The following is a 57,671-nucleotide window of genomic DNA, read 5'->3' on the forward strand; positions in this document are numbered from 1 at the left end:
GCCCTCCCCGCCGACAATTGGGCCGAGATCGCCGCCGATGAACGCGTTGTCTGGATCGAGCCGTTCTGGCCGCGTGTGCCGCACAACAATTCCAATCGCGCGAATGTCAACGCCGACATCGCTCAGGCCGCGCCGTACAATCTCAACGGCCTCGGCATCGTCGTCGGCGAATGGGATGAAGGCCGCGCCGATCCGAACCATGCCGACTTCGGCGGACGCATTATCTCCGCCGATGCCTCGGCCATTTCGACCCACTCCACCCATGTCGCCGGCACCGTTCTTGGCGCCGGCGCCGCGCCATCGTTCACCTACAAGGGCATGGCGCCGATGGCCACCCTGCTTTCACACCAGTGGTGGAACACCGGCTCGGAGATGGAGCTCGAGTACCAAAACGGCATCGACAATGTCGACATGCGCATCGCCACCAACTCCTGGGGTGTGGGCTATGGCCCGCCCAACGCCTCCAACTGCAACGCCTTCCTCGGAAACTATTTCGCCGAGTGCGGCAATCTCGATGATGTCGCCCGCGGCGAATTGGGCAAACCCGTGACCATCGTCTGGTCGGCCGGCAACGAGCGGTCGACCGGTTCGCAGTATTGCGGCTCGATCGGGTTCACATGGGGAACGGTCACCCCGTATGGCACCGCCAAGAATGTCCTGACCATCGGCGCGATCAATTCCAACAATTCGACCATGACCGGCTTCTCCAGTTGGGGACCGACCGATGATGGCCGTCTCAAACCCGAACTGGTCGCCCCCGGTTGCCAGACCTCCGTCGACTTCGGCGTCACCTCCACCAAACCCGGCAGCGGCTACACCGTCGCCTGCGGCACCTCGATGTCGGCGCCGACCGTCAGCGGCTGCATCGCCCTCTGGATGCAACGCTGGATGGCCACGCGTCTCGAGCCGCCGCTCTCCTCGACCGCCAAGGCGGTCTTTGTCGAAAGCGCCGATGACCTCGGCGACCCCGGCCCCGAATATGATTGGGGCTATGGCCGCGTCGATGTCACCGCGGCCGTCGACCTGATCGACCAGAATCGCTACCTCGAGGACTCGATCACGCAAGGGGAGACCAAGACCTGGACTTTCACCAATTCCGGCGCGCTGTCGCTGGTTTCCGTCACGCTCGCCTGGGATGATCCCGCCGCCGCCGCCAACGCGGCCACCACGCTCATCAACAACCTCAACCTGCGCCTGATTCCACCGTCGGGGCCGGCTGAGCATCTCCCGTGGGTCCTCAACCCGGCCAATCCCTCCGCCTCCGCCACCACCGGCGTCAACGTGCGTGACAATCTCGAGCAGGTCCGTCTGACCGGCGCGCTGGCCACCGGCACCTGGATAGTCGAAGTCACCGGCGCGTCGGTGCCGCAGGGTCCGCAGCGCTTCTCGCTGGCGTTCGCGCCGGGCATGACGCTCTCGTCGACCCAGCAGGCCTACAACCTCGACATCGAGCCGGTCACCAATCCCTCCGCGCTCGCCGGCGTCGCATGGCTGCCGTTTACGCTGGCCAACATGGGATTCACCGCCGACACATACGATGTCACGCTGACCAGCAGCCACGGCTGGGCCATTGCCGACAATCCGCGCGTGATCGCGCTGGGCGCCTATTCCGACTCGGCGCTCACTTACAGTCTGACCATTCCCGACGGCACCCCCTATGGGACGATCGACACGGTCGTCGCGCTCGCCGCATCGCAGGGCGCTCCGCCGCTTTCGTCGATCGACACGATGTTTGTCACCGTCATCTCCGGACGCGCCGTCTGGGCCGAGGCGGGACGCGACTCGCTGGGTGTCGTCGGACGCACCGTGCAGATGACCGCGCGCCTGACCAATGCCGGCATCGCCGATGACACGATCAACTGGACCGTCGGCAATGCTCTCGGCTGGAGCGTCAGCCCCGCCGCCGGTTCGGTCGCGGTCGCGCAGGGGGAGTCTGCCGACATCGCGTTCGATGTCGCCATCCCGCCGTCGGTCCCCTATGGCACCACCGCCGAGATCGTCGTCGCCGGCGTGTCGAACGATGACCCGTCTGCCGCGGACGCCGACACGATGACATTGCAGGCGTTGCCGCGCCCGCCGCATCCGGTCCTGCTGGATCCCGCCGACGCGCTCCTGACGAATCAGAGCGCGCAGACCCTGCGCTGGACGCATGATGCCTACATCGCGCCGCCGCCGGGCTTCTCCAACTTCGACTACTACGTCGACTTGGCCGATGATCCCGCCTTCACGGTCAACGCCCTGCGCACCGGCCCATTCCCCGATACACAGACCGTGACCGCGGCGCTGCCCGATGGCGCCCATTACTGGCGCGTGCTCACCGTCAATCCGCTCGGCGACACCAGCGATCCATCGGCCGCGCGCCAATTCACCACCGACACCCAGGCGCCGGCGATTCCGACGCTGAATCCCGCCGCCGACAGTCTCTACGAGGCCGACACCACCGTGACCTTCACCTGGCAGAGCGTCCTCGACGCCGCGCAGTACAAGTGGGAGATGGCGCCCGACCCGTCGTTCACGGTCGCCGTCGATTCCGCCCTGCTGGCCGTCGCCACCCAGGATCGCGTCCTGCCCTCCTGCAGCACCGTCGTCTTCTGGCGCGTGGCCGCCATCGACGCCGCCGGCAATCGCTCGGCGCCGTCGGCGCCGCATCGCTACGCGGTCTATCAGGTTGGCGACATCAATTTTGACTGCCAATTGAGCATCCTCGATGTGGTCGGCATTGTCGAGATCGCCTTCCGCGGCGGCGCCTTCCCCGATCCCGAGGGCCGCGCCGAACTGCTCTGCAATCCGCCGATCGACATCACCGACGTCGCGCGGCTGGTCGATGTGATCTTCCGCAACGGCCCGCCACCCTGCGGTCCGAATTAATCGCCGGTGGGCGCGCACCCGCGCGCCCACCGCCCGCATTCCCGCTCGGCCGCATAAGAGGCGACCGGATGGCGCGATCGCTGCCGCGCCTACGGGCCCAGACCATCCCAGTGCATTCCCGTTCAATTCTCCGCCCGCTTCGCCGATAAGTAGACAGGGGCCGGTCGACAGACCATGCGTTCACCTGCCGACCGTATGACCGTGCCGTTGCGACCGTCTGACCGCAAGTGGAGGACGTCTTGACTCAGCGCCATTTACGCATCGTACTCGTCGACGACGATCCCGAGATCGCCCAGGCGGTGGTCAACTATCTCGCCCCCGAAAAGTACCACATCCGCGTCATCGGTGATGGCGCGCTGGTCATGACGGCGGTGCGGGAAGAGGCCCCCGACGTGGTCATTCTCGATGTCCATCTGCCGTCGATGTCCGGACTGGAGATCCTCCGCCAGATCAAGGCCGAAACTCCGCAGACCCCCGTCATCATCGTCTCCGGCTATGTCTCCACCGACAACGCCATTGAGGCGATGCGCCAGGGGGCCTTCGAATACCTGACCAAGCCGTTCCGTCTGGCCGAACTGGAGCGCGTCCTCGGACGCGCCACCGGCCAGAACGCCGGCGATCACATCCCCGACGACGAAAACGTGCCCCTGGACGGCGACCAGATTCTCGGCAAGTCGCCGGAGATGGTCGCGGTCGCCAAGATGATCGGGCAGATCGCGCTGACCGACGCGCCGGTGTTGATCATCGGCGAGACCGGCACCGGCAAGGAACTGGTGGCGCGCGCCATCGTCCGCAACTCCGCCCGCCACAAGGCGCCGTTTTTCTCCGTCTCCTGCAGCGGCGCCTCGCCGCAGTCGCTGGAGGCCGAGCTGTTCGGCACCTTTGCCGATGGCCGTACCGTCCGCGGCAAACTCGAAATGGCCAACGGCGGCACCATCTTCCTCGATGAGGTCGCCGATCTGTCCCTGCTGGCGCAAAGCCGTCTCTACCGTGTCCTTGAAGAGAAAATGTCCGAGCCGCTCGAAGGCGGCGAGAAGCGCCCGGTCAACGTCCGGGTGATCGCCGCCTCCAACCAGAGCCTGGTCGACGCGATGAAGGAAGGCCGCTTCCGCGTGGACCTCTTCTATATGTTGAAGGCGGTTTCGGTTCACCTGCCGCCGTTGCGCGAGCGCAAGGCCGACATCCGCCTGCTCTGCGACTACTTCGGGCGCAAGTACTCGCGCATGGAGCATCGGCCGCACAAGCCGCTGTCGACGCAGGCCTACGAGCGCCTGCTGCACTACCACTGGCCAGGCAACGTGCGCGAACTGGAAAACGCCGTCCATATGGCGGTGCTCCTGTCGCGTGAGTCCGAACTGATGCCGGAGGATTTCCCGGTGCTGGCCGATGTCCGGCCCGCCGTGTCGCTGGACACCGACCAGGTGCGCCAGGAGTGTCGCGACATTTTTGCCCGGATCCTCGCGCAGGTCTTCGACAAGGCCGCGGCCGCGGCGCCGGGACGGGTCTATGCCGACATTACCGCGGCGCTGGAGGAGACGTTGGTCGAAGCGGCGCTGGCCGCCACCGAACAGAATCAGGTGCGCGCCGCGCAACTGCTGGGCATCTCGCGCAACACCCTGCGCGAACGCATGAAGCGCATGGCGCCGCAGGCGGGCGCCGAGGCGGTCACTGCCGGGCGCGCCCAGACCGAGCCGGCAACACGCTTCTAATGTGGAACCCACAGTGTGGGACAAACCCCACACACGGGTGTTTGCGGACCGGCCGGGTCCGAGAAAAAAGCCCTAAATCGAACAGCCCAACCGGCCGATGCAGTAACAGACAGTCGGGAAACTCGATGGCCCGGGCGAAAGGCAATTGGCCGTCGCATCCCGCCAGGATACTCAAAGCACGACGGCGCCACGGCGCCGCATGAGAGCGGAAGTGGGGAGGATCATGGGCTTTCCATTCAAACGCCGTAACAAGTCGGTCGCCGCGCTCGACATCGGCGCCAACGCGCTGAAGTTCGTGCGCCTGGATCGACACTCCGATGGGTTCACCCTGTCGGCCGCCGGCATCCGTGAAATGCCGCCCGAGGCCCTGGTCTCCCACGAGATCAAGGACCGCGACGCGATCATCCTCAATATCCAGAGTCTGCTGGACCAGTGCGATCCCCGCACCGACGAGGTGGTCGTCTCGATCGCCGGACACGGCGTCATCACCGACAAATTCGAAGTCGATCTCAAGACCGGCGGCGAGGCCGAACAGGCCATCCTCTTCGAGGCCGAACAACGCTCGCCCTTCGACGTCGACGACGTCTCCATGGACTACCACATCCTGCGGACCGACCCCGACCGCGGCAAGATGGAGGTCCTCCTCGTCGCCGCGCGCCGCGAGTTTCTGCAGGAGTATCTGCATTTGATCGAGGACGCCGGCCTGAAGACCAACATGGTCGACACCGACGCCTTCGCGGTGCTCAACGCCTACCAGATCAACTACGAGATCGATCCGGAGCGTGTCACCGCGCTGGTCAACATCGGCTTTGACACCACCAACGTGATCTTCCTCAAGGATGGTTCCTACCACTCGACCCGCGACGTCTCCGCGGGCGGGCGGATGATCTACGAGGCCATTCAGCGCGAGTTCCGTCTCAACCAGGAACTGGCCGCCAAGGTGCTCAAAGGCGAGCTGGAGTCGACGGTCGATCAGGACATGCTGCGCGCCACCGTGCGCAACGCCGCCGACGAATTGCTCACCGGCATGGAAGTGGCGTTTTCGTACTTCCGCACCCTGGCCAAGACCGACGCCGTCGATTGGATCGTGTTGTCCGGCGGCGGCGCCCTGATCCCGTATCTGCCCGAGAGCGTGCAGTCCAAACTCGGCATCCCGATTGAGATCTTTAACCCGCTGCGGAACATTGAATACGATCCCGAACTGTTCGGCGGCATCGACCCGGAAAAGATCGCCCCGCTTCTGGCGGTGGGCGTCGGATTGGCTTCGCGCGAGGTCTGAGACCATGTCAATGATTGAAATCAATCTACTGCCACGCGAACTGCGCCGCTCCACAAGCGGCCTCGCCGTCCCGAAATCGGCCATCACCGGCATCATCGGCGCGGTGATCTTCGCCGGCGTTCTGGGCGGCCTCACCTTCTGGCAAACCCAGCGCCTGGCCGCCGTCGAAGCCGACATCACCCGCGCACAGGCCAAGGTCGAAAGCATGCGCGCCGACATCGAGCTGGTCGACCGCCTGACCAACGTCAAGGCGTCGATCGCCCAGCGCCTCGAGGCCATCGAGGCCCTCGACCGCAACCGCGGCGAGTGGGTGCGCAACCTCGAAGACATCGTCGCGGTCATCCCCGACTACCTCTGGCTGACGGGGTTCCGCCGCAATGACTTCAAGGCCAACCGCCCCGGACGCGGCCAGACCGATTCCACCGCCGCCCCGGTCAACAACGACTACCTCTTCGACGGCTACTGCTACTCGCTGTCGAGCCTGGCCAATCTCATCCTCAACATGCAGGATTCGCCGCGCTTCTCCGATGTGTCGCTCAAGCGCGCCAACTTCACCGACGTCAAGGACCGCAAGGTCTATGAATTCACCGTCTTTTGCCTCCTCCAGCCGGTGTCCGATGGCGAAGGCACCGGCGACGAGGCGGTCAACCCGGCCGAACTGGGCATCGATCCCAACGCGCTGGCAACCGAAGTTTCGGTCTACGACGAAACGATGGACGACGGGGAATAACTCCCCGCGACGGCAGTCAGGAGCGTATTCGCAGACGGGCGCTGCGCCGCCCATGGATGGATGACATGGACCTGAGGAACCCCACAACGCAAAAATGGCTTCTGGCGGGACTGGCGTGTTGCGCGGCCGCTTACTTCTGGTACACCAAGGTGTACGTCGACTACCAGGAGAAAATCGACGCCTCCTACACGCGTCTCGAAGCGCTCGAGACCGAGGTCAAGAACGTCGAAATGAAGTTCCGGACCCTCGATGCGCTCAAGCAGGAGTACAATGACATCGTCTCCCGCTACCGCAACGTCTCCCAGTTGCTGCCGGAGGAGAACCAGCTCTCGCCGCTTTTGACCAAGATCCACGGCGCGGCGCTGGAGACCTCCTCGCGCGTCGCCACCGTCGATCCCCAGCCCCCCGTCGACGAGGGCTTCTACCAGCGCGAGAGCTTCAATTTGACGGTGCACTCAACCTTCCACGACTTCGGCGACTTTCTGTCGCGGCTGTCGAACCTGCCGTTCATCGTCAACGTGCAGGACGTCGAATTGGCGACCGTCGAAGACCAGAACAATCCCGAAATGGAGACCGGCGGCTACACGCTCACCGCGCGGCTGACCATCTCCACTTATCACGTTAAAGAATCCGAGCGCCTGATCCTTCTGGATCAGCCGTCGATTGCGCAAACGCCGGGGGAGTAAGACGATGAAGCGACTGGATAAGATCGTAAGTCTCGTGACGGTCGGCGCCGTCGTCTGCGCCGTGGCCCTCCCCGCGATCGCCGGGGCCGCCACGCCGGTGCGGAATCTCACCCTCGCCAAAAACGGGGACTTCACCGAGATCACCCTGCCGGTGCCGTCGTCGCAGTTGTGCGATCATTTCACCGAGCCGGCCACCGCGGCCCGGCCGTTCCGCATTGTTCTCAACATCTGCAATGCCGAGCACGCGTTGACGCAGCAGCACTTCGTCAACCTGCCGCCGTGCGTCGTGCAGAAGATTCGCACCAGCCAGTTCGCGCCGAATCCGGAGCCGGTTGTCCGCGTCGTTCTCGACTTGACGAAGTCGGCGACCTACACCGTGCGCGCCGAGGCCGACCGTCTGGTGATCGCGATCGCCGACGCCTCGCCGGCGTTCGCCGCCTGGAACGCGAACGCCGACGCGCCGATCCTGGCCCAGGCCGTGGCGCCGACAAAGACTGAAACGCCCGCGGTGGAAAAGCCCAAGGTCAATCCGCCGACCGCCGCTCCGTCCGCTCCGGTCGAAACCAAGCCCGCGCAGTCGCTGACCGCCGAGCCGGTCCTCACCCAGAACGAACCGGTCAACAATGCGCCGGTCACCGCCGCCGATCTGGCCGGCCCGAACGCCGCCACGGCCACGGCCGCGACCGACGTGACGCCGAACACCGACGCGCCCGCGCCGAGTTTCTCGCTGCCCTCGCAGCCGCTGGTCCTGGCGCCCGAATATCTCTCCGCCGCCCGGGAAGCCGAGACGGCAATGAAACAGCCGGAGAGCGCCACGGCCCCGGTCAACCCGGACAACAACGCGCCCCCGATGCTGGCGGCCACCAATGACCCGCTGGCCAATCTCGGACTGCCGCCGGAAAACACGACGACCGACACCGCGACCACGCAGGAAGCGCTGATCGATCGCCTCAAAGCCAAATTCTTCAGCAACAACCGCGCGCCCAAGCCCTATCTGACCGAAGAGGGGATCTTGATCGAGCAGTTGCAGAACATGGACAGCGCGGTCTATGGCCCGCCGACGCCGGGCACGGAAATCGACCGCGAGGCGCTCTTGGAGCGCATCCGCCTTGCCTCGCAGCATCCGGGCATTCCCGCCAACATGCTGCCGTCGGTGCCGGGCGGCCCGGCCCGCGTCGAGGTCTTTTACGATGACCTCGGCCGCCGCGACCCGTTCGAGCCCCTGCTCAAAGGCCTGCGCTCGGGCTTCATCTCCGAAGCGCTGCCCAGCGTCGAGACCCTGCGCATGGTCGGCGTGCTGAAGGATGAGGAACGCGCCATGGCGCTGATGGAAGACACGGAAGGGCACTCGTACATCATGCGCCCCGGCGACCCGGTCGAAAACGGCCGCGTCCTGTCGGTGGGCGAGATGCGCACCGTCATTCAAGTGGACGAATACGGATGGACCCGCACCGTGGTCCTGCAGTTGTCGCCGCGCGGCGCCGATCCTTCGAAGGCGCTCGGGGCCAACAGCTGGGGACCCGACGAAACGGAAACCGTGACGCCGACTCCGGCCGCGCCGGCCACCACCGCGCCCGCGCCGACGACGCCACAGCCACAGGGTAATTGACAGGCACTCTTACGGAGGGCGAAAACACTATGCGACGCACCGAACACCGCCGCACACGCTGGACGGGCGCGGCACTGCTCTTGGCCGGAATCATCGGTCTTGCCCTGCTCTTCGCGAGTCCGGCGAGCTCCGAGCCGATCAAGAACATCAATTTCCAGAACGCCGACATCCGTTCGGTCATCAACTTCCTGGCCGAGTACGGCGGCGTCAACATGGTGGCCGCCCCCAACGTCCAGGGACAGGTGACCCTGAACCTGAAGAACGTCGAGTGGCGCCAGGCCCTCGAAATCCTCGCCAACACCTACGGCCTCAAGGTGGTCGATGAGCCCGAAGGGTATGTCCATGTCCTGCTGATGAAGGACTTCATGGAACGCGAGGCCGAGCGCGAACGCCACAACAACGAACAGCGGCAGATCGTCGACCTCGAAACCAAGTTCTTCCCGATCAAGCACGCCAACGCCAAGGACATCATCCCGCCGGTCAAGTCGATCCTCTCGACCCGCGGCAAAGTGGAAGTCGATGTCCGCACCAACGGCCTGCTGGTCTCCGATGAGCCCGGCAACCTGGTCCGCCTCGAGAAGTTCATCGCCGAGATGGACCGCGAGACCCGCCAGGTGAAGATCGCCGCCAAGATGGTCGAAGTCTCCAGCGACTACCTGCACGAACTGGGTGTGAGCTGGCAGGTCAACTCCGAAGGCGAAGACTCGCGTGGACGCGACTACTTCAACGAGGGCGTCACCGACGGCGCCGACCGCCTCGCCGATCCGTTCGGCCAGTACACGTTCACCACGATTCAAAACGGCTGGGAGCTGGAAGCGAGGATCGCCGCGCTCGTCTCCGACGGCAAAGGCAAGATCGTCGCCCATCCCGAAATCACCACCGTCGACAACAAGGAAGCCCGCATCCAGGTCGGGCAGAAGGTGCCGGTCAAGCAGTTCTCCGCCACCGGCGACGTCGTCATCACCTTCGAGGAAGTCGGCACCATCCTGCGCGTCACCCCGCACATCACGTCCGACAACCGCATCCTGCTGCAGATGAAGCCGGAGCGCTCGTCGTTCTTCTTCGACCCGAGCGGCATCGTGATCAACACCAGCAACGCCGAGACCAACGTGGTCGTGGAAAACGGCCAGACCGCGGTCGTCGGCGGCCTCACCACGCAGGATGAGATCGTCACCGAGACCGGCATCCCGGTCCTCAAGGACATTCCGGTCATCGGCGTGCTGTTCAAATCGAAGAGCACTTCGCAGGAGTCGCGCGACCTGGTCATCTTCGTCACCCCGACCATCGTCGACCCGGCCCTGATGGGCGCCGCCGACACCGAGGGCACTACTCACGCCCCCGGCACCAATTAGTCTACCCCCGTAGTGCGTGCAAGTTATAAACGTCCCGTGGCCCGCCAGCCACGGGACGTTTTCTTTGCCCACTCAGTGGCGCCGGCTTTCAGCCTGCGCCGAACAGGTTGAAATCCTGTTCCACCGAAGAGCAACAAAGATCCCAGGACCCGGCAAAAAGCGCCGGGTCCTGGGATGACGTTGTTTGGGATCGTGTGATGTAGTGTGGTGAGGCGGGTCTCACGCCCGCCCAGATGATTTGGGATTCGAGTAGCAGCCGGTCGGGGAACTGCGCCTCACAGCGTCATCCCCTCTTGCCGTCATTCCAGGGCCAACGACCGGAGACGAAGCCGATGGTCGTTGTCCCGGGAATCTTTGTGCCATGGCGCGGCGGTGGAATAAGGATTACATCGTCGTCGTCCGCTTGCGGCGGATCCCTTCTCGGAATGGATGCAGCGCCAGACCTGTTTGTCTCACCCACAGACGAAAGCAGATGCTTCGCTTCGCCCGGCATGTCATCGCCGGGCGCATGGAACTTGACTCTGGATTGAAAACCGCAGGGGCAGATCTGAGACCTGCTCTCTGCTGCTTAGGTGACGTGAGGGCGATCGGCCGCAGCGGAGAGCCCGCTTTTTGCCGTCGAGTCATCTCCTGCCGGCGCGCGGACGCGGGGCCGCACGGTCATAACGATCACGCGCCTCCTTGATCGCGGTGCGATGCCGCTCGGCCCAGTCCGCCAGGGCCATGATCGGCTTGAGCAGCGTGCGTCCCTGCGTGGTCAGTTCATACTCCACCCGCGGCGGCGTGGTGGGGAAGACGGTGCGCCGGATCAGTCCATCCCGTTCCAGCCCGCGCAGCGTCGTGGTCAACATCCGCTGCGAGATGCCGTCGATGGTGGAACGCAACTCGCTGAACCGCCTGGCCCCGCCCCCCAGCAGCGCCACCACCAACACGCTCCACTTGTCCCCCACCCGATTGAGAATCTCGCGGATCAGGCAGGCGTCATCCCGACGGCCGCGCGGGGCGCGGCCTCCCTCGCAGAAGCAGTGACGCAATCTTTTGTGACGCAATGGCATAATGCGACTGTTCGTGTCCCGTTTGGAGCGCGGTACCTTCTTGGTTCCGAAAAGTAACCAACAAATGGAACAAAACCTCTCTCGCGTCGTTAACGCAGATTATCGCGGAGAGTTTCTGAGAAAATGATAACCTCCGTGCTCCGAATTTCGTTTGCATCAGCGATTCAGGGGACCGTACACCGCGAGGACCATGACCTTGACTCGATCCGCATCGCTTGTGCCGGCCACCGTTCTGGCGTTGGGGCTGACACTCTTTCATACGACGGCGCCTCTGGCGCAGCAGCGCATTCTGCCCGACAGCGCGCTCGCGGCGACGCTCGATAGTCTGTCGGGGATGCCCTTGCCGCTGTCGGAGGCCGTGCGGCACGCGCTGGCCAACTCGACGGCGGTCCGTGCCGCCCAGGCCTCCTATCTGGCCGCGCGCGGCGCCGCCCGCCGCGAAGCCGGTGCCTTCGATCCCGAACTGTTCTTCCAACTGGACTACCTGGACGATGAGCAGCCGACCGCCTCCTTCTTTGCCGGCGCGCCGACCCTGCTCACCACCACCACCACAACCACATCCGGCCTGCGCCTGCGTCTGCCGACCGGCACCAGTTTCGAATTGGCGCTCAACACCACCCGGTTGGAGACCAATTCCGGTTTCGCCTTTCTCAATCCGGAATACGACGCGTTCGGTTACTTGCGTTTCCGTCAGCCGCTCCTGCGCGGGTTCACCGCCTCCGGCGCCAGGGACTACCGTCGGGCGCGCCGGCAGCGCGATGCCGCGCGCGCGCGTTACGAACAGGCGATCCTCGCGGCCACCGCCGAGGTCGAACGCGCCTACTGGGACCTCTACGCCACCGTGCGCGATTACGCCGTGCAGATTCTGACCGTCGAGCGCGGCCGGGCGTTGCGGCGCGAGACCGAATTGCGCGCCCAGGCCGGGCTGGTCGGTCCCAACCAGGTCGCCAATGCCCGCACCTTCCTCGCGCAGCAGGAATTGCTTCTGCTTGATCTGGCCGAACAACTCGATACGCAGTCCGACCGGCTTGCTTCCTTGATCGGGGTCCGTCCCGAATCCGGCCTCTCGCGCTTCATCCCCGTCGGCGAGCCGCCGGCGCGTTTTGTGATCGCGCCGATCGACTCCCTGGTCGCCTTGGCGCAGCGCAACAACCTCGATCTGCGCGCGGCCGCGCAGGATGTCGAGGCCGCGGAGGTTCTCGCGCGCGCCGCCGGCTGGGAACTGCTGCCCACCGTCGACCTCGTCGGTTCGGTCGGCGGCAACGGGCTGGCAGGATCGCCGCAGGACGTCATCTTCGGCGATGACACGCTGCGCGTCGAGCGCCAGGGCGGTCTCGGCGATGCGATCAGCGAAGTGACCGGACGCGACTATCCCAACTGGAGCGTCGGCATCGAGGTCACCATTCCGATCGGATTCCGCCAGGGACGCGGCGAGCGCGACCGGCTCAAGGCCGAGGCGCTGCTCTCCCGGGAGCGCCAACGCGAACTGTCGCGGCTACTCGAAGAACGGGTCCGTGCCACCCACCGTGAATTGACCAACGGCCAGGCCCGGCTCGACGCCGCCCGTGAGGGTGTCGATGCCGCCCAGGAACAGGTGCGCACTGGTCTCATAGAATTTCATAATGGCCGCACCACCGCCTTCGAGCTGGTGCGTCTGGCGGCCGATCTGGCCGCCGCGCAGCAGCGCTACTCGGAGGCGCTGGCCCGGACCGCCAAGGCCGCCGCCACGCTGCGGGAACTGGCCGCCGACCCCGACGCGGTCACCGCGACGCCGTGAAAGGACTGACGATATGACACGCCCGATGACCATGATTCACAACCGGCGCTGCAACTGGATTCTTCTGACCGGCGCCCTGACGCTGGCCGCGGCCGGCTGCGGCACACAACAGGCCGGTGGCGGCGGATTCACCATGCCCCCCATGCCGGTCGAGGTCGCCCGGGCCGCGATGCAATCGGTCGCCGACAAGTTCGAAGCCGTCGGCACCATCGAGGCGCTGGAGGCGATCAGTGTGGTGGCCGAAATCGACGCCGCCGTCGTCAGTCTGCCTTTCGAAGAGGGGGGAAGCGTCCGCAAGGGCCAATTGATCGCCCGGTTGGACGACTCGCAACTGAAGGCCGAAGTTGACCGCGCCGCGGCCGTGCGCGATCAGTCCCAGGCCACCTACGACCGCGTCAAGGCGGTGGTGGAGCAGAAGGCCGCCGCGCCGCAGGATCTTGATGACGCGCTGGCCGCGCTGCGCGTGGCCGAAGCCAATCTGGCCGCCGCCAGGGCCCGCTTCGACAAGACCCGGATCACCGCGCCCTTCGACGGTATCGTCGGCGCCCGCCGCGTCAGCGTCGGCGCCTTCCTGCGCGCCGGTGAGACCATCACCGATCTGGCCAACATCGACGAGATCCGCGTGATTTTCTCGGCGCCCGAGCGGTTTCTGCCGCAGCTGACCCGCGGCGCCGATGTCACGATCTGGACCCCGGCCTATCCCGGCCGCACGCACACCGGCAAGATCGCCGTGATCGAGCCGGTGGTCGATCCGGCCACACGCACCGCGCGGATCGTGGCGCGGGTGCCCAACCCCAAAGGCGAGTTCCGCCCCGGGATGTCCGCCAACGTCGCCGCCGAGCTGGCCCGCCGCGACAGCGCCATCACCATTCCCAACGAGGCCATCTTCGCCAACGCCGGGCAGATGTTCGTCTTCCTGGTCAATCCCGACAGCACCGTCGCCCGCGCCGCGATCACCGTCGGCGCGCGGCTGGTCGATGTCGCCGAAATCACCGCCGGTCTGACGCCGGGCTGCGTCGTCGTGCGCGCCGGTCACCAGAAACTCTTTGAAGGCGCGCGCGTCATGCCGATTGCCGACGCCGAGGCCGCGGCCGGCGCAAATGCGCCCACGGCCCAGTAGGCCGAATGACCCACGAGGGCTGACCATATGAAACTCAGCGAGACTTCCATCCGCCGGCCGGTCTTTGCCACCGTCATGAGTCTGGCGATCGTGCTCTTCGGCGTGATCGCCTTTACGCGCCTGCCGGTGCGCGAATACCCCGATATCGATCCGCCGATCATTTCGGTCGTCACGCTCTACCGCGGCGCCAGTCCCAGCGTGGTCGAGACCGAAATCACCAACGTCCTCGAGGAGCAGTTCGCCACCCTCGAAGGGGTCAAGACCCTCAGCTCGGCGTCGCGTGAGGGCGGATCGGTCATCACCATTGAGTTCGAACTGGACCGCGATGTCGACGAGGCCGCCAACGATGTCCGCGACCGTGTCTCGCGCATCCGCGGCCAACTGCCGGAGGAAGTTGAAGATCCGGTCATTTCCAAAGTCGACGCCAACGCCCAGGCGATCATGTGGCTGGGTCTTTCGAGCGAAACCTACGATGGCCTGCAGCTAAGCGAGACCGCCGACCGGGTGCTCAAGGAGCGCATTCAGCGTCTCGACGGCGTCGGGTCGGTGATCATCGGCGGCGAACGCCGCTACGCCATGCGCGTCTGGCTCGATCCCCTGCGCCTGGCGGCGCATGGGCTCACCGTCCAGGACATCGAAGCCGCCATTCGCCGCGAGAACGCCGAGATCCCCGGCGGACGCGTCGAAGGCGACCTGCGCGAGTTCGCCGTCCGCACCCGCGGCGAACTCTCCCGCCCCGAGGAATTCGGCGCAATCATCGTCGCGCAAAGAGACGACGAGGTCGTGCGCCTGCGCGACGTCGCCGAGGTCGTGGTCGGCGCCGAAGACGAACGCACCGTCGCCCGCTGGAACGGCCAGACCGCCGTCGGACTGGGCATCGTCAAGCAGTCGAAGGCCAGCACCGTCGATGTCGCCCAGGCCGTGCGCGACGCCCTCCCCGAACTGATCGGGCTTCTGCCCGAGGGGATGAAGCTCGATGTCGCGTATGATTCCTCCGAGTTCATCAACGACTCGATCGCCGAGGTCGCCGAGACCCTCATCATCGCCATGTGCTTGGTGGTGCTCGTCGTGCTGGCGTTTCTCAAAAGCTTCCGCGCCACCACCATCCCGTCGCTGGCCATCCCGGTCTCGATCATCGGCGCATTGGCCGTCGCCTACTTTGCCGGCTTCACCATCAACATCCTGACGCTGTTGGCGATGGTCCTCTCCATCGGTCTGGTGGTCGATGACGCCATCGTCGTGCTCGAAAACATCTACCGACACATGGAAATGGGCAAGGACCGCCGACGCGCCGCCCTCGACGGCAGCCGCGAGATCGGCTTTGCCGTCATCGCCACCACCATCGCCCTGGTCGCCGTCTTTGTCCCGCTCGCCTTCCTGACCGGCTCGGTCGGGCGCCTCTTCAACGAGTTTGGCATCACCGTCGCGGTGGCCGTGCTCATCTCGGGATTCGTCGCGCTGACTATGACCCCGATGCTCTCCTCGAAGATCCTGCGGCCGCTGCACTCCGGCGGCTCGAGCTGGGCGTCGCGCTCCTTCGATGTCTTCTTCGATGCGCTCGACCGAGTCTATCACCGCATTCTGACCGGGGCGTTGCGCCGCCGCGGCCTCATGCTCGGCGCCGGCGTCCTGACCATCGCGCTCGCGCTGGCCCTGTTCAGGCTCCTGCCCAGCGAACTGGTTCCGACCGAGGACCGCGGACTCGGATTCGGTATCGTGATCGCTCCCGAGGGCGCCACGCTGGAGTACACCGACAAATACGTGCGTCAGATCGAACAACAACTGCTGGCTTTGCCCGAACGCCAGGGGCTGTTCACAGCCATCGGGCTGGGCTTCAACGGCCCCGGACAGGTGACCAATGCCTTCATGTTCCTGCGCCTGGCGCCGCGCGAGGAGCGCGCCCGCTCGCAGCAGCAGATCGTGCAGTCGCTTTTCCCGCAACTGATGGCCATCCCCGGCGTGCTGGCCTTCGTCATCAACCCGCCCAGCATCGGCGGCGGCGTCTCCTCGTCACCGGTTTCCTATGTGCTGCAGGCCGACAGTTATGAGGAACTAAGCCAGGGCGTCGGTATCATGATGGCCGAAGCCTCACAACTCGGCTACCTGATCAACCTCGACTCCGATCTGCGTCTCAACAAGCCGCAACTGGACATCGAGATCGACCGCGAACGCGCCGCCAATCTCGGGGTGTCGGTCACCGCCATCGGCTCGACGCTGGAGACCTTCCTCGGCGGACGCACCGTCACCAACTTCAAGCGCGGCACCAAGCAGTACGACGTCATCGTGCAGATGCGCCCGCAGTCGCGCGCCACCCCCGACGCGGTGCAGGACATCTACGTTCGCGGCAACACCGGGCTGGTCCAACTCGCCAACGTCGTCAACATCCGCGAGAGCGTCACGCCCAAGGAGCTGAACCATTACAACCGCGTGCGCTCCGCCACCATCACCGCCAGTCTCGCCCCCGGCGCGACCGTGGGGCAGGCCCTCGATGATCTCGATCGCATCGCCCGCGAGAAGCTGCCCGCCGGGATCAAGCGCGAGTACTCCGGCCAGTCGCTCGAGTACAAGTCGTCGAGCACGAGCTTGTATCTCATGTTCTTGCTGGCGGTCATCTTCATCTACCTGGTGCTGGCCGCCCAGTTCGAGAGTTTCGTGCACCCGCTGACCATCCTGCTGTCGGTGCCGCTGGCGGTCTTCGGGGCGCTCTTGACCCTGTTTATCTTCCGCGAGAGTCTCAACATCTACTCGCAGATCGGCCTCATCATGCTGATCGGGTTGGTGACGAAGAACTCGATTCTGATCGTCGAGTTCGCCAATCAACTGCGCGCGCAGGGCAAGGCGGTGATCGACGCGGTCATCGAGGCCTCGACCATCCGGCTGCGCCCGATTTTGATGACCTCGTTTGCGACCATCTTCGGCATTCTGCCGATCGCGGTGGGCCTGGGCGCCGGCGCCGAATCACGCCGCCCGCTGGGTCTGGCGGTCGTCGGCGGCATGTTCTTCTCAACGTTCCTCACCCTGGTGCTGGTGCCGGTGGTCTACACATTGCTCGCGCGTTTTGTCCCCGCGCGCGCCGCCGCCGAGAATCCCGAGCCCGTCGCGCCCGCGCACGGCCACGCGCTCCCCGGTCCGATCCCCGGCGCCCAGCCGGCAACGCCGCAATAAATCGTGACTTTCGGACTGACTGTCGCCGGTTTGTCGGCGACAGTCAGTCCGTGGCCATCCTCTCATTCCTCGCCATTCGCCGTCCGCCTCGCTTGACTTTGGCCGCCTGAGAAATTAGGATAAAATTCGACGGACTTGCGCTCGCGCACCCGGCATTCCGATTCGTGCCAGTCACAAGCTTCAAGGAGGAACGATGGGACCTGTGAAAGTCGCCGCTCTCTCGGGGGGTGCCACCGAAGTGCCGTCGGAGGCCGTCACGCAACTGCGCGCGCGACTGCGGGGCGCGTTGCTGCAATCCGGCGATCCGGGCTACGATGACGCGCGCGCCCTCTGGAACGCGATGATCGACCGTCGCCCGGCGCTCGTCGCGCAGTGCGCCGGCGCCGCCGATGTCGCCGCGGTCGTCGCCTTTGTCCGCGAACACAATCTGTTGTTGGCGATCAAAGGCGGCGGTCACAACATCGCCGGCAACGCCGTCTGCGACGGCGGCGTCCTGGTCGAATTCTCGCGGATGAGAACCGTGGAGATCGACGCAAAGGCAAAGGTGGCGCGGGTCGGACCGGGCGCGACCCTGGGCGACTTCGATCAGGCGGCGCAAAAGCACGGCCTGGCCACGCCGCTGGGCATCAACTCTACCACCGGGGTCGCCGGCCTGACGCTCGGCGGCGGTTTTGGCTGGCTGTCGCGACGCTTCGGGATGACCATCGACAACCTGCTGGCCTGCGAAGTGGTGCTGGCCGATGGGCGCGTCGTCACCGCCAGCGAAAAGGAAAACGCCGATCTCTTCTGGGCGCTGCGCGGCGGCGGCGGCAATTTCGGCATCGTCACCCGCTTCGAGTTCCGCCTGCATCCGGTCGGTCCCGAAATCCTCGCGGGGCTTTTTGTCTTCCCGCTGTCCGATGCCCGCTCCGCGCTGAAAAAGTACCGCGAATACATCCAGTCACTCGGTGATGAGACCACCGTCTGGGTCGTGATGCGCAAGGCGCCGCCGTTGCCGTTTCTGCCCGCCTCGGCCCATGGCACGGAAGTCATTGTCTTTCCCGTCTTTCATTCCGGCGACCCCGACGCTGGCCGGCGGGCGATCGAGCCGGTGCGTCACTTCGGCGCGCTGCTCGGCGAGGCGGTCGGCATGCAGCCCTATACCGGCTGGCAATCGGCCTTCGATCCGCTGCTCACGCCCGGCGCGCGCAACTACTGGAAGTCGCACAATCTCGCGGAGCTCAAGGATGGCTTGATCGATCTGTTGATCGACTACATCGGCAAACTGCCTTCCGATCAGTGCGAGATCTTTCTCGGCGGCATCGGCGCGGCCACCACGCGGCCGGCCCGCGACGCGATGGCGTATTCGCAGCGCGACACCGTCTATGCCATGAACGTGCACAGCCGCTGGGACAATCCCGCCGATGACCAGAAATGCGTTCAGTGGGCGCGCGACTTCTGCCAGAAGACCGAGCCGTATGCCACCGGCGGCGTGTATGTCAACTTCCTGACCGCCGACGAAATGTCGCGTGTGCGCGCAGCCTATGGTCCCAACTATGACCGCCTCGTCGCGGCCAAGCAGAAGTACGATCCGGGCAATCTCTTCCGAATGAACATGAACATCGCGCCGGCGCGGTAGGAAGTGCCCGCCTTCTGGCGGAACTGACGCGCGGCACCCAGAATCGGTTCGCCCGGCTCGGCAGGGGGGAAAAGGATTGCTTCGTCGTCACCTGCGCCTCCGGCTTGGCTCCGCCTCGAAATGACCGTGAGGTAACCTGTGTCGGAGGAATGATCCCCTCCGTCATGGCGAGGAGGCCCAGTCCGCCGTGGCGGGAAACAGGCTTTACTGCAATGCGCCCCAATGAGCGATTTGTAATTGATTGCAATTCATATGATTAATACATTCCAGTGAAGCGCAATATCACGAGACCGTCGCTGTCGTTTCCTGTCGCTTTACAACTCCCGTCATTTCAACAGGATAACCAATGCGAGCCGACGATTTCTCTTGACCGCCGCGATTCGCCGCCGTACTCTCTTTCCCATTGTCTGTCTTGCGGTTGCACAAATCATGCGAATCTGTCTGCAAAGGGTCCGAAGTGGTCGGGTCAAAGTCGACAACGAGGTTGTCGGCGAGATCGAATCCGGCTTGGTCCTCCTGGTCGGCTTCAAGACTGGCGATGACGAGTCCCAGATCGAGCCGATGGCGCGACGGATCGCCAATCTGCGCATCTTTGAGGACGATCAGGGGAAGATGAACCTCTCGCTGCTGGACCTGGGGTACTCCGTCCTGGTCGTTTCGCAGTTCACACTCTACGCCGACACCGAAAAGGGCCGCCGTCCCTCGTTTACCGGGGCGCTGGAACCGGGGCTGGCGGAGAAATACTACTTGCGGCTGGTCGAGGTGTTTCGGAGTATGAACCTGACGGTCGCCACCGGGAAGTTCGGCGCGAAAATGCTGGTCGAAATCGCCAACTGGGGCCCGGTGACGCTCGTTCTGGACGCGTGAGATGGACGCAACGAGACTGGTCGGATCGCCTCGCGCGCGGGCTGTGGGCCGACGATGCCGCCGCGGCGCGTCTTCATGCGCTCTTGGCCGGACATACGGTGATTCTCGCGTCGGCGTCGCCGCGACGGCGCGCGATACTGCGGCAGTGCCGCGTTCGCTTCCGCGTCTGGAATCACACGCTCGACGAGCCCCCGCCGCGGGGTCCCGATTGGCGTGGCTGGGTGCGGCGCTGGGCCTGGCGCAAAGCGGCCGATGCCGCCGCCCATCAGCGCCGCGGCCTGGTGATTGCGGCGGACACCATCGTCGTCCAGGGTCCTTGCGGGCTGGGCAAGCCGCGCACACACGCTCAGGCGCGCGCGATGTTGCGTTCACTCTCCGGCCGGACACATCAGGTCTACACCGGCGTGGCGGTCATCAACGTTACTGCGGCACGGCACGCCGCCGGGTCGGCGGTGTCACACGTTCACTTTCGCCGTCTCTCGGATCGGGAGATCGCCGGCTACATACGCTCCGGCGAGCCCGCCGATAAGGCCGGCGCGTACGCGATACAAGGGGGAGGGGGACAGTTCGTGGACCGTATCGCCGGTCCGCTCGACAACATCATCGGGTTGCCGGTGGGTTGTCTGAACGCTGTCCTCGCACGGGTTCTCAGATGACAAACGGTCGTAACACCACAGGCAGCGCGCCCGAGTCCGGCAACACACCGGGCGCCGGGCGTATCGACATCGCCGCCGGCGAAATCGACATCACCAGAGACCGTCTCGGCGAAATCCTCGCCGCGCGCCGTCACCAACTCGGCCTCAAGATCGAGGAGATCGCCGAGGACATCAAGATTCGCGCCGAATACCTTCGCTTCCTCGAGCAGGAGGCCTTCGACAAACTGCCCACGCCCGAATATGGCCGGCTGTTTCTCAAGTCCTACGCCGAACGTCTCGGGCTCAACATCAACGACATCTATGCGCTCTACGATGTGCATCATCGTCCGGCCTGGGCGCCGCCGGCCCGTACGCGGGTGACCGCGAACGACGCCGGCATGCCGATCGGCCCGACGCCGCGTCTGCCCGCCGCCAAGCCGATCCCATCGAAGGTCTGGCTCTATGTCATCTTTGGCATCGTCGCGCTGGCGCTCGTTATCTTCGGCGTGATGAAGCTGGTCGAATCACGCAGGTCCGCCGACGCCGCCCCGGCGACATCGGGGTCGAACGTCGCGCAGCGGCCCGTGCGCGAGCCGGAACCCGCGCCGACCGCCTCTGCCGCGGCTGCCGATACGACCTCGGCCGCCGCAACGGTCACCGACACCGCCGAAGTCCTGATTCCCGATGTGATGGAACTGTCGCTGGCGTTCGACCGGCCGACCTGGGTCGAGCTGTTCGCCGACAACGACAGCATCACGTCGCGCATCTACCAGGCCGGCGAGATTCTGACCGCCAAGGGACTGGACCGGTTCATTCTCTCGCTGGGTCACACCGACGGTGTCCGGGCCGCCGCCAACGGCCGTCCGCTCAAACCATTCCGTTCTTGGACCGTCGGCTTCAAGCGCATGCTCGTCACCGCCGACTCGATCGCCGCCTGGCTTGTGCCGGCGTCGGCCGGAGGCCCGATTCAGTGAGGGCGCGATGATCAAAGAGTGGCTGATCAAGTGGTGGGCCAACAAGTGCGACGATGCCGAGTTCACCTTTCCCGCCGCCTTGCGCTCGGCCCGGCGCATCCTCGTGCTCATGCCTCTCGATCTGGAGGAATTGCACCAGTCCGAGTTCTTTCTCTCGCGGCTGCCGCAGGCCTTCCCCGGCGCCAAGGTCACGTTGTTGTATCCGCCGAAGAGTCTGGCGCCGCGCTTCTACAATCCCTATGGCTTCACCGCGCTGGTGCCCGAAGCTTCGCATGTCGGCCCCTTCGGCATGCCCAAACGCAAGTTTCTCGATCAGTTGTTCGAGCAGCCCTTCGATGTGATGATCGCGCTCAACCGGCAGCCCACGGTCTTCTTCGCCGGCGTGGCGATGAGTTCGCACACGCCCGCCCGCATCGGGCTGCCCGGCGGCATGGGACGTCCCTTCGTCACCATCGAGCTGCGCCATGGCCGCGAGTCGGCCGACACCAAAACCGAGTACATCCTGTTCGTCGAAATGTTGCGCAAGCTCGCCGCCCCGCCGCCGGCGGCCGCGCCCACGCCCACGGCCTGACGATCGTCGCTTAAGGATGACCGCATGTATCTGAAACGCATCGAACTGAACGGCTTCAAGACCTTCCCCGACCTCACCGAGGTCATCCTCTCGCCGGGGATCACCTCCGTCGTCGGCCCCAACGGCTGCGGCAAATCCAACCTCATGGACGCCGTGCGCTGGGTGCTCGGCGAACAGCGCGCCCGCGTCCTGCGCGGCGGCAAGATGGAGGATGTGATCTTCTCCGGCACACCCCAGCGTCCCGGGATGTCGGCCGCCGAAGTCACCCTGATCGTCGACAACCAGTCCGGCGGTCTGCCCACCGACTTCACCGAAGTCGCCATCACCCGCCGTCTCGACCGCTCCGGTGAAAGCGAGTACCGTCTCAATGGCGTCCCCTGCCGTCTCAAGGACATCCACGACCTGTTGCTCGACACCGGGATGGGCTCGCACGGCTACGCCGTCATTCAGGCGGCGATGATCGACGCCATCCTCTCCGAAAACCCCGACGAGCGCCGCTTCCTCTTCGAGGAGGCCGCCGGCGTCTCGAAATACAAGGTCCGTCAGAAGGCCGCCCTGCGCAAAATGGAGGCGACCGAGCAGGATCTGCTGCGTCTCACCGACCTGAAGAATGAGGTCGCCACCCACGTTCGCTCGCTTGCGCGTCAGAAGGGGATGGCCGAACGCCACCGCCAGTTGCGCGACCGCTGGAAGGCCGTCGATCTGGCGCTGGCCGTGCGCGAGTACAAACGCCGCCTCGAACAGGCGTCCGCGCTGCATCAGGCGCACCAGCAGGCGCGCGAGGAGTCGGCCACTCTCTCCGCGCAGGTCGACCAGCTGGAGATCGAATGGCAAGCGTTGCGCGTCGCCCTCGACGAGGCCGAACGCGTCGCCCAGGCCGCCGCCGACCGTCTCACCGAGGCGACCAACCTCCTGCATGCGCACAAGACCGAGTCGATCCGCTGGGAGGATCGCCAGCGCCATCTGCGGGAGGACCAGGCGCGCCTGTCCGAACGGCGGCAGGCGCTGACGGAGCGTCTCGCCGAGCTGGAGAAGCGCCGCGGCGTCGCCGACTACGAAGCCAACAACGCCCGCGCCGCGCGCGAATTGATCGCCGAGCGCGTGGTGAAAGTGGAACAGGCCTACCGCGAAGCCCGCGACGCCGTCGCCGCGCGCGAAGCCGCCCTGGCCGAGGTCGATGCCGAGCACACCCGCATCCAGCATGCCCACCTGCGGCTGGCCTCCCAACGCGAGGCCTGGGAGCATCGCCGCGAGGATGTCTTGCGCCGTCGCGAGCAGTTGCGCGAACGCCGCGACCGTCAGACCGCCCTGGTGGCGCAGGCCCAGACCGAGACCGATCAACTCACCGGCGAACTTGAGGCCCGTCGCGCCGAAGAGCGCGCGCTCGCCGAAACGCACACCCGTCTCTCCGCCCAGTTCGCCGAGTGGGAGAACGAAAAGACCCGGTTGACCGAGGAGTCGCGCCAGCGCGACGCGCGGCTGGCCGAACTGCGCGCCGGACGCGACCTCGTCGCCGAACTGATCCAGCGCGGCGAGGGACTGGGGCAGGCGGCCGCGCAGATCCTCGCCGATCCGCGCTGGGCCGGACGTGTCGCCGGCTGGATTGACCGCCTCCATCCCCAGCACGATTGGCGGCATGCGGTCGAGGCGGCGCTGGCCGGCAGGATCGGCGCCATCTGGTGCGATGATCCCGCCACCGTCGCCGAACTGGTCGCACATCTGGCCAGCGGCGCGCAGGGACGCGCCACCATCCTCGATCGCTCGCTTCTGGCCCCGGCCGACACGCGCCCCGACATTCAGGCGCCCGAGTTTTCCGGCTGGCTCTCCGACAAAATCGAATGCGACACATCCGACCGTCCCTGGGTCGATGCGTTGCTGGGGCATGTCGCCACCGCCGCCGACACCGATGCCGCCCGCCGTCTCTTTCAGGCGGGGCAGGGGCGCTACGCCGTTGTCACGCCCGATGGCACGTTGTTCGCCGCGCCCGGCATCATTCAAGCCGGCGCCGACAGTGCGGAGCCGTTAGTCGGACGCGCCGACCGGCTCAAGGATTTCGATGAACGCATTCGCGAAGCCGAAGCCGCGTTGGCGTCCTGTGAACAGGCGCTCGCCGCCCTGAGCGCCCGCCTGATCGATCAGAAGCCGGCCCTCGACGATGCCGCGCGCCGCCTGACCGAGATGGAGGCCGAGATTTCCGCGCGGCAGTTGGCGCTCGAAGCAGCCAGCACCCGTCTGGCCGAATACCGCCGCCGCGCCGCCGAACTGGATGCGGAATGGGCCCAGCAGGAGTCGCTCGGCCTGACCGACCCCGCCACCGATGGCGCCTCGGAAACCGAACTGCAGACCCGTCTGGCCGCGCTGGCCGCCGCCCTGGCCGAGGCGCGCGCCGCGCTGGCCGCCGCCGAGGAGAAACAGAATCAGGCGGCCGCCATCCTCAATCAGGCGCGGGTCGAAGTGGTTGAATCGCAGGCCAAACTCGATGCCCACGTAACCGAAATCCGCCGCTGCGAGGAATCCGCCGCCGAGACCCGTCTGGAGCAGGAATCGATCCAGGCGCGCCTGACGGAAATCGCCGCCGAGCAGGAGACGCTCGCGGCCAATCTTGCAGGCGCCGCCGCGCGCGAACGCGAACTCCAGGCCGCCTGCGATCAGGCCGACAGCGAACGCGCCGCCACCCGCGCCGAAGTTGCCCGCCGCAAGGATGCGATGTCCGGCGTGGAGAATCGCCTGCGCGAACTACGGCACACCCGCGACGACGCCGAGCGCAAGCGCGCCCAGATCGAACTCGAACTCTCCGGGCTCCGTCATGATGCCGAGCAGACCCGTCTGCGCATCCAGGAGACTCACGGGATCGATCCCGCCTCGGCCACGATCGAAGAGACCGCCGACTCCGACGACGACCTGCGCGAGAAGGCCGAATCGCTCAAGCAGCAGATCGACCGCCTCGGCCCGGTCAACCCGTTGGCCCTCGAAGAGTACCAGACCGAAAAGCAACGCTGGGACTTCCTCGAAAAGCAGGTCGGCGACCTGCGCTCCGCCAAGCAGCAGTTGCAGGAGACCATCGACGAGCTCAACCGCACCGCCGGCGAGCGCTTCATGGAGACCTTCAACTCGGCGCGCGCGCACTTCCAGAATGTCTTCACCGAACTGTTCCGCGGCGGCGAGGCCGATGTCCGTCTGACCGAGGAGGGCAACCCGCTGGAGTCGCCGATCGAAATCTATGCCCGTCCACGTGGCAAGAAGTTCATCGGCATCCGCCAGCTCTCCGGCGGCGAACGCGCCCTCACCGCGCTGGCGCTGCTCTTCGGCCTCTACCTGGTCAAGCCGTCGCCCTTCTGCATTCTCGATGAAGTCGACGCGCCCCTCGATGACGCCAACTGTGGACGCTTCCTGCGGATGATCGATCGGTTCAAGGGACGCACCCAGTTTATCATCGTCACGCACAACAAGCTGACGATGGAGGCGGCCGACGCCCTCTATGGTGTGACCATGGAACAACCCGGCATCTCCAAACTGGTCTCGGTGCGTCTCAACCGCGCCGACGAATCGGCCGCCGAACCCGGCCTGGCCGAACCGCGCATCGCCATCGACACGGCCGAGCCCGCCGACGTCGACTCGTAAGCGCCGCTATCGCATCCCCGCCACGTCGCGCATTCGCCGGACAAGGGGCCTCCAGCCCCTTGTTTACCGCCCGGCAACGCGATATCCTTGCCCCTCCCGGAGGACATCGTGCGTTCCTTTTTTCAGAAACTCAAAGACGGCCTCTCCAAGACTCACAGGAACCTCACCGACAAGATCAAGGAATCGATCGGCCTCCAGCCGAAGTTCGATCCCGCGCTCTTCGACGATCTTGAGGCGGCCCTGATCGCCGCCGATTGCGGCCTCGACCTGGCCGTCGAACTGACCGAGACCACCCGCGAGGCCTGCAAGCGTGACAACGTCGGCGACTCCGATGGCGTGATCGCCCGGCTCAAGCAGGCGATGGCCGATGTCCTGCGCCACAGCGCCCGCCCCGCATCCGGTTCGATCGGACGGCCGCAGGTGACGGTCTTCGTCGGCGTCAACGGCGCGGGGAAGACCACCTCGATCGGCAAGATCGGTTGCCACCATGCCCGCGCCGGACGCTCCGTCATCTTCGCTGCCGCCGACACCTTTCGCGCCGCCGCCGGCGAACAACTGGAAATCTGGGCCGAACGCGCCGGCGCGCAGATCGTGGCATCGCAGCATGGCGCCGATCCGGCCGCGGTCGCTTACGATGCCGTCGCCGCCGCCAAGGCGCGCGGCGTCGATGTCGTGCTGATCGACACCGCCGGACGCCTCCAGACCAAATCGAACCTGATGGCCGAGCTGGCCAAGGTGCGCCGCTCGGTCGACAAGGCGCTGGGCAACGATGCGCCCAAACCGGAAGTCCTGCTGGTCATGGATGCGACCACCGGGCAGAATGGTCTGTCACAGGCGCAGGAATTCACCAAGGCCGTCGGCGTCGATGGCATCGTGCTCACCAAACTCGATGGCACCGCCAAAGGTGGCATCGTGCTGGCGATCGCCCACACACTGAAGATTCCCGTCGCCTGGGTCGGTGTCGGCGAGGGAATAGAGGATCTCGAAACCTTTGACCCCGACGAGTTCGTCGAAGCCCTCTTCGCCTGACTGTTCTCACCGGGACAAGGGGCTGAAAGCCCCTTGCGTTCGGCTGAGCGTCCCATGCGCCTGACCGTAATCGCCATCGGCAAGCCCCGCGCACCGTGGGCAATCGCCGCGCTGGAGCATTACACCAGGTTCCTGTCCAAGTACACCGACGTACGCTTCGCGTGGCTCAAACCCGCGCCGGCCTCGCTCGAGAACACAGGCGCCATTGTCCGCCATGAAGGCGACCGCATCCTGGCGCACCTGACGGCCGAACCAGGATTCGCCATCGCCTGCGACAAGGCCGGGAGGAGCTTCACATCCGAAACGTTCGCGGCGCGTCTGCAGAAGGGAATTGATGCGCATGGCGGCCGGGTGTGTATCATCATCGGCGGCGCTTGGGGGCTGGATCCCCGGGTGCAGGAAGCCGCCCATCTGGCCTGGTCGTTCGGCCCGTTGACCTTCCCGCACGAACTGGCGCTGGTCACCGCCTGCGAACAGACCGCCCGCGCCCTGTCCATCCTGCGTGGCGAGGGCTACCACAAGTAGTATTCGTCTCGGTATCTGGTTGTCAGCGAATAAGATACTTTTATCCTTCGATATTTATCGCCATGCCCGCTCGCGGGTTTTATTTTGACAGGCCAATGGTTGCAGTTTGACAGCCAACACATCCAAGGAGGGTGCATGCGCAAAGTGATCGTTCTGACATCCGTACTGATGGTCGCCCTGCTCTTCAGCAGCGCCGCCCAGGCGGAAGTCCTCGGCCGGTTCGCCGTCTCACCGTATGGCGGCGTTGTCATTCCGATCGGTGACTTCGCCGACAACGATCCCGAAAATGAGAATTCACTGGGCGCCAAGACGGGGTTCGGACTCGGCGCGATGGCGGAGTATGGTCTGACCGAGAATGTCATGGTCGGCGGCCGCTTCGGTTACAATCAGTTTGGATTCGACGAAGACATGTCGCCGGTCGAGGGCGCCACACTGGACGGTCCAAAGTGGACCGTGATGGAGTTCGGTGCCTTTGTGAAGCTTCTGCTTTCAGCCGGCAGCAACACCCGCCCGTACTTCAAAGCCGGAGTCAACGCGGGGAAAGCGAAGTTCAAAACGGATGCCGAGGCCGGAGGTGAAAGCGGCGAAGTCGAAATAGACGTCGCAACAGCGCTCGGCCTGGAAGGCGGGGTCGGAGTCTTGCACATGTTCTCGCCGAATCTCGGCGGTTTCGTCGAGGGAAGCTTCAATCACCTGATGACTGACGGCAAGGATGTCGAATTGACCGTCGACGGTGATTCGTTCGGCACGGAAGAGGCGACGACCAACGTGCAGTGGATCGCCGTCCGCGCCGGCGTGTCGTTCTTCTTCGGCGGCAAGTAGTCCGTTCCATTCAGGATGATAGACACCAGCAGGCCGGGGCGTCCGCTCCGGCCTGCTGCGTTTTCACCCGGCTCGAATTATCGCTCGCCATCGACGGCCGCCGCGTGTATGTTTGCCGTCGTCTTTCAGTCGCGGTCCCACAACACAACCCGGAGGCTCTATGCGCCGACTCACGCTGTCCGTTGTCACGCTGGTTGTGATCGCCTGCTGCGCCGCTCCCGCGTCCGCCTTCGACGCGTACCATCGCTTCTTCCTTGCGGCCTGCGGCGGCGTGGTCGTCCCGATCGGGGACTTCGCCGATGATGATCTGGCCAATCCCCAGGCCGGCGGCGCCAAGACCGGCTTCGACTTGGGCCTCAGGCTGGAGTACGGCGTCACAGAAACCTTCCTGGTCGGCGGCCGTTTCGGCTACGACCGCTTCGACGTCAAGCGGGAGATGCTCGATGCGATCGCGCCCGACCTCGAAGCCCACTGGACACTGACCGAAATCTTCGGCCTCTACGGCAAGTTCCTGGCCATGCCCGGCGCGGCGACCCGTCCCTATGCACGCGCCGGCGCCTTCCTCGGCAAGCCCGAGCTGACCTTCGACAGCGGCGACGAGATCTGGTCGGGCGAATACGATGTCTCGCTCGGTCTCGAAGCGGCCATCGGCGTCACCCACATGTTCAGCCGCAATGTCGGCTTCGGGTTCGAGGCGCGTTTCGCCCACCTGTTCACCAGTGATTCCGATTCCGGTGACGATGCGGAGACCTTGGCGCGCATCGCCGGACCATCCGGCGTACGCGACCCCGGCGGCAACGTCAGTCTGATCGATCTGGCCGCTTTTGTCGACTATTCGTTCTAAGGGAGGTCCGAATCTGGCTCGGCGCTGAGGATCGTCATCCTGATCCGCCGCGGGCGGAGAGGGATCTGCCTCTTGACTGGCGCGTCGCAGGTCAGAAGCACTGCGTCTACGACGCTGACTCAGCGGTCAAAAATCGTCATCCCGAGCGGAGCGAGGGATCTGCTTCGTTCGCTGAACGGCAACAGACGTGACAACAGTGCTCTGATATTCGAGTGTCTGCCCTCAACCCGCCGCGGCGAACAGGCGGCTCTTGCGCAATTGCCGCCACCACACCGACCCCAGCGCGGCCACCAGCGCCGCCAGCCCTGCCCAGTGCCAGATGCCGATGCGTTCATCCGCCGCAACCAACGCGATCCTGGGTGTCCAGTCCCATGAACCCATCGTCGCATCGACCAAAACGCCCAACAGCACCGCCGTTATGATCATTCCCGCCAGATAGACCGTTGCGGCCCGTGCCCCCAGTTCGCGCACGATGACCGCAAACGACGCCGCGTTTGTCGCCGGCCCCACCAGCAGGAAGACCAGCGCCGCCCCGGGGCTCATCCCCTTGGCGAGGAAGACCGCCGCGATCGGCGTCGACGCCGACGCGCAGATGTAAAGCGGGACACCCACCACCACACCCATGACCATCTGCGTAAACGATCCGATGCGCTCAAACCAGTTGTCGGGAATGATCACCGCCAACACGCCCGACAACACAATCCCTACAACCAGCCAATTGGCGATGTCGGGCAGAAAGTCCTTCATCACATAGTCAAACGATCCCCGCAGCCGCGCCGCCCACGAAGAATCGGTCCTCTCGGCCCCATTGGTCCTGTCCGTTTCGAACACCGCCTTGCGCGGCGCAAACCGCTCCACCGCCAGCCCCGTGGCGGTCGCCGTGACCAACGCCGCCACCGGCCGCAGCACCGTCATCAGCGGATTGATCAACGCCCAGGTCACCGCGATCGAATCCGGACCGGTCTCGGGCTCCGACACCAGAAAGGAGACAGTCGCCCCGTCGGAGGCGCCGCTGCGACGCAACGTCATTGCCACCGGCACGACGCCGCATGAGCACAAGGGAAGGGGAATTCCCGCCAACGCCCCCTTGATGATCGAGCCGATCCCACGCCGTCCCAGCCAGCGAAAAATCTGGCCCTTCGGGAAGGCCGCATAGATCAACACCGCCGCGACAAGCCCGAGCACGATATAAGGCGCCATCTCCAGCGCAATCCGCCCGGTCTCTATCGCCGCGTTGGTGATCCAGGTTTTCATCGTTGGCTCGCTAACTCCTTCTACGTCAGCAACGATAGAACACTTGAACAAATATGCAAATAAAAAACGAGGACTGACAACCGGCCAAGTCCCTGTTCGGCCGCAACTTTGGCGTTGCGGCAACGTATGTCAGATGTGTCCAGTTGAGGTCACCATCCCGGCGGATCGGAAGGTGGTCCCATGTTGAAGTGGATACTCCTGAGTTCCCTGGCCTTGCTCCTGGCGGTGCCGTTGGCCATTGCCGCGGGCGCCCTGCTTGTGGGCGACGGATTCGCGACCGGCATCATTGTGGGATTCGGTGTGCCGTTATTTGTCGGTGTGGGCATGCTGATCGCCTTCGCCGTCGAATTCGCCGGACCCATCCTCCTGGCAATCGCGATCATCTATCTGATCAAGAAGGGGTGAGCGCGGAACTTCACGGGCCGCGTTCGTCTCACCCATGCCGCACATGCTCCAGCCCGAGCGCAAAGAGCGCCCGCACATGCTCGTCATCGATGGAGTAGTAGGCCATCTTGCCCTCGCGGCGATACTTCACCAGCCGCAGCGACCGCAATGTCCGCAACTGATGCGACACCGCCGACACGCTTGACCCGAGCACCTGCGCCAAGTCGCAGACACACAGCTCGCCGGTGAACAGCGCCTGGATGATCTTGATGCGTGTCGGATGCGCCACGCATTGGAAGATCGATGACATCCGCTCGATCTCGTCGGCGGGCAGCATCAACTTTCGCGCCGCCGCCACCTTCTTCGGATCAAACGAGTCGATTTCGCAGCGGTCGTTGGGGCCGTTCGGGCCGGGCGTTGGTGACTTGGCTGGCATGGGGCCAATATAACCCGATTGCCGCCGCGGTGCCGCGCCAAACCGCCCCCCGCCTCGTTGCCCATCTGCGCCCATGCGTCCATGCGCGGAATCGGTTATCTTTGCCGCATGCGCCAGCGGCCGGCATTGTCCCTCCTCTTCCTCATCGCCATCGCGGTCCCGGCCCAAGCCAATCCCGCCGACAGCGTCTTCTCCGCCTATGTCGCCGCCGTCCTCGGCGACAACTGGACCGCCGCCAAATCGCTCTGGCTGTCGGCGGAGGTGGAACTCGCCAACCGTCTCGAAGTCCGCTTCACCGGGTTGCCGCTCAAGGTCGATTGCACTTCGCCCCTGCAGGAGCACCGGGCGGTGATCGCCAACGGGACAATCCAATACTCCGTTTCCGATTCGCTGGTCACCGACACGCTGGTCGCCAAAGTCGTCGAGGTCCGTTCCGGCGCCGTCGCGGTACGGCACACCTATCTCCTTGTGCCGACCGAAACGGGCTGGCGGCTGACCTCGCCGATTTACCATGCCACCCGCGACTGGCCGGAGTATCACACGCGCTTCTTCCGGGTGCGCTGCCCCGACTCGAGCCTGCTCAACGATTTTGCGCTGGAAGCCCTCGATGCCGCCGTCGATTCGCTCGGCGGCGTCTTCCACTTCCACGACGATCACTGGATCCGTCTGACCGCGCGTCGCATCGATTACTACCTGGCCGACCGCGCGCGCGTGCGCGCGCTCACCGGGCATGACGCCCATGGCCTGACCTACCTGCCTTTGGATGCGATCGTCACCAGTCATCTGCCGCACCCGCATGAGATCGTGCATGCGCTGATGAATTTCCGTCTCGGCCAGTTGCCGATGTACACCCTGCCCGCTCTGCAGGAGGGCGTGGCGGTGGCCTACGGCGGCCGCTGGGGCAAGGCGCCGCACGTCAGTTTGCAGATGGGCGCGTATGTCCTCGATGCCGAGTTGATGACCGTCGAGGACATCCTCACCTATGACGGCTTTCAGGCCGATGCCTCCGACCTCTCGTATGCCGTCGGCGGGCTGTTCACGCGCTGTCTGATCTCCTCCATGGGATTTCCCAATTTCACCGTGCTGTATCGCCGGCTTTCCGGACCGCAGCAATATGTGCGCGGCATCCGCGCCGAAGATGTCCGGCAGGCAGTCGAGGAGAGCACCGGGCAACCCTGGGAACGGGTCGTCCCTGCCTGTCTGGTGCGCGAACTCGAGCTCTTCACCCACCGCGGCCTCGACCCCTGCCACGCAAGCCCCGATGCGTCTCTCCTGTGGCAGGAAGTGGCCGATGGTCTGGATGTGCGTATTCTCGCGGATGGGGTCCGCTACTACGTTGAACTGACAGGGGAGAAGTCGGGCGGCCAGACCGGCATCACCCTAAGCGACCCGGACTTTGGCGACAACGCCTACCGCAGCCGTCTGTTCTCCGAGCAGTTTCCCGATGCGCAGTATGACCACCAAATCCTCGGCATCGTTTGCGACAGTCTCGAGGCGGGCCTCTACGATTACCGCCGCGATTTGCTCCTGGCCAAGTTCGCCTCCGGCTTCTCGACCGGAGAGAGCATCTGGGACCCCGCCGCCCGCCGCATACGGTTTCAACTCGACAGGGCGATGCTCCCGGACACACTGGCTTCCGGACAGTTGCGGCTGATCCGCTGACAAACCTGCGCCGCCTTGTCAAAAAGGAGTGCCCCATGCGACGTGCCCATTTGTCCATCCGCTACATTCTCGCCGCGGCGATTGTCATGATCGCCGGGGAGAATGCCATGGCCGGCTGGTACACTGACTCGATCAAAACCGCGCCCGTGATCGAAATCCGCGGCGAACTGGCCGACACCGCCCGTTGCCGCGAGCTGGGCGACCGCTACATCGACGACAATCTCGACTACCTGCTCTCCGCGAACGAATGGCTGATCGTCAACTTCTGCGCCTACTGGTGCGGCGACTGCAACAACTTCACCCCCGATTTCAACCGCGCCGCCGGCCAATCCGCCTACGCCGGCATTCGCTGGGCCTACGCCGACATCGATGGCACCCGCGGCAACGAAAACATGCGCAAACGTTTCAGTCTGCCCGGTACGCCGGTAGTGATCCTTTTCCACAAGGGCGAGATTGTCAAAGACGCCGACGGCAACCCCGCCATCCTCGATGGCCACGCCGGCGACAAGACCTACGACGACATCATCGCCTACCTGAACGCGCACTACCGTCCGTAGGCAACGTCCCGATCGAGAACCTGATTCAAGTGTCGCGGGACACGGGGCTTTCAGCGCCTTGATCGCCGGCCGCCCGCTACGTCGCCACCAGCAGGCACGGCCGAAGCCTCGCCTTCCCAATCGTGCCGCCACCACACCCCCATCTCACAATCGCCAATCGCCAATCCCCACCCCCACTTCGGGGGTGCCAGTCACGTGACCGGGTAGGGTAGATGCCGCACTTTCCCTCCTCCTGGTGGCAACGCCTCTTTGCCCGCCGTGTCTCCTCCTCCAGCGACCGTCCCGCCGCCTTCACGCGGGCCGCCGGTTGGTCGACTCGCCCGCGCTCCCAGCGTCCCGACTTCGGCGAGCACGAGTGGACTTTCGCCGGCGGCGCGGTCACCGACCGTGCCTTCGCCACACGCCTGCATCGCTTCATGCGCGACCACATCCCCGTCCTCAAAGCGGTGATCTGGACATGGACACGTCTGGCCGCCGCCCCCTCCCGCTTCGAAATCAGCGCGTCCACCGAAGCCATCAAGAATCGGTCCTATGCGGTCCTATCGGACCTGTCACACCGCATCCACCCCGACCGTCTCACCCGCTTTGCCGGATTCGACGCTCTGCTCTTGCAGTATTTCGATGCGCTCTTCACCGATGGCGCCGTCTGCGGCGAGCTCACCCTGTTGCCCTCACGCGCCGGCCTGGCACGGTTTGATTTCATCGACACGGCCACGCTCGAGTTCGCGCCGGACCCCCAGGATGGCTGGCGGATGTACCAGCGCACGCCGGGAGGACGCCTGACGCTCGATTCGGATGCCATCTTCTACCAGCCGCTGGATGCCGAGGCCGGACGTCCCCACGGCAAGTCGCTGATCGGGGCGGTCGGATTTGTCGCGCGCATCGAGCAGGAGCTGGTGCGCGACATCGGCAAGGCGACGCACAACGCCGGTTATCACCGTCTGCATGTGGCGATCAAGCCACCGGCGCCGGGCGCGGCCGAATCCGACAGCGACTACACCGCCCGCGCCAACGCCTACTTCGACCAGACCGTGCGCGCCCTGCGTGAATTCGATGTCGACGACAACCCGGTCACCTGGGACGATGTCGAAATTCGCCACATCAGTCCCTCCGGCGAGGTGACCTCGTCGCGCAGCTGGTATCTCAATCACCGCTCGATGGTCGAGGATGTGATCGCCGGCTGCCATCTGGCGTCGTTCATGCTCGGCTACGCCTACGGCGGCACCCAGACCTGGGCCAAATTCAAATACGAGATGGTGGGCCGGCAGATCGCGACGCTGCAACGCGCCGCCTCGCGCTTCTGCGAGTGGATCGCCAACATCGAACTGGCCCTGCATGGTCTCGACGCCGAAGCCCGCCACGTCTTCGACAACCGCCTCGACTTCGACCGCCGCGAACGCTACGAAACCGACCGCGCCCTCACCGACCTGATCCTCCGCCAACTCGAATCCGGCCTGATTACGATCGACGAAGCCAGACAAAAGCTCGCGTAGGGTGCGTGCGCTTGTTGCGCGCACCGCGTGTCTGAAAGGGGAGAGGGCCAGGGTGAGGGGCCTTGGCACGCGCCTCACTCTCCATCCTCTCTTGCCCGTCCGATCATCCATCACTCACTCATGACTTCCGCAATCCCATTCTGCACCCCCGTCTGCCCTCCCCCTCCTTCCGCCGCGCGCTGGTAGATCCCGTCTACTTCGCGCAATCCTTCCTCCAGATCGACCCTCACCCCGGCCAACGGCTCTGGTTGGCCAACTCCATCACGCCCGAAAACCTGCTCCACTGCGGCAACCGCTGGGGCAAATCGCTGGCCCAGGCGATCAAGATCGCCCACCGTCTGTTGTTCCGGATCCGCGACCCGCGCCATGACCGGGTCGGACGCTACGTCGTCGCCAATGTCTCGATCACCCTCGATCAGGCGCGGATCATCTTCAATGAGACGGTCAATCTCCTGCGACGCCTCCCGTATTGCGACTACCTGATCGACGATCTGTTGGTCACGCCCTTCCCGATGCTGCGTCTGACCAACGGCGCGATGCTCTGGGCGCGTTCGACCCAGCGGCGCGGCGAGTACCTGCTCGGCCACGATTTTGATTTCATCTCCTTCGATGAGGCCGCCTTCGAGCCGGCCGCCGACGATGTCGTTGAGGAAGTGCTGATGATGCGCGTGGTCGACCGCGCCGGGCAGATCGATTATGTCTCGACCCCGCGCGGCAAGAACTGGTTTTTCCGCAAGGCGCAGGAGATCGCCGCGCGCGGCGGCGGGGGCTATGTTCAACGCGGCGACAGCCGCGACAACCCGCACCTGCCCGCCGCCTATCTCGAACGGACCATCGCGCGCTTGTCACCGCAACGCCGCGCCCAGAACATCGAGGGCCGCTTTGTCGACCTCGGCAACGAAGTCCTGCGCGAAGAAGACATCCAACGCGCCCTCGCCCTCTGGAAGGGCGCGCACGCCGACGCGGGGCAGGGGGCTGCAGTCGCCTTGCCCCGCCGGCGGCACTATGTCCACGGCTGGGACCTGGCCCGCAAACGCACCTGGACGGTTGGTGTCACTCTCGACATCACCGAGCGCCCGTTCCAGCTTGTCGCCTTCGAGCGCTTCCAGCATCGTGCCTGGCCGGCGGTCATCAGCGCCATTCGCGAGCGTCATGCCCGTTTCGGCGGCCGGGTAATCATCGACGCCACCGGCCTGGGCGATGTCATCCTCGCCGAGCTGGCCGACATTGGCGCGCAGGGATACAATTTCGGCGAACGCGGGGGAAAGGCGAAGGCGGAGCTGATCGCCACGCTGGAACACGCCTTTGCCGCCGGGCTGATCGGCCTCCCGATGATTGAGATGACCACCGCCGACGGCGACTACTGGTCGCTGCCCAACGAACTGCGCGAATTCACCTGGGATGACAACCAACACTGCGATGCGGTCTTCGCGTTGGCGCTGGCGCTGTGGCTGGCGCGTCAGCCGCGCGACGCGGGCACTGCGCCGTCTTTCCGTGTCGCCGGATGGTGACGCAGACAGACGCAGGGGCGAACCTCGTGTTCGCCCTCGTTGCTTGGTTTCACCGATACCCCGACCGTGGGAACGCTACCAAACTCCATCACGAAGGCGCTCCAGTTCTCCGGCAAACTGCGCCGCATCGCGATAGCCGACCATCGGCCCGATCATAGTCCCGTTGCGCTGCAAGAACACCATCGTCGGCACCCCGCCCACATCAAAAACATCCCGGGCCATCTGCCGGCAGGTCACCATGCTGTCGCCGCAGACCACCATCGTGTCGAGATCGGGATTGAGGTTGACGATGTTGTACCACGATCCGAGCATGCGGATGACGGTGGTGTCGGCCAGTGTCTCCTGCTTGAGCCGCCGGCACCAGCCGCACCAATCGGCCAGCACAAACACGATTGAAACATCCTTCTTGCCGGGTGTGTCCCGGTACACGACCTCAGTCCCCACCCACTGTAGCTCGGTGTAGACCGGTGGATCGTCACTGCTCACGCTCTTGTCGCCGCCGCAGGCGGCCAGCGACAGAAGCAGGATCATTCCCAACAGACACACAGCGCGTCGTGGGCTCATAGCGTTCTCCTTTGGTCGGTATCTACCCCGGTCACACCGCAGCGGTCAAGCCCCGGACGCGTTATCCTGACCAGAAAATGGGGCGAACCATGTTCGCCCCATCGGTCCATTCACCGTGGCGTCCGGCTAAGGGCACGGCGCCACGCACGGATCGCAGAACTCCAATGCGGCGTTCGCGCCGCGAAATGCCACATTCACCAGGTGCACGACGTCCGAGACCGACACCACGCAGTCGCAGTCGACATCGTTGCGGCTGACGTGCGTGCAGCTTGCGTCCACAAGCGGTGTCCCGTTGCGGAAGGCCTCCGTCACCATCAGCACCACATCCTGCACGTTGGTCACGCCGTCGCATTGCGGGTCGGCATGGCAATCGCAGACATTGATCGCGGTTGTGCCTCCGGTCGGGCTGGCGGCGCCGGACGCGCACGCATTCTTGCCGAGCACATGGTAATTGTAAGTCCCGGACGCGTGGTTGGCCGTGTAACTCAGATTCGGGCCGTCATAGACCAGCACATTATTCTCGTAGAGTTCATAGGCGGTCGCCAGCGCCACGGCGTTCCAACTGATCGTGTAATCGACCGCCCCGCAGGGCGCGGCGTTGGACGTTTGCGGCGCGGCCGGCGCCGCCGGCGCCGACTGCACCGTCGTTGCGCCCCCCGCCGGACCCGATGGTCCGGCGCCGCAGGCATTGGTCGCCTTCACCGTGTAGGTGAAACTCCCCGACACCCGTGATAACGTCTGCTGGGTCAGCGGTCCGGCACAGATCAGGTTCCCGTTTTCGTACAGTTCATACGCGGTCGCCCCGGATTCGGGCGTCCACGAGATGATGTAGTTCTCGCTCGGGCATGGCGTCGCGTTCGTTGTCGATGGCGCGTTCGGCGCCCCCGGCTCGGCGCAGCCGTCGTAGTTGATCGCCGCCATGATGTCGACGATCCCCCAGCCATAGGTGTTGTTGGGGGAGAAGGCCTGTGAGGCGGTTGCCATCAATGCGTCGCGCACCTGCATCGGCGTCCAGGACGGATGCGCCGACAGGATCACACCCACCGCGCCCGCCACCATCGGCGTCGACAACGATGTCCCCGAGACCCCGCCGAAGGTGTTCGTGCCGGTCGCCGTGGCGCACCAGGTGGCCACGCCCTGCGCGCAGACTTCCGGCTTGATGCGCGCATCTGCCGTCGGGCCGCGCGAGGAGAAACTGGCAATGACTCCGTTGGAGTCGACCGCGCCGCAGGCCAGGATCGAATCGGCATCGGCCGGCGCGCCCAGCGTCGAGGCCCCCGGACCGGCATTGCCCATCGCGTTGCACACCACAATCCCCAACACCGCCGCCGAATCCGCCGCCTTGGTGATCGTGCAGTAGTCGCCGTTGTAATTGGCCGTGACATACCAATCGGTGTAAGTCAGCGACGAAGAAATGACATCGGCGCCGTTGAGATCGGCCCACTCCACCGCCGCCACCCAGTTGTCCTCTTCCACCGGCGTCTCGGAGGAGATGTCCTCCGTCTTGCCCAGCAGGAATTCCGCCTCGAAGGCGGGCCCGTAGAGCGTGCCATCCAGCTTTCCGCCCGCGGTCGACCAGCAGTAAGTGCCATGATTGTGCTGGCCCGCCGGATCGGCGCCCTCGTTCTGAGTGTTGCCATCGTTGTTGATGAAATCCCACTCGGCGATCACCCGTCCCTCGGCAAACGCCTCCGCAAAGGCGGTGTGATCCTTGCGATACCCGGTGTCGAGCATACAGATGCGGACACCCTGCCCGCGGTACCCGGCGGTGTGCGCCGCCAACGCGTTGATCTGTAAGTTCTGCCGATACGACCGTCCGTAGTTGAGGATGTCGGCGATGCCGGACATGCGTTCGCCGCCTGTCGCTGCCGTCTCCTCCGACTCCGGCGTCTCCGCGCCGCCGCGAAATCCGACCACCGGGCGGATTTCATACACGAACGGCAGGCGCGACAGCGAGTCCAGTTGCCCCGGATCGATGTCGAACGAGGCCGCGTTCAGCCAGCGCGAGGCGCGCCGCAACGTCCCGCCCAGGTCGGCGACACGGTCGATGTACTCCTGGCGCACCGGCATGTCGAGAAACATCACCCGGTCGCGGCCCATCTTGGCGCGACGCGCCGCGGCGCGCTCGGGCAACGTCACCGCGCCCTGCGCCGCCGCCATCATGCCGCGCTCATCGTAGAATCCCTTGTCGGTGAAGAACACCCACACCCGCGCACGGCCCGCGCGCAGATGCGCGGCGGTGGTCGCCGCCGCCCACGCGGAGATGACCGGATCCTTCTTTGTGCGCACAAATTGACGGCTTGGCGCGCTCGAATACGCGTTGAAGACCAGCGCCAAGGTCAACGTCCCGGCCGCACAGACTCCCCAAATCCACCTGCGGGATTTTGCCAACTGCATCACACCCACCTTTGATCGCCGGCCGCCGTCCGGCAGCCCGCACCGATGCCTTTCTTATTTTCGGCCGGAATTGCGACCGCTCGATGAGACCTCACAACGATTCCACGGCCATCCGGCGGTGAGGGACCGCCGCCAACCGCTTCCTGCCACGCAAGATACCGCATTCCCCCGGGGTGTCAACCCCACCGGCGGATCGCCGCAACCCGCTTGGCAGATGCCCCGCCGCGACTTAATTTCTCCTCATGCCACGCACCGCGACCGTCGTGACTGTCTCCACCGGCATCGCCAACGGCGATCGTCAGGATGCCTCCGGCGGCATCCTCCGCGAGGGACTGGCCGCGCTCGGGCTTGAGGTCGCTGATGGCGGCGTCATTCCCGATCAACGACTGGCCATTCAACAGGCCATTATCCGCCTGGCGGACTTCGACCAGCGCGCCTTGATCGTTCTCACCGGCGGCACCGGCCCGACCCCCGATGATGTCACCACACAGGCGATCCTGCCGTTGCTGGACCGTCGCTACCATGGGATCGAAAACGCCCTCTTTGACGATGCGCGCGGCTCCACTCCCCGCGCCCCGATGACCCGGCTTCTGGTCGGCGCGCGGCGCGGCAGCGTCATCATCGCGCTGCCCGGCTCGCCCGGCGCCTGCCGCGATGCCCTCAGGACCCTCTCCGGCTTCCTGTCGCATCTTTTGACACTGAGCGCCGGGATGGTGGATCCGCATTAGCTTCCTCCCACAGCGTGCACAACTGGATGCCGCGACGCCGCGACTCATCCAGTCCCTCCAGCATCGGCAGCCCCATCCACATCAACATCCGGCAGACATCGGCCACCGGACGCTCCAGCCGCTGCGACAACGTCTCCAGATGCGACTTCAGTTCGGTGGAGATAAAAAGCTTCAGCGCATGTTCCCCGCGCAGATTCGGCACCAGCATCGGCGCTCCTTTCCTCGATAAAGATTCGGTGTTTGCGTTGGTGGGCCAGAAGCGTCTGCGGACTGCGGACGCGGAAGCCGGTTGCCCGCTCCAGCCGCGCGATGATCTGGCCCCAGGTAGTTGCCGGCGTCTTCCCGTCGATGATCGCTTCGGCGTCCTCCCGCCACGGCGCCGCGCAAATCGGGCATCCCGCCACCGAGGCCGCGCCGATGCCATACAAGCGCGCCACCAGCGGCGCCAGCGCGGTGCGCAACGCGCGGAACGCCTGACGCTGCGCCAGCACCATGCGATTCAGCGAGACGCCCTCACGCTCGGCCAATTGTCCCAGCGAACGGCCATCGAAATAGTATCCCTCGATCACGATCCGCTCCAGCCCGCGCAACTGCCCCACCGCCCCACGCACCCCCCGTTCGATCACTGTTTCATTACCCCATCGCTTCACGGTGCCTCCCGGACAGCACGGCGCGCTCGCGCCGCGCACATCCGAGGAAACGCCCGAACCGTGTCACTCCGCCACCATCTGACTGTCAGCGACCGTCGCGTGCGTGGCTGACTATCATCTGACGCATCACCGCGCCAAAAAAGATTGCTTCGTCGTCGTCGCGCCTACGGCGCGACTCCTCCTCGCAATGACGATAGGGTGGTCGATGAGGAAAGTGCCGTCATTGCGAGCCGGCCCGGCGTACCGCCGGACCGGCGAAGCAATCTTTTTCCCGCCCCGTCCGGCGCGAATCCCCCGCCCCATCTCCGCATTTGTTCGCAACCCCGCCATGTGCTATACTCGCGCCACCATGGGCCGGCATCCGACGGCGACGGTATCAGCACAGGCAGACAGGGAAGAGGGATGGACCCGGTTTACATCGTTGGCGCCACACGCACTCCGATCGGACGCTTTGGCGGAACCCTCGCCAAGTTCAGCGCCGTTGAACTCGGCGTGGCCGCCGCCCGGGCCGCCATTGCGCGTGCCGGCGTCGATCCACGCGGGATCGCCGAGTCCGTGATCGGCCATGCCCGCCAGGCCGGGTGCGGTCCGAACCCCGCGCGACAGATCGCCATCCGCGCCGGACTGCCCGATACCATCCCTGCCGCCACCATCAATCAGGCCTGCGCGTCCGGTTTGCGCGCCATCGCGCTGGCGCATGACGCGATCCGTCTCGGACGCGCCGACATGGTCCTTGCCGGCGGAACCGAGTCGATGTCGAACACACCCTATCTGCTCACCCGCGCGCGCTTCGGCTACCGTCTCGGCCACGGTGAACTCCTCGACGGCAATTACCAGGACGGCTTTTTCTGTCCGCTGGCCGACCAACTCATGGGACGCACCGCCGAGACGCTCGCCGAACGGTATGCGATCTCCCGCGACGAGCAGGACGAGTACGCGCTTCGCTCCCAGCAACGCGCCGCCGCCGCGCGGGCGCATTGGCAGACGGAAATCGCTCCGGTGATGGTGGCCGACCGCAAGCAGGGGATGATCCCGTTTTCGACCGACGAGCATGTGCGCGGCGAGACCACCCGCGATGACCTGCGCCAACTCGCGCCGGTCTTCAAGGACCACGGCAGCGTCACCGCCGGCAACTCCTCGGCGATCACCGATGCCGCCGCCGCCATGCTCATCGTCTCGGGCGAAGCGGTTCAACAGCATGGCCTGACGCCGCAGGCGCGCATTGTCGATTACACCGTCGTCGGCGTCGACCCGAAGGTCATGGGTCTGGGGCCGGTCCCGGCCATCCGGCAATTGCTGGAACGCACACGCATTCCACTGGCGAAAATCGACCTCATCGAACTCAACGAGGCCTTCGCGGCGCAGGTGATCGCCTGCGATCGCGAATTGCATCTGGACATGGAACGCACCAACGTCAACGGCGGCGCGATCGCCCTCGGCCACCCCATCGGCTGTTCCGGCGCCCGCATCGTCGTCACCCTGGTTCACGAGATGAACCGACGCCAATCACGTTATGGCCTGGCCGCCCTCTGCGTCAGCGGCGGCATGGGCATGGCGATGCTACTGGAGAAACCTTGATGGCCCGCAAGGCATCCGAACGTCCGACCGCCCTGGTCACCGGCGGCGCCAAAGGCATGGGACGCGCCATCACGCTGGCGCTGGCCGAAGACGGCTACGATATCGGCATCGTCACGCGCAAAAGCGAAGCCGCCGCCCGATCCGTCTGCGCCCAATGCGAAAAACTGGGCGTGCGCGCCGCCTACTGGAAGGCCGATCTGACAGATGTCGATACCACCGAGGAGATAGCCCGCGACTTTGTCCGCGAATACCGCCGCTGGGATGTCCTGATCAACAACATCGGCGACTACTGGAGCGGCCCGATCCTGTCGATGAAGACCGACACGCTGCGCGAGATGTTTCAGTCGAACTTCTCCGCCGCGGCGCGCCTCTCGCTTTTGGCCACCAAGATCATGCGGATGCACCGCCAGGGACGCATCGTCAACATCGGCTGGGTCTTCGCCGACCGGCTGCAGGGCATCCCCGACACCGCCGCCTACCATGCCGCCAAGACCGCGCTTCTGTCGTTCACCTCGTCGCTGGCCAAAGTGGCGATGGTCGATGGCATCACCATCAACACCGTCTCGCCGGGGATGCACTACACCTCGGTCGATCTGCCCAAGGATGTGCGCAAGGTGATCCCGGCCGGACGGTTCAGCAGCGACGAGGACATCGTCGGCGCTATCCGCTATTTCCTGTCGCCGCATGCCGCCTATGTGACCGGCAGCAACATCAAGGTCTCCGGCGGGTACGGGGTCTGACATCGCACGGGTCCCATCGGACCAATTGGTCCAATCGCCATGTTATCCGGTCGCATCCATCTTGAGACTGCCGGCGGGATCGCCACCGTCGTGATCGACAATCCCGACAAGCGCAACGCGCTGACCGCGGCGATGCGCGGCGAATTGTTGGCGGCGCTCCAGCGCGCCGACCGCGACCCGGCCGTCCGCGTCATCTGCCTGACCGGACGCGGCAACGCCTTCTGCGCCGGCGGCGACATCAACGTCCTGCGCGAGCTGAAGGCGGCCAACGACGAGGAGGGGTTTGTCCGTCTGCTCGATGACGGCAAGGCGATCGTCGGGTTGATGCGCAACTCGCCGAAGCCGACCATCGCGATCGTCAACGGCCCCGCGCTTGGCGGCGGATTCTTCATCGCGCTCTCCTGCGATCTGCGCCTCTGCGGCGCAAGCGCCAGTTTCGGCGCCCCGCTGGTCCGTCTCGGCCTCGGCCCCGACTGGGGCGGCACCTACCTGCTGCCCCGCCTCGTCGGCAGCGCCAGGGCGTTGGAGATGCTTTTTACCGGCGAACCGGTCGGCGCCGAGGAGGCGTTGCGCATGGGGCTGGCCAACCAGGTCTGGCCCGATGACCAACTGACAGCAGCGGCCGGGGCGTTCGTGCGCAAGCTGGCCGCCTACCCGGCCGCATTGCTGGCCCGCCACAAACAGGCCATTCACGCCACCTGGGACCAGACGTTCGACCAGACCGCCGACCTGGAACGCCGCCTCCAGTTGCTCAACTTCCGCTCGGCCGACTTTGCCGAGGGCATCGCCGCCTTCCTCGACAAACGCCCACCGCAATTCTCCTGATTTCTTATCATCCTCGACGGCCTTCGCCGAAACGGTCGCCCCGCTACCGGAGTGAAACTCCCGGCGCTTTCCCACGTCTGACTCTTGACAGATGGCGCTCGCGCGTCCGGGGCCCGGGAGGAAATCTTTCGCATGTCCACACCAGACAGAGGAGAAATGATGCCGGGGATCTGTGGCCTGATCACCCTATACGTAGGCATGGTCCTGAGCATGCCGGTTCTGGCTGATGCGCAAGGCCCGCGTGTGGCCGCCTACACTCTGGATGTCGCTTTTGCGCCGGCCGCCGCCACGATGCGCGGCGAAGCCGTGGTTCGGTTCAATCCGTCCGACTCTGTCGGGGACAGCGTCAGATGTTACCTGCACGGCGAACTGTCCGTTGACAGTGTCCTGGTCGATGGCGTCCCGACCGTTCCGTCTGAGCGGCCGGTCTTCTACGACTTTGATTACTCATTGATCGCGCGGGAGATCACGATCCCGGTCGCCGGCGCAATGCCGCAATCGCTGACGATCGCCTACTCAGGGTTGTTTAATCGTTCGCAGTCCCGTTCGCCGTCCGACTACATGCGCATCGATGAGGGCGGCGTCTTTCTGCGCGCCTATGGCTACTCCCTGTGGTTTCCGGTTTTTCTGCCGGCCCGCGCCGATGACTACGATGTCGATTTTGATCGAGTCACCGTGCGTCTGCCGCGGGGGTTTACCGGCGTCTTCGTCGGCGCGCGAACAGGCGCGCGGACCGTCGGCGATACCGTGATTACCGAATGGACGGCGCCGAACACTAGCCTCTTCGCGGCCCAGCTGACGGCACGCCCCTTCCAGATATTGCGCGGCGGAGCATTCGAGATTCTGCATCTGCCCGATTCGGCGTCCGCCGATGCTGCGCGCTCCATCCTGGCCTTCGCGCAGCTCCTCTGCCATCGGTACGCCGCCCGATATCGCGCGCCCGACACCGCGGCCGTTCACTACGTCGTCCAAATGCCGCCCTACGGGGACATTGCCAGCGGCGGCGTGACCGGGCTGATGGAATCGACCTGGCGCGTCTTCAGCGAGGACGAGAATGCCCAACGGGCGCTGGCCCATGAACTCGTGCATTCCTACGTTCGACTCGACGTCCCCCGCGACGATTCCCTCTATTGCCTAGCGGTCGAGGGCTTCCCCAGCTACTTCCATCTTCCCTGCGTCGCCGAGCAACGGGGCGCCGAGTTCTACAATCGGTTTGTCGGATGGATGGAGAAACTCTACCTCGATCGCCGCGCGACCGGGAAGGACCGCCGTGGGCGACCGGTGCCCCCCGAAAAGCCGCTGCTGACTCTGACGGCCGACGATCTGCCCGCGTACAAGGATGGCTTCGTGCTCGGCGACCGCGCCCTGCTGTTTCTGAACTTCCTCCGTGCGCGCATGGGCCGGCGGTTTGACGATTTTACCGCCGATCTGTTCTGTGCCGGCGTGACCTCAATCGGGCAATTCCGTGCGATGATCGAAAAGCACCTGCCGGGCTCTGCCGCGGATGTTCGGATCTGGTTGGAAACCACCGAATACCCCGAACGATTGCGCTTTGACCATTATCGGATGGTTGAACCGTGACCGCTGTATTCCCGCTCGACCCAGCCAGTACCGCCAATTAACTTGCGGCGTGCCCGACATTCCGCCCATGCGCTCAGCCCGCGGACCCGTCATCACCATCGATGGCCCCGCCGGCTCCGGCAAGTCCACCACCGCCCGCCTGCTCGCCGCGCGTCTGGGATTTTCGTATCTCGACACCGGCGCGATGTACCGCGCCGCCGCGTTGCTGGGCGACCGCCTCGGCACCCATCTGGGCGACGAGGGACAGGTGCAGGCGTTGCTCGACCGTCTTCATCTCGCCTTCGCCCCGCCTCACCCCGGCGATGACCGTCCGCGGGTTCTACTGGACGGGCATGACATCACCGACGCGATCCGCGATCCGAAGATCGATAAAATGGTCTCGCCGGTGGCGGCGCACCCGCTGATCCGCCGCCACATGGCGGCGCTGCAGCGCCGCTTCGCGCAGGACGGGAACGTGGTGCTGGAAGGACGCGACACCGGGACGGTGGTCTGCCCTGATGCCGATGTGAAAATCTATCTGGATGCCAATCTCGAGGAACGCGCCCGCCGCCGTATCACTCAGCGCGCCGAAGCCGCCTCCGAGGACAGACTCGACAGGGAAGAGGCGGAACTCGACCGTCGCGACCGCGCCGATCGCGAACGCGCCGTCGGACCGCTGCGCATCCCCGATGACGCCATCGTCATCGACACCTCCAACCTGACCATTGCCGACCAGGTCGAGCGGGCCTACCGCATATGCAAAGACCGTCTCCGTCTGTCCTGATCGCCATCGGGTCGCGGCATTGGGCCTGACCATGCGCCCCATCTACCGGACCATACTCGCCGTTGCCCGAATCGTCTACCATCTGCTCTGGTGGCCGCGGTTCTCCGGCCGTGAGAACCTGCCGAGCGGGCCGTTTCTGCTTTGCGCCAATCATCGCTCCTGGTTCGATCCGCCGCTGCTGGCGCTCCTGGTCTCCCGCGAAGTCGGTTTCCTCGCCAAGGCGGAACTGTTCAAGAATCCTCTCTTCGGCAGACTCATCTGGACCATCAACGCCCGCCCGATTCGCCGCGGCGTGGTCGACCGCGCCGCCATCGACCATGTGATCGGCCTGCTGAAGGACAATCGACCGGTGGTCGCCTTCCCCGAGGGCACCCGCTCGCGCGACGGGCAGATGCAGCCACCCAAACCCGGCATCGGCATGATGGCCCGTCTGGCGGCGGTGCCGGTCGTGCCGGTCTATATCTCCGGCTCCCACAAGCTCGCGCGCCGCCTCTTCCATTGGGGACGTCTGCGCGTCCGTATTGGCGATCCGATTCCGGTCTCGGAAGTCCTCTCGTTTGCCGACGACAAGGACGGATATCGTCGACTATCCCGCCGGATCATGGAGCGTATCTGCGCCCTGTCCGATGATCCCGAACACGACCGCGCCACCGCACTGGCCGCGGAATCCTGACCCCGGGTCGGCAGATTTGACAGATTGTCCGGCCCTGTCTTCGCAAATGTGAAACCTGTCACAACGTCGGCCGTACTTGGGTTACATCCGCTGGCGGCAATGGGACGCCGGCAACGTTCGCCAACGAGGCCCGCATGTTGAACCCGTATCCAGTCATTCGACGGCCATTGATCCCGTTCTGGCCGCTTCTAATCATCGTCATTCTCGCCGCCGCGCCGGCCCCGGCGCAGACATCCTGGACTCCGCAACGCCTCCCGCGCCTGGCCATCACCCGCGCCGTCGGCGACATCAAACTCGATGGACGTCTCGATGACGCCGGCTGGCGCAACGCCGCGCGCGCAACCAGCTTTGTCGAACACGAGCCGGGCGATCAAACCCGGCCGCCGGTGGCGACCGTGGCCCTGGTCACCTATGACGACAGCCGGTTCTATGTCGCCTTTGTCTGCGAGGACGATCCCCGGCAGGTGCGCGCCTCGTTCTGCGAGCGCGACCGTATCTGGGACGACGACAATGTCGGCATCCTCCTTGACACCTACGGCGACGCCGCCTGGGCCTATGAACTCATGATCAATCCCTATGGCATTCAGGGTGACCTGCTCTATTCGCGCGAAGGGGGCGAGGACGAGGGATACAACATGATCTGGGAGAGCGCCGGTCAGATGACCGACAGCGGTTACCAGGTCGAGGTCGCCATTCCCTTCGCCAGTCTGCGGTTCCCCGCCGCACCGCAACAGTCATGGCGGATGGATTTCTGGCGCAATTATCCCCGCGAGGTCCGCCGCCAGTTTTCCTGGGCGCAGTATGATCGCGATGAACCCTGTTGGCCCTGCCAGTGGGGAACGGTGGAGGGAATGGCAAACATCGTGCCCGGACGCGGCATCGAGCTGCTGCCGTCGGCCATCGGCTATCAGAGCGGTTTGCGCAACGACGTCACCGGCCACGTCGACAACGCCGATCCCGACGGCGAGCTTTCCCTCAATGGCAAATATGCCATCACCTCCGGCGTGACCGTCGAAGCCACGGTCAATCCCGATTTCAGCCAGATCGAGTCCGACGCCGCCCAGATCGATGTCAACTCCGCCTTCGCGCTCGACTACCCGGAACGGCGGCCGTTTTTCCAGGAGGGCAGCGATCTTTTCCTGACGCCCTTTCGCACCGTCTACACCCGGATGATCAACGATCCCCGGGCGGCGGTGAAGCTGGTCGGCCGCTTAAACCGGTTGAGCATCGGCTACCTCTCCGCCTACGATGAGCACTCGCCGATCATCGTGCCGTTCGAGGAGTTCAGTCGCAGCGTCCCCTCGCGGCTCAGCCCGAAGAGCGTCTCCAACATCTTGCGCGCCCGCCGCGCCTTCGGCACCGATTCGTATGTGGGCCTGGTCGCCACCGACCGTCACCTCGACGGCGGCGGCCACAGCGCCCTGGCCGGGATCGACGGCGAAATTCGCTTCCTCAAGAACTACCAGTTCCGTCTGCACATCGTCGGCACCAGCACCGAGGAACCCGACGATTCGGCGATGAGCGCCTCCTTCGGGGATTTCCGGTTCGACAACGGCCGTCACACCGCCGCCTTCGATGGTGAGTCGTTCACCGGCCATGCGCTTCACGCCCGCGTCGAGCGTTCCGGACGGCACTTCTCATCGGAGATCTACTACAGCGAGCGCAGCCCGTCCTTCCGCGCCGACAACGGCTTCGAGCCCGCCAACGACCAGCGCAAGGCCGAGGCGGCGTTTGGCTATGAGTTTTTCCCCACACACGGCCCGCTCACGCGTTGGTATCCCGAGGTCTCGTTCTACCGCCAGTGGAACTTCAACGGCCGGCGCAAGGCGGAGAGAGTTGAAGTGGAAGTTGGTTCCACGCTGAAGTGGGCGCAGATTCTGCTCGTCGTCGCCGGGGCCCACGGCAGCGAGCGTTACCGCGACCTCTGGTTTGACAACATGTGGAACGTGGGTTTTGCCTGCAAGAGCCGTCCCAGCAACCTGCTGGCATTCGGCACGGAGATCACCTACGGCGACGAGATCGCCCGCGGCGCGCGCGTCCGCGGACGCGAGTTGGCCTTCGAGCCCGCGCTGGATCTGAAGCCCAGCGACCGACTGCTGATTGAAAACTCCATCCAGTACGTGCACAGCGCCAACCCCGACACCGACCAACGTCTCTACCGCGAGACCGTGGCGCGCACCCGTCTCACCTATCAGTTCACACGGCGCCTTTCCGGACGCGTGATCGTCCAGTATGTCGACAGCCGCGACTGGACCGACCCCTGCGCCGAGCGCCACTGGCAGGTTGATCCGCTGGTGACCTATCGCGTCAATTCGTTCTCCATGGTCTACGCGGGCTCGACCCACAACTACGATGACCTCGCCGCCGACGATGGCGATTCCGACACCACCGACTGGTCGCTGGCCTCACGCCAATTCTTCCTCAAGGTCCAATACCTCTTCCAGCTCTAACGCCAGGCCGCGGGGCTTTCAATCGCCTGACGCCATCAACCGACACACCATGCCGCCCCCGGGAGGGCTCGCCTCCCGGTGAGCCGCCGCCGCATGAGTGCCCAGTAACATCCACGTCCGATCCCTTCCCCCACACGGATCCGCGCATCGCCACCCATCGCGCCCACAATCCGCGGCGGCTCCGCAGGAGCGTCGCCCTCCCGAATCGTTTCTGTGCCCATTCCCCGGCCAAAGGGCCTTCACCCCCTTGTCCCGTCCCAATTTTCCGCTTGGCTGGATCGCGTCTATGCCCCATCTTAGAGGGCTTTTTGCTTTCCGCAAAACGCCGCCCTAACGGGCGAATGCTGATCCATGTTTGGAGGATCCACCTCAGTGCCAACCAAATCCACCAAGACCACCGCCGAGGCCGAAGAGGCCAAAGGCACAACCGCCAAGGGCCGCGCCAAAAAGACCGACGCCGCCGCCCCGAGCGCCCGTACCCGTAAGAAGGTCACCGAGGTCAAGACCGAAGGTCTGGCCGCCGGTTCGACCCGCAAGACCAAGTCCCTGCGCCGCGCCGAAGAGGGCTACCAGGCCCCGGCCATGGCCGCCGTCGCCGAGAAGGAGGAGATCTACGCCCCCGATCTCGACGATGAAGAGTTTACCCCCGATGACGACGCCCGCATGGAGGAGATGTACCAGACCACCATCTCCGAACTGAAGGAGGGCGAAGTTGTCAAGGGACGTGTCCAGGCCGTCGGCCGCGATGTCGTCATCGTCGACGTCGGCTTCAAATCCGAAGGCGCCATTCCGATCACCGAATTCTCCGAGCCGCTCAACGTCAAAGTCGGCCAGGAGATCGAGGTCTTCCTCGAGGCGGTCGAGGACCAGGAAGGCCAGCTGGTGCTCTCCAAGAGCAAGGCCGACTTCCTGCGCGTCTGGGACAAGATCCGCGACGCCCATGATCAGGGCGCGATTGTCGATGGCCGCATCGTCCGCCGCATCAAGGGCGGGCTGGTGGTCGATCTGTTCGGCGTCGAGGCCTTCCTGCCCGGCTCGCAGGTCGCGTTGCGCCAGGTGCCCGACTTCGACTCGCTTTTGAATCAGACGTTGCCGATGAAGATCATCAAGCTCAACAAAACCCGCCGCAACATCGTCGTCTCCCGCCGCGTCGTGCTCGAAACCGAGCGCGATGTCATGCGCGAGAAGGTCCTGACGCAGATTTCCGCCGGCGAAATCCGCCGCGGTCGCGTCAAGAACATCACCGACTTCGGCGTCTTCATCGATCTGGGCGGCGTCGACGGCCTCCTGCACATCACCGACATGTCCTGGGGACGGATCCGTCATCCTTCCGAAATCGTCTCGGTCGGCGACGAAATCGACGTCAAGATCCTCGACTTCGACGCCAAGACCCACCGCATCTCTCTCGGCCTCAAGCAACTGACCGCCCACCCGTGGGAGAACATCGAATCCAAATACCCGGTCGGCTCCCGTGTCACCGGACGCGTCGTCTCGATCACCGATTACGGCGCCTTCGTCGAGCTGGAGAAGGGCGTTGAGGGGCTGGTGCACATCTCCGAGATGTCCTGGACCCATCATGTCCGTCACCCCTCCAAGCTGGTGCAGGTCGGCGACACCGTCGAGGCGATGGTCCTCAACGTCGACCGCGAGCATCAGAAGATTTCGCTGGGCATCAAGCAGCTGGAACCCGATCCCTGGTCGACCGTCGAGCAGCGCTACCCGATCGGCACCCGGCACGAGGGACGGGTGCGCAACCTGACGGCCTTCGGCGCCTTTGTCGAGCTTGAGGACGGCATCGATGGCCTCGTGCACATCAGCGACCTCTCCTGGACCCGCCGCGTCCAGCACCCCTCCGAGATCATGAAGAAGGGGGATCTGGTGCAGGTGGTCATCCTCAACATCGATGTCGAAAACCGCAAGATCTCGCTCGGCCACAAGCAGGTGCACGATGATCCGTGGCCGAACTTCCACGAGCGCTTCCGCGTCGGCAACGAGATGCAGGGCAAGATCGTCCGCATGCTCGAACGCGGCGTCGTGGTCGAAGTCGACGGCGATGTCGAGGGGTTTGTCCCGCTCAATCAACTCGGCAAGAAGGACCTGGAGAAGCCCGAAGACGCCTTCAAACTGGGCGACATCCTCGGGCTGAAGGTGATCGAGTTCGATCCGACCAACCGCCGCATCGTGCTGTCGGTGGATGCCTACTACAAGGATCGCGACCGCGCCGAACTCGAGGCCTACCTGGCAGCGCATCCGACCGTCGCCGCGACCGTGGGCGAAACCGCTACGGTCAAAAGCGCCGAGCCGGAAGCCCCGGCGGAGCCCGAAACCCCCGCCGAAGCGTAATCACATTCCCGCATCACCCAGGGCCGCCGAACCGAAAAGGTCCGGCGGCCTTGTCATTTACGGCTCAGCTTCCCATCCGCCGGACAAGGGGCTTCCAGCCCTTTGCTCCCCACGCTCGCCCTCCCCCAATCCAGAATTCATGCCGCAGTAGGGGCGTATTGCATACGCCCGTACGCGCTCACGACAATCGAATCCACTTCATACCCCGCCGCTCATTCCCCGTTCCGGGCGCTCCCCAACTTTCCCGCCCGATCCCGACTTTATTTTCGCATGGCAAAAAATCCGGAATATTCCCGCCCCCTCGTCTGTAAACCGGGCAGAGAACAGACGCAGTGCACCCCGTCCTCCGCGCACGAAAGGAGGCAGTCCATGATCCGCCGCTGTCCGCTTGTGGCATGCGCCGTCGCCGTGGCGTTGCTTGTTGCCGTTCCGGCATCCGGCATGATTGTCATCACCCCTCATGACGGTCAGACCTTCCCCCGTCACACCGTTCAGTTGGTCAAGCAGACGGTCGATGTCCGGCTGACCGACCGCGCCGCCGAAGTCTCGGTCGAGTGCGTTTATCACAATTCCTCCAACCGCGACCTGGAAGGGGAATGGATCTTCCCGCTGCCGCACGAGGCGGCGGTGGACAAGTTCTCGATGTTTGTCGGCGGCGAGGAGATCAAAGCCGAACTGCTTGACGCCGTCACCGCGCGCGGCGTCTATGAGTCGATCGTGCGGCGCACCCAGGACCCCGCGCTGCTGGAGTATGTCGACCGGCAGCTCCTGCGCGCGCGCATCTTTCCGATCGAAGCTCGCAAGGACGCCGCGGTGAAACTCTACTACACCCACCCGCTGGTGGCCGACTTCGGCGTCACCGATTTCGTTTTCCCGCTGTTCAATGAAACCTGGTCACCGCGCATCGTCGCCGAAGACAACCTGCGCGCCGAAAGCCGCCTGCGCATCGAGATCAACACCGTCGGCACGCTCAAATCGGTCACCGTTCCTACCCATGAGGTCGCCATCCGCCATTCCGACCCCCATCACGCCGTGGTGGAAGGGGATCTGGAAGACCTGCGCGAGGCCGGTGACTTCCATCTGCTCTGCGCCTATGACAGCCGTGAAATTGCCGCGCAGTTTCTGACCACCGAAAACGAAGATGGCCGCTTCTTCATGGGGATCATCGCCCCCGGCAACGCCGAGGGGCTGGCCACATTGCCCAAGGATGTGGTCTTCTGCTTCGACCGCTCTGGCAGCATGCAAGGGGAGAAGATCGTCCAGGCCCGCAACGCCCTGCGCTTCTGCCTCGAAGGCCTCAATCCCGAAGACCGTTTCGCGGTGGTCTGGTTCAACGATGGCGTCGAAACCATCGCCGATCATCTGGTCCGCGCCGATGGCCCCGATCGCGCCGCGGCCCTCGACCGCCTCGCGGGACTCAGCGCCGATGGCGGCACCTTCATCGATGGCGCCCTGGCCCGCGCGCAGACGCTCTTCGAGGACAACGACCGTCCGAAGTATCTGGTGTTCCTCACCGATGGCCTGCCCACCGTCGGCGAACGCAATTCCGATCTCATCACCCGCGCCGCGCGCGAGCGCAACGGCCTGCGCGCGCGCATCTTTACTTTCGGTGTCGGCTACGACTTGAACGCCGGTCTGCTCAACGATCTGGCGGAACAGAACCATGGGTTCTCCTCCTATGTCGCGCCCGAAGAGGATGTCGAAATCGCCGTCTCCAACTTCTTCCGCAAGATGAGCCGTCCGGTCCTCTCCGACTGCCGCCTCGAATTCGCGCCGGGGGTGGTCATCAATGATATGTATCCGGCGACTCTCCCCGACGTCTTCGCCGGCAGCGAGATCGTCGTCTATGGCCGCTTCCTCAACGACGCCGAAACCACCGTGCGTCTGCTTGGCACCCGTGGCGGCACGAAGGTCAATCACACCTTCCCCGCGGTCTTTAAGCCCAAACGCGATCAGTACCCGTTCATTGCCAAGTTGTGGGCGGGACGGCGCATCGGACATCTGCTCGACGCGATGCGCGTCTCCGGGGAAAGCCCGGAGATCAAAGATGAGGTTGTGCGGCTGTCGAAGACCTACGGCATCATGACGCCCTACACGTCGTTCCTGGCCGCCCCCGAAGAGGTGAAGGCCGCCATGAACATGACCACACCGCAGCGGGCCTTCGAATCCCATGGGTTGGCCGCCGGCACGCCGCAGGTCCTCTCTGCCATCGAAGCCAGCAAACTGAAGTCGTCGCCGCAGGTCGATTACTACCTCGCGCCGGCACAGGCCGATTATCTCACGGCGCCGGCCGCCAAGGCGGAGAAGGCCGTGTCCGGACGCCGCTTCACCCTGATCGATGGTGTCTGGACCGACTGGAATGCCACTACCGCCGCTTTGGCCGTCAGCGATACCATCGTGGTCAAACCCTACTCGCCCGCCTACTTCCGGCTGTCACAAAACAAGGAAATCGCGGCGATCCTGTCTCTGGGTTCTAAGGTCAAGTTCTTGTGGAACAATGTGTTAATCAGGACTGACGAAAGCGGGGCTGAAGAGTGGAACAATAACTGGCCTCAACTGTAATAGCTTATGCGAGCACAGTGCGGGGCAATACCACCTCCTTGTCCCGCTTCTGCACAATCCCCGGGTCAATCCACCGACCCGGGGATTTCTCCATTCAGCGGACAGGGCAATCCGCCGCAGCGGAGAGCCTGCCCTTCCGTAGCGCCGCCTACCCCTGCGCCACCATCATCCCGCCCACCAACATGGCCGGCAAGCCCATCAGCACAAACCAGATGATGATTGAGACCACTAGGATCACACCCATGTAGGGCAGCCGTTGGTCCTCCGGTGTCTTCATCACATGCGGCAAACCGACGTAGAACAAATAGAGCCCATAGAGCTCCACCAGGATCGCCAGCATGCCGAGAATCGGAATGAGCGTGACCACCGATGCCACCCAGTGGGGCGCCTGCGAGAAGGTCACGATCTTGAGGGCGTCGACGAATGACCCCTGCGACTTGAACGTGGGCGCCAGCTTCTGCGTGATGAAGGCGGTCACCGCCACAGCGATCAGCCCCAGCACATACGTGAAGACCATCATGAAAAGCAGCGTGCTGATCGCCGGACGCACCGACAGCCCGGTGAACGGAATCCCCTGCCCGAAGATCGTCCCCGAAATGAACCCGCACACCGGCCCGATCGCCGACAGCGGGATGATGTACTTCGTGTAGATCCCGGCGGTGCTCATCGCTTCCTGCGCGATCACCGGCCACTCCTGGCCGGGCCGCAGGGCAACGTTGATGACGCGCTGCAACATGGCAAGACCCTCCGTGGTCGGCCCCTGTCAACGATCCCGTGCAACCGCAACAAGCCGGGCCCCGCAACATCTGTCAAGACGAATCCCCGCACCCGGAAGGCGATCCGACGCGGCGGATCGTCTTCCGTCTGCGATCTAACCGGGAGGACGAGGCTTCCGCCGAGCCTGCTCTTTGGCCGTAACGACCAAGGGCAGGTCTCAGACCTGCCACCCGCGCACCAGACAACGTGATTCGCAAAGTTCGTCATCCCAAGACCCGGCGCTCGTTGCCGGGTCTTGGGATCTTTGTTGCTCTTCCATCGACGACCCATTGCAGGAAGGGCCGGTCACCGACCGGCCCTCCACATCTCATACTCGGGAAATGACCTTCGAACGCATGATCGCTCACCGCCCGCAGCTGCGCGCCTGCACCTTCACTTCCGGCCAGCAGCTCTCGCCCGGCCAGACGCTCAGGAACTTGTCGACCACCAGCGCCTGCTCCTTGCCGGCGCCATCGGCCCGCGGACGGTTGATGATCCGTCCCTCGACCGACACCAGCATCGGCTCTCCCGGCGCGCTGCGCGCAAACGAATAGGAACGCTCCAGCGCCGCGTTGTCCCCCGCGGCCGCCACCGGCAGCCGGAGGCGGGTCAGGCATTCGGTGATCTGGCCGGCATCGGCCAGGTAGGTGTACATCCCATGCAGACGCACCCGTGGCTCAAACCAGTCGATGGCGGGCTGACGCTCCAGCGCGTAGTTCAATGATGACTCGATCGGCCGGCTATCGTGGTCCAAAAGCCGCAGGACATTCTTCCCTTCGATGGCGAGGAGAATGGGAGTCTCCTCCTTGCTGCGCAGAATCAGCGATTTGCCGTCCTTCGAAAACTCCCAGTATCCGATCTGATCGAAATGCGCCACCGCCTCCGGTTCGCCCCGGTAGGTTTGGCGCAGGAAGTAAACGCCGTCCGACCAGATGTTGAGCGAGTGGTCGATCCCGGCGCCGTCGGCGCCGGGGAGAGTCCCCTTGTAGGTCGCCGGAAAATCCATCGGCATGCGCCGGGTGATGTCGGCCATGCCGCCGCCGCCGGGCCGCGCGCAGTAACTGCTGCAACCGCCGGCAAACGACAACGAGATGATCAGAACGGCGACGAGTCGACGCGCCATCAAGCCCCCCATACAGACTATGTCGGCCGCCCGCGGCTGGGATTTGACCCCGATGCCGCCGACGCCGGCGCGCAAAAATAGGGGCGCGGTGGCCGCGCCCCTAAGGAAATCTCACGCTTGCATCGACCGCGTCACGATGTGCGGAACTTGAGACGGTCGCCGTACTCCGTCATGAGTTCATCGCGGATCTGCTGGCCGGTCTTGCCGGCGGCCAGTTCCGATTTTACGCGGTCTTCGATCGCGTGCGCGACGTTGCAGTGGCAGCCCAGCAGCGCGACCTGCGAATCCTCGGTCCCCGGGCAGCGGAACCCGGCGATGATCCACTGATCCTTGACGTCCAACTGGTGCGGGCAGGTCGCCGTGGTCCCCGCGCCGGCCGCCATCCCGGCGCCCGCCGGCGCGGTGCGCTGTCCGACGAAATACCCGCCGATGAACCCGATCAACAGGCCCACCACCGCCATCAACACCACATTGACCGATCCGCCCTTCTGACCGTTCATCGCATTCCTCCCGAGAGCGGCGCTCTCACTATTCCGATCAATTCGGCCCCATCTTCAATTGATTGCCGTACTGGGCCATCATTTCCTGACGAATCACCGTGCCATCCTTGCCCTGGCCCAGCTCCTGTTTGACCCGGTTGCGCAGTGTCTGCGCCTCGGCGCAGTCGCAGTTGCGCAGTTCGCATTGCGGGCAGGCCGGCGAGGGACAGCGAAAACCGGCGATGATATACTCATCCACCGGCGACAGCAACGACGGATCGACCCCGGTGGTCAACGTCACCTGCGAGGCGATCGGCCCGCCCTGACCGACAAAGAAACCGGCGATCCCCCCGACCAACAGGCAGAGGACCAGCACCAGCGACGGGTTGACACCCGACAGATTCTCGCGCACTGCGTTCACATTCACTCCACGTTGGGTTGGGTCTCGCGCACGGACTCCGCATGAACCGGCGGGTAATTCAGATACGTCATCAGTCTGTATTCCCATTGACTGATCGTGTTCTGCGTCGGGTTGGGAATCATGGCCGTGTATCCCATCGTCTTGCGTTCAAACACATGCGAGTTGGCAAAGGCGATCACCTGGCCCTCGCCGACTTTGACCCGCGCGCAGATCGCGCTGCCGTCCGGCCCGGCCAGGATCGGTTCGCCGCCCACCACCCGTCCGCCGGCCGTCCACAACACCTGCTGCAGATAGTCGGTCATGCCCGCTGGCGGCGCCTGCGCGCGCAGATCGAGACTGAGGCCGAAGCCCGCCAGCAGTTGATTGGCGGATGAGTGCGTCGCGTTGGTCGGATCGTCCAGCACATAGAGGGTCCCGCCGCCCTCGACAAACCGACGCGCCATCTCCAGTTCGGCGGTCTCAAACGTGCCCTGCGGGTCGATGATGATCTGTCCGCCCGGTTTGCTGAAGGACTCTTCGAAGGTCGGCCACTTGCGCGGCACCACACCGACGCGCTGTGTCCAGAGGAAGAACGTGCTGAAATCCTTGTCCGCCTCGCGCGCCAGACGCAACTCCGGCACGAAGAACTTCGAATGCTCGCTTTCGAAATTCAGTTGGGCAAAGGGCGTGTGCGGCTCCGGCAGGGGATAGCTGGCGCGATTGGCGCGCTCGATCCAGCGCGCGCTCCCGGCAAACACCAGGCAGCCGACCGCGGCATACCACAGCCACCCCTCCAGCCGCAGCGAATGCGCCGCCACCGCGCCACCGATCAGGCAAACGGAGGCCAGCAGGAAGGTGAGAATGCGCCAGTAGGGGAAGGGATCATAGCGATTGCAGTACTCCGCC

General features: G+C 64.9%; 46 protein-coding genes (1 of these 46 running past the window's edge). 35 read left to right on the forward strand and 11 right to left on the reverse strand.

The features are described from left to right. From VNN55_07310 to pilQ, 7 genes are all read left to right on the forward strand, one after another. Window positions 1-2,868, forward strand: a 2,868-nt coding sequence (locus VNN55_07310) for a S8 family serine peptidase (protein ID HWO57356.1), incomplete at its 5' end; no start/stop codon positions are given. A gap of 239 nt (window positions 2,869-3,107) precedes the next feature. Then, complete coding sequence (locus VNN55_07315) at window positions 3,108-4,577, forward strand: sigma-54 dependent transcriptional regulator (protein ID HWO57357.1); 1,470 nt, start codon at window positions 3,108-3,110, stop codon at window positions 4,575-4,577. A 223-nt stretch (window positions 4,578-4,800) separates the two neighbouring features. Continuing rightward, window positions 4,801-5,856 (forward strand): type IV pilus assembly protein PilM, encoded by a 1,056-nt coding sequence (pilM, locus tag VNN55_07320; protein HWO57358.1) that lies wholly within the window; start codon window positions 4,801-4,803, stop codon window positions 5,854-5,856. A 4-nt stretch (window positions 5,857-5,860) separates the two neighbouring features. After that, window positions 5,861-6,586, forward strand: coding sequence for a PilN domain-containing protein (locus VNN55_07325; GenBank protein HWO57359.1), 726 nt, complete (start codon window positions 5,861-5,863; stop codon window positions 6,584-6,586). A 65-nt stretch (window positions 6,587-6,651) separates the two neighbouring features. After that, window positions 6,652-7,272, forward strand: a complete 621-nt coding sequence (pilO, locus tag VNN55_07330) for a type 4a pilus biogenesis protein PilO (GenBank protein HWO57360.1) — start codon at window positions 6,652-6,654, stop codon at window positions 7,270-7,272. Between the two features lie 4 nt (window positions 7,273-7,276). After that, a complete protein-coding gene (locus VNN55_07335) occupies window positions 7,277-8,881 on the forward strand; it encodes an AMIN domain-containing protein (GenBank protein ID HWO57361.1) in 1,605 nt (534 codons plus the stop codon). Window positions 8,882-8,910: 29 nt separating this feature from the next. Next, window positions 8,911-10,233 carry a type IV pilus secretin PilQ gene (gene pilQ / locus VNN55_07340; GenBank protein HWO57362.1) on the forward strand — a complete coding sequence of 441 codons (1,323 nt, stop codon included), beginning with the start codon at window positions 8,911-8,913 and terminating at the stop codon, window positions 10,231-10,233. A gap of 623 nt (window positions 10,234-10,856) precedes the next feature. Here pilQ and VNN55_07345 read toward each other — a convergent pair. Then, entirely contained in the window at window positions 10,857-11,207 is a 351-nt protein-coding gene (locus VNN55_07345) for a helix-turn-helix domain-containing protein (GenBank protein ID HWO57363.1), read from the reverse strand. Window positions 11,208-11,484: 277 nt separating this feature from the next. On the opposite strand from VNN55_07345, the gene VNN55_07350 reads away from it, so the two are divergent. From VNN55_07350 to VNN55_07410, 13 genes are all read left to right on the forward strand, one after another. Then, complete coding sequence (locus tag VNN55_07350) at window positions 11,485-13,065, forward strand: TolC family protein (protein ID HWO57364.1); 1,581 nt, start codon at window positions 11,485-11,487, stop codon at window positions 13,063-13,065. 13 nt (window positions 13,066-13,078) lie between these two features. Then, the gene (locus tag VNN55_07355; protein HWO57365.1) at window positions 13,079-14,185 is read left to right on the forward strand and encodes an efflux RND transporter periplasmic adaptor subunit; all 1,107 of its coding nucleotides are present in this window, start codon (window positions 13,079-13,081) and stop codon (window positions 14,183-14,185) included. A gap of 27 nt (window positions 14,186-14,212) precedes the next feature. Then, the gene (locus VNN55_07360; GenBank protein HWO57366.1) at window positions 14,213-17,350 is read left to right on the forward strand and encodes an efflux RND transporter permease subunit; all 3,138 of its coding nucleotides are present in this window, start codon (window positions 14,213-14,215) and stop codon (window positions 17,348-17,350) included. A gap of 193 nt (window positions 17,351-17,543) precedes the next feature. Continuing rightward, a complete protein-coding gene (locus tag VNN55_07365; protein HWO57367.1) occupies window positions 17,544-18,968 on the forward strand; it encodes an FAD-binding oxidoreductase in 1,425 nt (474 codons plus the stop codon). A gap of 429 nt (window positions 18,969-19,397) precedes the next feature. Continuing rightward, window positions 19,398-19,835: a D-aminoacyl-tRNA deacylase gene (gene dtd, locus VNN55_07370; protein ID HWO57368.1), complete on the forward strand. Its 438-nt coding sequence runs from the start codon at window positions 19,398-19,400 to the stop codon at window positions 19,833-19,835. Then, window positions 19,832-20,491 carry a Maf family protein gene (locus VNN55_07375; GenBank protein ID HWO57369.1) on the forward strand — a complete coding sequence of 220 codons (660 nt, stop codon included), beginning with the start codon at window positions 19,832-19,834 and terminating at the stop codon, window positions 20,489-20,491. The genes dtd and VNN55_07375 overlap by 4 nt, the downstream gene beginning before the upstream one ends. Beyond that, complete coding sequence (locus VNN55_07380) at window positions 20,488-21,444, forward strand: RodZ domain-containing protein (protein HWO57370.1); 957 nt, start codon at window positions 20,488-20,490, stop codon at window positions 21,442-21,444. Before VNN55_07375 ends, VNN55_07380 begins: the two co-directional genes overlap by 4 nt. Window positions 21,445-21,451: 7 nt before the next feature. Beyond that, the gene (locus VNN55_07385; protein ID HWO57371.1) at window positions 21,452-22,015 is read left to right on the forward strand and encodes a hypothetical protein; all 564 of its coding nucleotides are present in this window, start codon (window positions 21,452-21,454) and stop codon (window positions 22,013-22,015) included. Window positions 22,016-22,039: 24 nt separating this feature from the next. After that, the gene (gene smc / locus VNN55_07390) at window positions 22,040-25,636 is read left to right on the forward strand and encodes a chromosome segregation protein SMC (GenBank protein ID HWO57372.1); all 3,597 of its coding nucleotides are present in this window, start codon (window positions 22,040-22,042) and stop codon (window positions 25,634-25,636) included. Window positions 25,637-25,741: 105 nt separating this feature from the next. Next, complete coding sequence (gene ftsY / locus VNN55_07395; GenBank protein ID HWO57373.1) at window positions 25,742-26,665, forward strand: signal recognition particle-docking protein FtsY; 924 nt, start codon at window positions 25,742-25,744, stop codon at window positions 26,663-26,665. Between the two features lie 54 nt (window positions 26,666-26,719). Further along, window positions 26,720-27,190, forward strand: a complete 471-nt coding sequence (locus VNN55_07400) for a 23S rRNA (pseudouridine(1915)-N(3))-methyltransferase RlmH (GenBank protein HWO57374.1) — start codon at window positions 26,720-26,722, stop codon at window positions 27,188-27,190. 135 nt (window positions 27,191-27,325) lie between these two features. Further along, on the forward strand, window positions 27,326-28,012 hold the full coding sequence (locus VNN55_07405; protein ID HWO57375.1) for an outer membrane beta-barrel protein: 687 nt from the start codon (window positions 27,326-27,328) through the stop codon (window positions 28,010-28,012). A 160-nt stretch (window positions 28,013-28,172) separates the two neighbouring features. Beyond that, window positions 28,173-28,856 carry an outer membrane beta-barrel protein gene (locus tag VNN55_07410; protein HWO57376.1) on the forward strand — a complete coding sequence of 228 codons (684 nt, stop codon included), beginning with the start codon at window positions 28,173-28,175 and terminating at the stop codon, window positions 28,854-28,856. 222 nt (window positions 28,857-29,078) lie between these two features. Here the strand turns inward: VNN55_07410 and VNN55_07415 are convergent, their stop codons facing one another. After that, entirely contained in the window at window positions 29,079-30,110 is a 1,032-nt protein-coding gene (locus tag VNN55_07415) for a permease (GenBank protein ID HWO57377.1), read from the reverse strand. A 180-nt stretch (window positions 30,111-30,290) separates the two neighbouring features. Here VNN55_07415 and VNN55_07420 point away from each other — a divergent pair, with 180 nt between their 5' ends. Next, window positions 30,291-30,515, forward strand: a complete 225-nt coding sequence (locus VNN55_07420) for a hypothetical protein (GenBank protein ID HWO57378.1) — start codon at window positions 30,291-30,293, stop codon at window positions 30,513-30,515. A 28-nt stretch (window positions 30,516-30,543) separates the two neighbouring features. Here the strand turns inward: VNN55_07420 and VNN55_07425 are convergent, their stop codons facing one another. Further along, complete coding sequence (locus VNN55_07425; GenBank protein ID HWO57379.1) at window positions 30,544-30,930, reverse strand: metalloregulator ArsR/SmtB family transcription factor; 387 nt, start codon at window positions 30,928-30,930, stop codon at window positions 30,544-30,546. A 108-nt stretch (window positions 30,931-31,038) separates the two neighbouring features. Between VNN55_07425 and VNN55_07430 the strand changes: the two genes are divergently transcribed. The 4 genes from VNN55_07430 to VNN55_07445 all read left to right on the forward strand — a co-directional run bounded on the left by VNN55_07430 (window position 31,039) and on the right by VNN55_07445 (window position 36,153). Beyond that, window positions 31,039-32,592 (forward strand): hypothetical protein, encoded by a 1,554-nt coding sequence (locus tag VNN55_07430; protein ID HWO57380.1) that lies wholly within the window; start codon window positions 31,039-31,041, stop codon window positions 32,590-32,592. A gap of 35 nt (window positions 32,593-32,627) precedes the next feature. Further along, window positions 32,628-33,149 carry a thioredoxin family protein gene (locus VNN55_07435; GenBank protein ID HWO57381.1) on the forward strand — a complete coding sequence of 174 codons (522 nt, stop codon included), beginning with the start codon at window positions 32,628-32,630 and terminating at the stop codon, window positions 33,147-33,149. 212 nt (window positions 33,150-33,361) lie between these two features. Next, a complete protein-coding gene (locus VNN55_07440) occupies window positions 33,362-34,642 on the forward strand; it encodes a hypothetical protein (protein HWO57382.1) in 1,281 nt (426 codons plus the stop codon). Between the two features lie 62 nt (window positions 34,643-34,704). After that, entirely contained in the window at window positions 34,705-36,153 is a 1,449-nt protein-coding gene (locus tag VNN55_07445) for a terminase family protein (GenBank protein HWO57383.1), read from the forward strand. A 75-nt stretch (window positions 36,154-36,228) separates the two neighbouring features. On the opposite strand, the gene VNN55_07450 is transcribed toward VNN55_07445, so the two are convergent. Continuing rightward, window positions 36,229-36,717, reverse strand: a complete 489-nt coding sequence (locus VNN55_07450; GenBank protein HWO57384.1) for a thioredoxin fold domain-containing protein — start codon at window positions 36,715-36,717, stop codon at window positions 36,229-36,231. 126 nt (window positions 36,718-36,843) lie between these two features. Next, entirely contained in the window at window positions 36,844-39,054 is a 2,211-nt protein-coding gene (locus tag VNN55_07455) for a S8 family serine peptidase (GenBank protein ID HWO57385.1), read from the reverse strand. Between the two features lie 302 nt (window positions 39,055-39,356). Here VNN55_07455 and VNN55_07460 point away from each other — a divergent pair, with 302 nt between their 5' ends. Further along, entirely contained in the window at window positions 39,357-39,842 is a 486-nt protein-coding gene (locus VNN55_07460; protein ID HWO57386.1) for a MogA/MoaB family molybdenum cofactor biosynthesis protein, read from the forward strand. A 44-nt stretch (window positions 39,843-39,886) separates the two neighbouring features. On the opposite strand, the gene VNN55_07465 is transcribed toward VNN55_07460, so the two are convergent. Next, entirely contained in the window at window positions 39,887-40,492 is a 606-nt protein-coding gene (locus tag VNN55_07465) for a hypothetical protein (protein ID HWO57387.1), read from the reverse strand. A gap of 402 nt (window positions 40,493-40,894) precedes the next feature. Between VNN55_07465 and VNN55_07470 the strand changes: the two genes are divergently transcribed. The 9 genes from VNN55_07470 to VNN55_07510 all read left to right on the forward strand — a co-directional run bounded on the left by VNN55_07470 (window position 40,895) and on the right by VNN55_07510 (window position 54,007). Next, on the forward strand, window positions 40,895-42,070 hold the full coding sequence (locus tag VNN55_07470) for an acetyl-CoA C-acyltransferase (protein HWO57388.1): 1,176 nt from the start codon (window positions 40,895-40,897) through the stop codon (window positions 42,068-42,070). After that, a complete protein-coding gene (locus tag VNN55_07475) occupies window positions 42,070-42,810 on the forward strand; it encodes an SDR family NAD(P)-dependent oxidoreductase (protein HWO57389.1) in 741 nt (246 codons plus the stop codon). The genes VNN55_07470 and VNN55_07475 overlap by 1 nt, the downstream gene beginning before the upstream one ends. Window positions 42,811-42,849: 39 nt before the next feature. Further along, window positions 42,850-43,635 carry an enoyl-CoA hydratase-related protein gene (locus VNN55_07480; protein HWO57390.1) on the forward strand — a complete coding sequence of 262 codons (786 nt, stop codon included), beginning with the start codon at window positions 42,850-42,852 and terminating at the stop codon, window positions 43,633-43,635. A 159-nt stretch (window positions 43,636-43,794) separates the two neighbouring features. Continuing rightward, window positions 43,795-45,216: a hypothetical protein gene (locus VNN55_07485; protein ID HWO57391.1), complete on the forward strand. Its 1,422-nt coding sequence runs from the start codon at window positions 43,795-43,797 to the stop codon at window positions 45,214-45,216. Between the two features lie 67 nt (window positions 45,217-45,283). Then, the gene (cmk, locus tag VNN55_07490) at window positions 45,284-45,979 is read left to right on the forward strand and encodes a (d)CMP kinase (protein HWO57392.1); all 696 of its coding nucleotides are present in this window, start codon (window positions 45,284-45,286) and stop codon (window positions 45,977-45,979) included. A gap of 31 nt (window positions 45,980-46,010) precedes the next feature. Further along, window positions 46,011-46,652 carry a lysophospholipid acyltransferase family protein gene (locus tag VNN55_07495; protein ID HWO57393.1) on the forward strand — a complete coding sequence of 214 codons (642 nt, stop codon included), beginning with the start codon at window positions 46,011-46,013 and terminating at the stop codon, window positions 46,650-46,652. Window positions 46,653-46,786: 134 nt separating this feature from the next. Then, window positions 46,787-49,102, forward strand: coding sequence for a DUF5916 domain-containing protein (locus tag VNN55_07500; protein HWO57394.1), 2,316 nt, complete (start codon window positions 46,787-46,789; stop codon window positions 49,100-49,102). A gap of 372 nt (window positions 49,103-49,474) precedes the next feature. Then, a complete protein-coding gene (rpsA, locus tag VNN55_07505; GenBank protein ID HWO57395.1) occupies window positions 49,475-51,445 on the forward strand; it encodes a 30S ribosomal protein S1 in 1,971 nt (656 codons plus the stop codon). Window positions 51,446-51,814: 369 nt separating this feature from the next. Beyond that, entirely contained in the window at window positions 51,815-54,007 is a 2,193-nt protein-coding gene (locus VNN55_07510) for a VIT domain-containing protein (protein ID HWO57396.1), read from the forward strand. 148 nt (window positions 54,008-54,155) lie between these two features. Here VNN55_07510 and VNN55_07515 read toward each other — a convergent pair whose 3' ends face one another. The 5 genes from VNN55_07515 to VNN55_07535 all read right to left on the reverse strand — a co-directional run. Then, window positions 54,156-54,743 carry a Yip1 family protein gene (locus VNN55_07515; protein HWO57397.1) on the reverse strand — a complete coding sequence of 196 codons (588 nt, stop codon included), beginning with the start codon at window positions 54,741-54,743 and terminating at the stop codon, window positions 54,156-54,158. 384 nt (window positions 54,744-55,127) lie between these two features. Beyond that, window positions 55,128-55,886: a copper resistance protein NlpE N-terminal domain-containing protein gene (locus tag VNN55_07520; protein ID HWO57398.1), complete on the reverse strand. Its 759-nt coding sequence runs from the start codon at window positions 55,884-55,886 to the stop codon at window positions 55,128-55,130. Between the two features lie 131 nt (window positions 55,887-56,017). Then, the gene (locus VNN55_07525) at window positions 56,018-56,386 is read right to left on the reverse strand and encodes a hypothetical protein (GenBank protein HWO57399.1); all 369 of its coding nucleotides are present in this window, start codon (window positions 56,384-56,386) and stop codon (window positions 56,018-56,020) included. Between the two features lie 37 nt (window positions 56,387-56,423). Then, a complete protein-coding gene (locus tag VNN55_07530; protein HWO57400.1) occupies window positions 56,424-56,786 on the reverse strand; it encodes a cytochrome c-type biogenesis protein CcmH in 363 nt (120 codons plus the stop codon). A gap of 2 nt (window positions 56,787-56,788) precedes the next feature. Beyond that, window positions 56,789-57,671, reverse strand: partial view of a DUF4350 domain-containing protein gene (locus VNN55_07535; GenBank protein HWO57401.1) — the 3' end only. It continues 1,634 nt past the right edge of the window; only the last 883 of its 2,517 coding nucleotides appear in the window; its start codon lies beyond the right edge, outside the window — the gene reads right to left on this strand; it ends in the stop codon at window positions 56,789-56,791.

The organism is bacterium (assembly GCA_035559435.1).
Classification (GTDB): domain Bacteria; phylum Zixibacteria; class MSB-5A5; order WJJR01; family WJJR01; genus JACQFV01.

Bases quoted from the DNA above. Each gene is read 5' to 3' on its own strand.
- pilM (HWO57358.1), top strand. From the start codon at position 4,801: ATGGGCTTTCCATTCAAACGCCGTAACAAGTCGGTCGCCGCGCTCGAC.
- VNN55_07325 (HWO57359.1), top strand. From the start codon at position 5,861: ATGTCAATGATTGAAATCAATCTACTGCCACGCGAACTGCGCCGCTCC.
- pilO (HWO57360.1), top strand. From the start codon at position 6,652: ATGGACCTGAGGAACCCCACAACGCAAAAATGGCTTCTGGCGGGACTG.
- VNN55_07335 (HWO57361.1), top strand. From the start codon at position 7,277: ATGAAGCGACTGGATAAGATCGTAAGTCTCGTGACGGTCGGCGCCGTC.
- pilQ (HWO57362.1), top strand. From the start codon at position 8,911: ATGCGACGCACCGAACACCGCCGCACACGCTGGACGGGCGCGGCACTG.
- VNN55_07355 (HWO57365.1), top strand. From the start codon at position 13,079: ATGACACGCCCGATGACCATGATTCACAACCGGCGCTGCAACTGGATT.
- VNN55_07360 (HWO57366.1), top strand. From the start codon at position 14,213: ATGAAACTCAGCGAGACTTCCATCCGCCGGCCGGTCTTTGCCACCGTC.
- VNN55_07365 (HWO57367.1), top strand. From the start codon at position 17,544: ATGGGACCTGTGAAAGTCGCCGCTCTCTCGGGGGGTGCCACCGAAGTG.
- dtd (HWO57368.1), top strand. From the start codon at position 19,398: ATGCGAATCTGTCTGCAAAGGGTCCGAAGTGGTCGGGTCAAAGTCGAC.
- VNN55_07380 (HWO57370.1), top strand. From the start codon at position 20,488: ATGACAAACGGTCGTAACACCACAGGCAGCGCGCCCGAGTCCGGCAAC.
- VNN55_07385 (HWO57371.1), top strand. From the start codon at position 21,452: ATGATCAAAGAGTGGCTGATCAAGTGGTGGGCCAACAAGTGCGACGAT.
- smc (HWO57372.1), top strand. From the start codon at position 22,040: ATGTATCTGAAACGCATCGAACTGAACGGCTTCAAGACCTTCCCCGAC.
- VNN55_07400 (HWO57374.1), top strand. From the start codon at position 26,720: ATGCGCCTGACCGTAATCGCCATCGGCAAGCCCCGCGCACCGTGGGCA.
- VNN55_07405 (HWO57375.1), top strand. From the start codon at position 27,326: ATGCGCAAAGTGATCGTTCTGACATCCGTACTGATGGTCGCCCTGCTC.
- VNN55_07410 (HWO57376.1), top strand. From the start codon at position 28,173: ATGCGCCGACTCACGCTGTCCGTTGTCACGCTGGTTGTGATCGCCTGC.
- VNN55_07415 (HWO57377.1), bottom strand. From the start codon at position 30,110: ATGAAAACCTGGATCACCAACGCGGCGATAGAGACCGGGCGGATTGCG.
- VNN55_07420 (HWO57378.1), top strand. From the start codon at position 30,291: ATGTTGAAGTGGATACTCCTGAGTTCCCTGGCCTTGCTCCTGGCGGTG.
- VNN55_07425 (HWO57379.1), bottom strand. From the start codon at position 30,930: ATGCCAGCCAAGTCACCAACGCCCGGCCCGAACGGCCCCAACGACCGC.
- VNN55_07430 (HWO57380.1), top strand. From the start codon at position 31,039: ATGCGCCAGCGGCCGGCATTGTCCCTCCTCTTCCTCATCGCCATCGCG.
- VNN55_07435 (HWO57381.1), top strand. From the start codon at position 32,628: ATGCGACGTGCCCATTTGTCCATCCGCTACATTCTCGCCGCGGCGATT.
- VNN55_07440 (HWO57382.1), top strand. From the start codon at position 33,362: ATGCCGCACTTTCCCTCCTCCTGGTGGCAACGCCTCTTTGCCCGCCGT.
- VNN55_07450 (HWO57384.1), bottom strand. From the start codon at position 36,717: ATGAGCCCACGACGCGCTGTGTGTCTGTTGGGAATGATCCTGCTTCTG.
- VNN55_07460 (HWO57386.1), top strand. From the start codon at position 39,357: ATGCCACGCACCGCGACCGTCGTGACTGTCTCCACCGGCATCGCCAAC.
- VNN55_07470 (HWO57388.1), top strand. From the start codon at position 40,895: ATGGACCCGGTTTACATCGTTGGCGCCACACGCACTCCGATCGGACGC.
- VNN55_07475 (HWO57389.1), top strand. From the start codon at position 42,070: ATGGCCCGCAAGGCATCCGAACGTCCGACCGCCCTGGTCACCGGCGGC.
- VNN55_07480 (HWO57390.1), top strand. From the start codon at position 42,850: ATGTTATCCGGTCGCATCCATCTTGAGACTGCCGGCGGGATCGCCACC.
- VNN55_07485 (HWO57391.1), top strand. From the start codon at position 43,795: ATGCCGGGGATCTGTGGCCTGATCACCCTATACGTAGGCATGGTCCTG.
- cmk (HWO57392.1), top strand. From the start codon at position 45,284: ATGCGCTCAGCCCGCGGACCCGTCATCACCATCGATGGCCCCGCCGGC.
- VNN55_07495 (HWO57393.1), top strand. From the start codon at position 46,011: ATGCGCCCCATCTACCGGACCATACTCGCCGTTGCCCGAATCGTCTAC.
- VNN55_07500 (HWO57394.1), top strand. From the start codon at position 46,787: ATGTTGAACCCGTATCCAGTCATTCGACGGCCATTGATCCCGTTCTGG.
- VNN55_07510 (HWO57396.1), top strand. From the start codon at position 51,815: ATGATCCGCCGCTGTCCGCTTGTGGCATGCGCCGTCGCCGTGGCGTTG.
- VNN55_07515 (HWO57397.1), bottom strand. From the start codon at position 54,743: ATGTTGCAGCGCGTCATCAACGTTGCCCTGCGGCCCGGCCAGGAGTGG.
- VNN55_07520 (HWO57398.1), bottom strand. From the start codon at position 55,886: ATGGCGCGTCGACTCGTCGCCGTTCTGATCATCTCGTTGTCGTTTGCC.
- VNN55_07525 (HWO57399.1), bottom strand. From the start codon at position 56,386: ATGAACGGTCAGAAGGGCGGATCGGTCAATGTGGTGTTGATGGCGGTG.